The 56909-nt window shown below is 74.5% G+C and carries 50 protein-coding genes (2 of these 50 running past the window's edge); 9 read left to right on the forward strand and 41 right to left on the reverse strand.

Annotated features, from left to right (window positions below; genetic code table 11):
• From E7744_RS10025 to prfB, 19 genes are all read right to left on the reverse strand, one after another.
• Positions 1-1134 carry the 5' portion of a M23 family metallopeptidase gene (locus tag E7744_RS10025; protein ID WP_137773988.1) on the reverse strand. The gene continues 486 nt to the left of window position 1, outside the view, so 1134 of the gene's 1620 nt are visible here — the first part of the coding sequence; it begins with the start codon at positions 1132-1134; its stop codon lies off the left edge, out of view.
• 62 nt (positions 1135-1196) lie between these two features.
• Positions 1197-2111: a permease-like cell division protein FtsX gene (ftsX, locus tag E7744_RS10030; RefSeq protein ID WP_137773989.1), complete on the reverse strand. Its 915-nt coding sequence runs from the start codon at positions 2109-2111 to the stop codon at positions 1197-1199.
• A complete protein-coding gene (ftsE, locus tag E7744_RS10035; RefSeq protein WP_246858396.1) occupies positions 2108-2986 on the reverse strand; it encodes a cell division ATP-binding protein FtsE in 879 nt (292 codons plus the stop codon). The genes ftsX and ftsE overlap by 4 nt, the downstream gene beginning before the upstream one ends.
• A gap of 187 nt (positions 2987-3173) precedes the next feature.
• Positions 3174-4184 (reverse strand): alpha/beta fold hydrolase, encoded by a 1011-nt coding sequence (locus E7744_RS10040; protein ID WP_137773990.1) that lies wholly within the window; start codon positions 4182-4184, stop codon positions 3174-3176.
• Positions 4159-4905: a TetR/AcrR family transcriptional regulator gene (locus E7744_RS10045; protein WP_246858397.1), complete on the reverse strand. Its 747-nt coding sequence runs from the start codon at positions 4903-4905 to the stop codon at positions 4159-4161. Before E7744_RS10045 ends, E7744_RS10040 begins: the two co-directional genes overlap by 26 nt.
• Entirely contained in the window at positions 4895-6457 is a 1563-nt protein-coding gene (locus E7744_RS10050) for a class I adenylate-forming enzyme family protein (RefSeq protein WP_137773991.1), read from the reverse strand. Before E7744_RS10050 ends, E7744_RS10045 begins: the two co-directional genes overlap by 11 nt.
• Positions 6454-7668 carry a branched-chain amino acid ABC transporter permease gene (locus E7744_RS10055; RefSeq protein ID WP_137773992.1) on the reverse strand — a complete coding sequence of 405 codons (1215 nt, stop codon included), beginning with the start codon at positions 7666-7668 and terminating at the stop codon, positions 6454-6456. Before E7744_RS10055 ends, E7744_RS10050 begins: the two co-directional genes overlap by 4 nt.
• Positions 7665-8546 carry a branched-chain amino acid ABC transporter permease gene (locus E7744_RS10060; protein WP_137773993.1) on the reverse strand — a complete coding sequence of 294 codons (882 nt, stop codon included), beginning with the start codon at positions 8544-8546 and terminating at the stop codon, positions 7665-7667. Before E7744_RS10060 ends, E7744_RS10055 begins: the two co-directional genes overlap by 4 nt.
• A 3-nt stretch (positions 8547-8549) precedes the next feature.
• Positions 8550-9326 carry an ABC transporter ATP-binding protein gene (locus E7744_RS10065; protein WP_137773994.1) on the reverse strand — a complete coding sequence of 259 codons (777 nt, stop codon included), beginning with the start codon at positions 9324-9326 and terminating at the stop codon, positions 8550-8552.
• 3 nt (positions 9327-9329) lie between these two features.
• Entirely contained in the window at positions 9330-10100 is a 771-nt protein-coding gene (locus E7744_RS10070; RefSeq protein WP_137773995.1) for an ABC transporter ATP-binding protein, read from the reverse strand.
• A 54-nt stretch (positions 10101-10154) separates the two neighbouring features.
• A complete protein-coding gene (locus E7744_RS10075) occupies positions 10155-11348 on the reverse strand; it encodes a substrate-binding domain-containing protein (protein ID WP_371415400.1) in 1194 nt (397 codons plus the stop codon).
• Positions 11349-11759: 411 nt separating this feature from the next.
• Positions 11760-12443: a CoA transferase subunit B gene (locus E7744_RS10080; protein WP_137773997.1), complete on the reverse strand. Its 684-nt coding sequence runs from the start codon at positions 12441-12443 to the stop codon at positions 11760-11762.
• A complete protein-coding gene (locus tag E7744_RS10085; protein WP_137773998.1) occupies positions 12443-13237 on the reverse strand; it encodes a CoA transferase subunit A in 795 nt (264 codons plus the stop codon). Before E7744_RS10085 ends, E7744_RS10080 begins: the two co-directional genes overlap by 1 nt.
• Positions 13238-13322: 85 nt before the next feature.
• Positions 13323-14114 (reverse strand): 3-hydroxybutyrate dehydrogenase, encoded by a 792-nt coding sequence (locus tag E7744_RS10090; protein ID WP_371415401.1) that lies wholly within the window; start codon positions 14112-14114, stop codon positions 13323-13325.
• A gap of 122 nt (positions 14115-14236) precedes the next feature.
• A complete protein-coding gene (locus tag E7744_RS10095; protein WP_137773999.1) occupies positions 14237-15439 on the reverse strand; it encodes an acetyl-CoA C-acetyltransferase in 1203 nt (400 codons plus the stop codon).
• A 95-nt stretch (positions 15440-15534) separates the two neighbouring features.
• The gene (locus tag E7744_RS10100) at positions 15535-17049 is read right to left on the reverse strand and encodes a GntP family permease (protein ID WP_137774000.1); all 1515 of its coding nucleotides are present in this window, start codon (positions 17047-17049) and stop codon (positions 15535-15537) included.
• 186 nt (positions 17050-17235) lie between these two features.
• Complete coding sequence (locus tag E7744_RS10105; protein ID WP_137774001.1) at positions 17236-18402, reverse strand: CdaR family transcriptional regulator; 1167 nt, start codon at positions 18400-18402, stop codon at positions 17236-17238.
• Between the two features lie 7 nt (positions 18403-18409).
• A complete protein-coding gene (locus tag E7744_RS10110; protein ID WP_137774002.1) occupies positions 18410-18925 on the reverse strand; it encodes an SRPBCC family protein in 516 nt (171 codons plus the stop codon).
• Between the two features lie 19 nt (positions 18926-18944).
• Positions 18945-20057: a peptide chain release factor 2 gene (gene prfB / locus E7744_RS10115; RefSeq protein ID WP_137774003.1), complete on the reverse strand. Its 1113-nt coding sequence runs from the start codon at positions 20055-20057 to the stop codon at positions 18945-18947.
• A 242-nt stretch (positions 20058-20299) separates the two neighbouring features.
• On the opposite strand from prfB, the gene E7744_RS10120 reads away from it, so the two are divergent.
• The gene (locus E7744_RS10120; protein WP_137774004.1) at positions 20300-21538 is read left to right on the forward strand and encodes an S-layer homology domain-containing protein; all 1239 of its coding nucleotides are present in this window, start codon (positions 20300-20302) and stop codon (positions 21536-21538) included.
• A gap of 53 nt (positions 21539-21591) precedes the next feature.
• On the opposite strand, the gene E7744_RS10125 is transcribed toward E7744_RS10120, so the two are convergent.
• A complete protein-coding gene (locus E7744_RS10125; RefSeq protein WP_246858398.1) occupies positions 21592-21840 on the reverse strand; it encodes a hypothetical protein in 249 nt (82 codons plus the stop codon).
• A 104-nt stretch (positions 21841-21944) separates the two neighbouring features.
• On the opposite strand from E7744_RS10125, the gene E7744_RS10130 reads away from it, so the two are divergent.
• Entirely contained in the window at positions 21945-23477 is a 1533-nt protein-coding gene (locus E7744_RS10130) for an S-layer homology domain-containing protein (protein WP_168199796.1), read from the forward strand.
• Here the strand turns inward: E7744_RS10130 and E7744_RS10135 are convergent, their stop codons facing one another.
• From E7744_RS10135 to E7744_RS10165, 7 genes are all read right to left on the reverse strand, one after another.
• On the reverse strand, positions 23478-23957 hold the full coding sequence (locus E7744_RS10135) for a pilus assembly protein TadG-related protein (RefSeq protein WP_168199797.1): 480 nt from the start codon (positions 23955-23957) through the stop codon (positions 23478-23480).
• Positions 23954-24394, reverse strand: a complete 441-nt coding sequence (locus tag E7744_RS10140; RefSeq protein ID WP_137774007.1) for a hypothetical protein — start codon at positions 24392-24394, stop codon at positions 23954-23956. Before E7744_RS10140 ends, E7744_RS10135 begins: the two co-directional genes overlap by 4 nt.
• The gene (locus E7744_RS10145; RefSeq protein ID WP_137774008.1) at positions 24378-24749 is read right to left on the reverse strand and encodes a TadE family protein; all 372 of its coding nucleotides are present in this window, start codon (positions 24747-24749) and stop codon (positions 24378-24380) included. Before E7744_RS10145 ends, E7744_RS10140 begins: the two co-directional genes overlap by 17 nt.
• A 2-nt stretch (positions 24750-24751) precedes the next feature.
• Positions 24752-24970: a hypothetical protein gene (locus E7744_RS10150; protein WP_137774009.1), complete on the reverse strand. Its 219-nt coding sequence runs from the start codon at positions 24968-24970 to the stop codon at positions 24752-24754.
• A gap of 250 nt (positions 24971-25220) precedes the next feature.
• Positions 25221-26156, reverse strand: a complete 936-nt coding sequence (locus E7744_RS10155) for a type II secretion system F family protein (protein ID WP_137774010.1) — start codon at positions 26154-26156, stop codon at positions 25221-25223.
• Entirely contained in the window at positions 26157-27008 is an 852-nt protein-coding gene (locus E7744_RS10160) for a type II secretion system F family protein (RefSeq protein WP_137774011.1), read from the reverse strand.
• The gene (locus E7744_RS10165; protein WP_137774012.1) at positions 27008-28231 is read right to left on the reverse strand and encodes a CpaF family protein; all 1224 of its coding nucleotides are present in this window, start codon (positions 28229-28231) and stop codon (positions 27008-27010) included. The genes E7744_RS10160 and E7744_RS10165 overlap by 1 nt, the downstream gene beginning before the upstream one ends.
• Positions 28232-28502: 271 nt before the next feature.
• Here E7744_RS10165 and E7744_RS10170 point away from each other — a divergent pair, with 271 nt between their 5' ends.
• Complete coding sequence (locus E7744_RS10170; RefSeq protein WP_137774013.1) at positions 28503-31607, forward strand: FtsK/SpoIIIE domain-containing protein; 3105 nt, start codon at positions 28503-28505, stop codon at positions 31605-31607.
• A gap of 106 nt (positions 31608-31713) precedes the next feature.
• Here E7744_RS10170 and E7744_RS10175 read toward each other — a convergent pair whose 3' ends face one another.
• Positions 31714-33234, reverse strand: coding sequence for an MFS transporter (locus tag E7744_RS10175; RefSeq protein ID WP_137774014.1), 1521 nt, complete (start codon positions 33232-33234; stop codon positions 31714-31716).
• 195 nt (positions 33235-33429) lie between these two features.
• On the opposite strand from E7744_RS10175, the gene E7744_RS10180 reads away from it, so the two are divergent.
• Genes E7744_RS10180 through E7744_RS10190 form a run of 3 tightly spaced genes read left to right on the forward strand, consistent with a single transcriptional unit; the run spans position 33430 to position 35818 of the window.
• Positions 33430-34611 carry an LLM class flavin-dependent oxidoreductase gene (locus tag E7744_RS10180; RefSeq protein ID WP_137774015.1) on the forward strand — a complete coding sequence of 394 codons (1182 nt, stop codon included), beginning with the start codon at positions 33430-33432 and terminating at the stop codon, positions 34609-34611.
• A gap of 3 nt (positions 34612-34614) precedes the next feature.
• On the forward strand, positions 34615-35328 hold the full coding sequence (locus E7744_RS10185) for a CE1759 family FMN reductase (protein ID WP_137774016.1): 714 nt from the start codon (positions 34615-34617) through the stop codon (positions 35326-35328).
• Positions 35303-35818: a MarR family winged helix-turn-helix transcriptional regulator gene (locus tag E7744_RS10190; RefSeq protein ID WP_137774017.1), complete on the forward strand. Its 516-nt coding sequence runs from the start codon at positions 35303-35305 to the stop codon at positions 35816-35818. The genes E7744_RS10185 and E7744_RS10190 overlap by 26 nt, the downstream gene beginning before the upstream one ends.
• A 39-nt stretch (positions 35819-35857) precedes the next feature.
• Here the strand turns inward: E7744_RS10190 and E7744_RS10195 are convergent, their stop codons facing one another.
• The 8 genes from E7744_RS10195 to E7744_RS10235 all read right to left on the reverse strand — a co-directional run bounded on the left by E7744_RS10195 (position 35858) and on the right by E7744_RS10235 (position 46893).
• Positions 35858-36763: an SseB family protein gene (locus E7744_RS10195; RefSeq protein WP_137774018.1), complete on the reverse strand. Its 906-nt coding sequence runs from the start codon at positions 36761-36763 to the stop codon at positions 35858-35860.
• On the reverse strand, positions 36760-37545 hold the full coding sequence (gene priA, locus E7744_RS10200) for a bifunctional 1-(5-phosphoribosyl)-5-((5-phosphoribosylamino)methylideneamino)imidazole-4-carboxamide isomerase/phosphoribosylanthranilate isomerase PriA (RefSeq protein WP_137774019.1): 786 nt from the start codon (positions 37543-37545) through the stop codon (positions 36760-36762). Before priA ends, E7744_RS10195 begins: the two co-directional genes overlap by 4 nt.
• 51 nt (positions 37546-37596) lie before the next feature.
• Complete coding sequence (locus E7744_RS15830) at positions 37597-37749, reverse strand: hypothetical protein (protein WP_168199798.1); 153 nt, start codon at positions 37747-37749, stop codon at positions 37597-37599.
• On the reverse strand, positions 37749-38402 hold the full coding sequence (hisH, locus tag E7744_RS10205) for an imidazole glycerol phosphate synthase subunit HisH (RefSeq protein WP_137774020.1): 654 nt from the start codon (positions 38400-38402) through the stop codon (positions 37749-37751). Before hisH ends, E7744_RS15830 begins: the two co-directional genes overlap by 1 nt.
• Positions 38402-39019: an imidazoleglycerol-phosphate dehydratase HisB gene (gene hisB / locus E7744_RS10210; RefSeq protein ID WP_137774021.1), complete on the reverse strand. Its 618-nt coding sequence runs from the start codon at positions 39017-39019 to the stop codon at positions 38402-38404. Before hisB ends, hisH begins: the two co-directional genes overlap by 1 nt.
• 65 nt (positions 39020-39084) lie before the next feature.
• The gene (locus E7744_RS15835) at positions 39085-45255 is read right to left on the reverse strand and encodes an Ig-like domain-containing protein (protein ID WP_168199799.1); all 6171 of its coding nucleotides are present in this window, start codon (positions 45253-45255) and stop codon (positions 39085-39087) included.
• Between the two features lie 80 nt (positions 45256-45335).
• A complete protein-coding gene (locus E7744_RS10230) occupies positions 45336-46454 on the reverse strand; it encodes a histidinol-phosphate transaminase (RefSeq protein ID WP_371415338.1) in 1119 nt (372 codons plus the stop codon).
• Positions 46455-46533: 79 nt separating this feature from the next.
• Complete coding sequence (locus tag E7744_RS10235) at positions 46534-46893, reverse strand: LysM peptidoglycan-binding domain-containing protein (RefSeq protein ID WP_137774022.1); 360 nt, start codon at positions 46891-46893, stop codon at positions 46534-46536.
• 313 nt (positions 46894-47206) lie between these two features.
• Between E7744_RS10235 and lexA the strand changes: the two genes are divergently transcribed.
• Positions 47207-47848, forward strand: coding sequence for a transcriptional repressor LexA (gene lexA, locus E7744_RS10240; RefSeq protein WP_210417214.1), 642 nt, complete (start codon positions 47207-47209; stop codon positions 47846-47848).
• A gap of 59 nt (positions 47849-47907) precedes the next feature.
• Complete coding sequence (locus E7744_RS10245) at positions 47908-48981, forward strand: hypothetical protein (RefSeq protein ID WP_137774024.1); 1074 nt, start codon at positions 47908-47910, stop codon at positions 48979-48981.
• 120 nt (positions 48982-49101) lie between these two features.
• On the opposite strand, the gene E7744_RS10250 is transcribed toward E7744_RS10245, so the two are convergent.
• Positions 49102-51165: an ATP-dependent DNA helicase gene (locus E7744_RS10250; protein WP_137774025.1), complete on the reverse strand. Its 2064-nt coding sequence runs from the start codon at positions 51163-51165 to the stop codon at positions 49102-49104.
• A complete protein-coding gene (hflX, locus tag E7744_RS10255) occupies positions 51162-52745 on the reverse strand; it encodes a GTPase HflX (RefSeq protein WP_137774026.1) in 1584 nt (527 codons plus the stop codon). Before hflX ends, E7744_RS10250 begins: the two co-directional genes overlap by 4 nt.
• Positions 52746-53128: 383 nt before the next feature.
• On the opposite strand from hflX, the gene E7744_RS10260 reads away from it, so the two are divergent.
• The gene (locus E7744_RS10260; protein ID WP_137774988.1) at positions 53129-53749 is read left to right on the forward strand and encodes a class I SAM-dependent methyltransferase; all 621 of its coding nucleotides are present in this window, start codon (positions 53129-53131) and stop codon (positions 53747-53749) included.
• Between the two features lie 4 nt (positions 53750-53753).
• Here E7744_RS10260 and dapF read toward each other — a convergent pair whose 3' ends face one another.
• The 3 genes in view from dapF to miaB are tightly spaced (at most 8 nt apart) and all read right to left on the reverse strand, a layout consistent with a single transcriptional unit that may run on beyond the window.
• The gene (gene dapF / locus E7744_RS10265; protein ID WP_137774027.1) at positions 53754-54710 is read right to left on the reverse strand and encodes a diaminopimelate epimerase; all 957 of its coding nucleotides are present in this window, start codon (positions 54708-54710) and stop codon (positions 53754-53756) included.
• The gene (gene miaA / locus E7744_RS10270; protein ID WP_246858399.1) at positions 54707-55636 is read right to left on the reverse strand and encodes a tRNA (adenosine(37)-N6)-dimethylallyltransferase MiaA; all 930 of its coding nucleotides are present in this window, start codon (positions 55634-55636) and stop codon (positions 54707-54709) included. Before miaA ends, dapF begins: the two co-directional genes overlap by 4 nt.
• A gap of 8 nt (positions 55637-55644) precedes the next feature.
• On the reverse strand, positions 55645-56909 hold the 3' portion of the coding sequence (miaB, locus tag E7744_RS10275) for a tRNA (N6-isopentenyl adenosine(37)-C2)-methylthiotransferase MiaB (protein ID WP_137774028.1). The gene runs 235 nt beyond the window's last position; only the last 1265 of its 1500 coding nucleotides appear in the window; its start codon lies beyond the right edge, outside the window — the gene reads right to left on this strand; its stop codon occupies positions 55645-55647.

The raw sequence follows: 56909 nt of genomic DNA on the forward strand, positions 1-56909 counted from the left end.
CGCGCGGTCCGCGGCGGCCCGCGCGCGCTCGGCCGCGGCACGCTGCGCGGCGGCCTCCGCGGCCGCCTCGCGCTCGGCGGCGGCCTGCCGCGCCGCGGCCTGCGCCGCGGCCGCGCGCTCGGCGGCGGCCTGGGCCTCGCGCGCCCTGCGCGCTGCCTCCTCCGCCTCCCGGCGCTTGCGCTCGGCCTCCGCCACGGCCGCGCGGTGCTGCTGCCGCAGGTCGCCCTGGCGCTCGGACTCGGCGGTCAGCTCCCGCTGCCGCTCGGCGATCTGGTCGTTGACCCTCTCCTGCGCCGCCCGGTTCTTGTCGAGCTGCCGCTGGATGGCGGGACGCTGGGCCTTGAGCTCGTCCGTCAGCCGGGACGTGGCCGACACCATCCGGTCCAGCTCGGCCTTGGCGCCCGCCGCCTCGTCCCGGGCCTGCTGCTCGCGTTCCAGGGCCCGCTCGGCCTCCGCGCGCAGGTCCCGGATCTCGCCCTCGACGGCGGCCAGCCGGGTCTCGGCGTCGACGTCCGTGGAGCGCTCCTGGGCCACGGAGGAGATCCGGCCGTCCTGGATCCGCAGCGCCTGGTGGGCCAGCCCCACCGCGTCCGGCAGGGAGGAGTCGCTCAGCCCCAGCATGAACGCCAGCTCGGAGGAGACCCCGCCCTGCTTGTAGGCCTGGTTGGCGATCTGGCCGATCTCGTCCCGGGCGGCGTCGAGCTCGCGGTCGCTGCGCTCGATCTCGGCGAGGATCTCCGAGCGGCCGGCCTCGGCGCGCTGCACGCGCTCGGTGAGCGAGGAGACCTCGGCCACGGCGGCCGAGACCCGGCCCTCCGCGGTGGCGAGGGCCTCCTGGGCCGCGGGCAGCTCGCCCTGCAGCCGGTCCAGCTCGCGGATCTTCGCCGTGATGTCCTCGTCGAGCCCCTCGAGGGCGGCGTCCAGGTCCCCCTGGCGGTCCTCGAGGGTGGACTGGCGTCCGCCGAGGTCCCCCAGTTGCCCTTGGAGGCGCTCTCGCTCCTCCTCGGCCTGCTCGATCTGTCGCTCGAGGTCGTCGATGCCGTCCTGGGCGGCGGCGGTGCCGCCCAGGGACAGCGAGAGCACGGTGACGAGCCCGGCGCCCAGGATGGCGCGGGAGAGCCGGCCTCGTGACATTGCAGTTCCTCCGTCGGTGCGGGTGTCCGGTGCGGACGTGATGGGGTCGGGGCGGTCCGGGCTCAGACCCGGAGGTACCGCCTCAGGGTCAGGAGCGAGGACGCGGCGGCCAGCACCACCGCGATGCCCAGCAGGACGGGCACGAGCACGACGGCGTCCGCGCCGGCGATGAACCCGGTGCCGGGATACTGCCGGGTCAGCCAGTCGCCGATGAAGGACTCCGCGATCGCCCACGTGGCCAGGCTGGCCAGCACCGCCCCCAGGAGGGCGGCGGCCACGCCCTCCAGCAGGAACGGCAGCTGGATCATCGTCTTGGAGGCGCCCACGAGGCGCATGATGCCGGTCTCCCGGCGGCGGGAGAACGCCGAGAGGCGGATGGTCGTGGCGATCAGCAGCACGGCGCACACGAGCATCACCACCGCCACCGAGACGGCGATGACCGAGGCCATGTTCATCAGCGAGAAGATCTGCTCGAGCAGTTCCCGCTGGTCCGAGACGAGCTCGACCCCGGGCAGGGAGGAGAACAGCTCGTCGACCACCTCGTACTGCTCGGGGTCCACGAGGGCCACCCGGAAGGACTCCGGGAGCTGGTCGGCCGTCACCGTCCCGGCCATGGCCGAGTTCCGGAACTGCTCGCGGAAGATCTCGAGGGCCTGCTCCTGCGACTCGTACTCGTAGCCCTTGACATACGGGGCCGCCGTCGGGGACTCGAGCAGCGCCTCCACGTCCTCGCGCTGCTCGTCCGTGACGGCCCCGGAGGCGCAGGACGTGGTGGTCGAGGTGTCGGTGCACAGGAAGATGGCCACCTCCACCCGGTCGTACCAGTGGCCCTTCATCTGGGTGATCTGCAGCTGGAGCAGCCCGGCCGCGCCCACGAAGGTGAGCGAGATGAACGTCACCAGCACCACGGAGACGACCATGGACAGGTTGCGCCGGATGCCGGAGAACGTCTCCCCGAGGACGAACGCGGCCCTCACCGGTCCGCCTCCGCGGCGCCGGCCCAGGCCGGCTCCCCCGGGCGCGGCTCCGCCCGCCCCGGGTCACCCCGGTCCGGGTCCGCCGGCCCCGCCTCCGGGGCCCCCGGCGTGCCGACGACGTCCAGCTCGGCCGTGTCCGGCGCGGCGTCCGGCGCGGTGTCCGGCACGGTGGCCGGCGCTGCATCGACCGGGGCGGTCCGGTAGCCGCCGGCGCTCTCGTCCCGGACGATGGCGCCGTCGCGCAGCTCCACCACGCGGCGGCGCATCTGGTTGACGATGTCGTGGTCGTGGGTGGCCATCACCACGGTGGTGCCGTTCTGGTTGATCTGGTCCAGCACCGCCATGATGCCCAGCGAGGTCTCGGGGTCCAGGTTCCCGGTGGGCTCGTCCGCGAGCAGGATGTCCGGACGGTTGACGATGGCGCGGGCGATCGCCACGCGCTGCTGCTCGCCGCCGGAGAGCTCGTGCGGCATCCGCCGCTCCTTGCCGTCCAGGCCCACGGTGCGCAGCACCTCGGGCACGGTCTGGCGGATCTGCGCGCGGCCCTTGCCGAGGACCTGCATGGCGAAGGCGACGTTGGCGAAGACGGTCTTGGTGGGCAGCAGGCGGAAGTCCTGGAAGACGACGCCGATCCCCCGGCGCAGCCGAGGCACCCGCCACGAGGGCAGCCGGGCCACGTTGCGCCCGGCCACGTACACGGCCCCGGTGCTGGCCCGCTCCTCCCGCAGCATCAGGCGGATGAACGTGGACTTGCCCGAGCCCGAGGCGCCGACGAGGAAGACGAACTCCCCGCGCTCGAACTCCACCGTCACGTCCTGCAGCGCCGGACGGGAACGGCGGTCGTACAGCTTGGTGACCTGCTCGAACCGGATCATCTTCCACACTCGCCCCGGGCGCGACGCCCTGCGGCACCCGGGGCTGGATCGGGGAGGGCTCGGTGCCGGCACGGTCCACCGTAGTCACGGGACGGTAACAACCGTGGGATCTCGGGCCCCCCTGACCGGGGCGTGTCCCCGCTGCCCGCGCGTGTCGTGGGGTCATGGGTCCGGCGGGGACGCCGCCTCAGGTGCGGCCGTCCCCCGCGCCCAGCGCGGCGGTGACCTCCTCCGCCACGGCCGCGGCGCCGTCGGGGGCCATGACGATCGTGTAGTGGTTCGTCCCCGGCACCTCGCGCACCGTGAGGTGTTCCGCGAGCGCGGGAACGCGCCGTTGCCAGTCGGCGATGTACTCGGCGGTGAACAGCCCCGGCTCCCCGCCCAGCAGCCCGCGGCGGGTCCACAGCAGCCGGGCCGGGACGGCGAGGTGCTGCAGGGCAGCCAGTAGCGACTCCCCGCCCTGCAGCTCGGCGGTGTCCTGCGCCATGGCCTCGTAGCGCGTGGCCGGACGCAGCCCGGTGCGGTCCGGCTCAGGGTCCTGCTCGAGGTCGTAGGTGATGTAGTCGTCCATGAGCCCCGCCGTGCCGGCGGCGGGGTCCCAGGCCCCCTGGAACGCCGGGTGCACGGACCAGAACCGGCGGTAGTCATCGACCGAGCCGAACCGCATGGCCAGCCGGTCGGCGGCGGGGCCGAGCACCGCCTGCACCACCTGGTCCGGGTCCAGCCCCGGCGGCAGGGCGAGCGGGATCCCGCCGTCCACGAGCACCAGGGAGGAGACGAGCCGGGGGTGGCGGTGGGCCAGCACGAGGGTGGCGAAGGCCCCCATGGAGTGCCCGACGACGACCACCGGCCCGGCGGCCAGCTCGCCGAGGACCGCGGCCAGGTCGTCCGCGTGGGCGGGCATCCCGTAGGGCGCCGGCAGCCGGTTGGAGCGGCCCCGGCCGCGCAGGTCGGGGGCCACCAGGCGCACGCCGGGCAGGGCGGCGGCGAGCAGCCCGAAGCTGCGGTGCGAGGCCGAGACGCCGTGCACCGCGAGGACGGTGGGGGCGCCCGGGTCCTCCGGTCCCCAGAGCCCCACGGTCATGGGGCCGCCGGCCACGGCCACGGTGGCCTGCCGGTAGCCGGGGCCGACCCCGGTGTGGCGGTGGTTGTCCTCCAGTGGCGAGGCCGCGTCAGTGGCCTGCGGTGTCCCGGTCATGGTCCGCTCCTTCCCGGTCCGCCGCCGATGGCGCCAGGGCCCGTTCGATGAATTCCATCATGGTGTCGAAGACGTGGTCGGGGACGTCGCCCGTGGTGCCGGCGCCGCCCTCTCCGGGGGCCCCGTCCCCCTCCTGCGGCCACAGCACCCAGCGCATGCCGATGATCTCGCCGATGCCCATGAGGGCCCAGGCCACGACCTCCGGGTCCATGCGGTGGACCTCGCCGGCGCGCTGGCCCTGCTCGAGCCCCTGGGCGTAGCCGTCCACGATGCGCGCGTAGTGCAGGCGCAGGGCGTCCGGGGAGGCGAACTCGGCCTGGCGGATGATCCGGTACAGCGCGGGGTGCTCGGCGGTGAAGCGGAAGAAGGCCCGGAAGCCGGCCCGCTCGGCGGCGATCCGCCCGGCCGGCGCCTCCGCGCGCGCGGCGTCGGCCATGGCCCGGCGCACGCGGCGGTTGAGGTCCAGGACGACCTCGTTGAAGATCTCCTGCTTGCCCTCGAAGTAGAGGTAGAAGGTGCCCAGGCCGCAACCGGCCTCCTCGGTGATCTTGACGATCGAGGCGGCCGGATAGCCCAGGCCGGCGAAGACCGTCTCGGCGGCGTCGAGCAGCCGGCGGCGGGTCCGCAGCCCGCGCGCGGTCAGGGTGGTGCCCTTGGTGGTGGTCGGCACCTCCTCGGGTCCCGGGGCGTCCGTGTCCGGGTGCAGCGGCTCAATGGCCATGGGGGGTCCTCTCCCGCGCGGGCGGCCGCAGCCGGCCCCTGGCGATCTTCTCCAGCCCCGTCCGGGGCAGGTCCGCCACGAAGGTGTAGGCGGTGGGCTGCTTGAATCCTGCCAGCCTTCCCTGGCAGTGCTCCCGGAGCGCGGCCTCGTCCACGGCCGCGCCCGCCCGGGGCACCACGAAGGCGTGCCCGGTCTCCCCCCAGCGCTCGTCCGGCACCCCCACGACGGCCGCCGCCGCCACCCCGGGGTGGTCGGTGAGCACCTGCTCCACCTCGGCCGGCACCACGTTCTCCCCGCCCGAGACGAACAGGTCCTTGAGCCGGTCCACGATCCGGAAGTAGCCCTCGGCGTCGCGCTCCACGAGGTCACCCGTGTGCAGCCAGCCCCCGGCCAGCGCCCGGGCGGTCGCGCCGGGGTCGCGGAAGTAGCCCGCGAAGACGCTCGGCCCGGCCACGAGCAGCTCGCCCGTGGCCGCCCCCTCCAGCAGCCGGCCGGTGACCGGGTCCGCCACCGCGACCTCCACGTGCGGGTACGGCCGGCCCATCCAGCCGACCCGGTCCCGCGCGTCCTCGGCCGGCAGGGACAGCACGTTGGGGCCGGCCTCGGTGAGCCCGTACCCCTGGACGAGGGGCACCCCGCGGGCGTGCCACGCCCGCATCAGGGCCGGGGGCATCGCGGCGCCGCCCACCACGGCCAGCCGCAGGCTGGACAGGTCCGTGGCCGCGAACCGCGGGTGCTCGGCGAGCATCCGGTACTGGGCGGGGACGGCCATCAGCGTGGTGATCCGCCGGTCCCCGATGAGCGCCAGCACGCGGCCGGCGTCGAAGGTCCGTTCCATCACCACCGTGGCCCCGGACCACCACGCCAGCAGGGGCTGGATGTTCCAGCCCCCGGTGTGGAACTGGGGCAGGACCGCGAGCACCACGTCCGAGGAGGTGATCTCCAGGGTCCGCGACAGGGCGAGGTTGTTCCAGAAGCAGTTCGCGTGCGTGAGCACGACCGCCTTGGAGGCCCCCTCCGTGCCGGAGGTGAAGGGCATCAGCACGGGGTCGTCGTCCCGGACCCCGCTGCCCGGGGCCCGGCCGGGTCCGGGCTCTGCGGCGGCCGGGCGCCGGTGCGGGGCGGGGACGGCCTCCTCGAGGCCCGCCCGCCCCGGCCGGACGAGCGCCGGGGGCATCGGCACCTGGGCGCACGCCTCGGCCGCGAGGGAGCCGAACTCCTCCTCCACCACGAGCAGGGCCGGGTCGGCGGTCTCGAGCTGGACGGCCACCTCGGCGGCGCGCAGCCGCCAGGACAGCGGGACCAGGACGAGCCCGGACTTCGCGCACGCGAAGAACAGCACCACGTGGTCCGCGCTGTTGCCGGAGAGGGTGGCGATCCGCTCCCCCGGCCGGTAGCCGGCCGCCACGAGCCGGGCGGCCAGCCGCGTGGCACGATCCTCGAGCTCGCGGTAGGTCACGGCGACGCCCGTGTCCAGGATCGCGGTGCGTCCGGGCGTGGCGACGGCGCGGTCGGCCGTCCACCGCCCCAGCGTGTGCAGCCCGGCGCTCATCCGGCCTGCCCCAGCACCTCGGCGGGGTCCCGGCGGGGCCGGCGGCGGCCGGTGCGGGCGGACAGGCGCCGGACGGACCCGGCCAGGCCGCCGGGCAGGAACAGCACGACCAGGACGAACAGGGACCCGAGCAGGAACAGCGGCTCGGACAGCGGCACCCGGAGCACGGCGGGCAGGGCCTGGAGGGACTCGGACTGGGCCAGCACGGTCAGCCGCTGGTCGAGCAGCGTGTACAGCACCCCGCCCAGCACCGCGCCCCACCGGGACCCCACCCCGCCGAGGACGACCATGACGAGCAGGGAGATCGTGAGGTCCGCCGAGACCGTCCGCGGCACGGCACCGGACTGCAGCAGCAGGTGCACCATGCCCACGCAGCCGGCCAGCGTGCCCGCGACGACGAAGATCAGCAGCTTGGCCAGGTAGGGCCGCAGGCCCAGCACCCGGACGCGGTCCTCGTTCTCCCGCACGGCCTCGGCGAGGTGCCCGGCCCGGGAGTTCTGGATCCAGCTGACCACGGCGAAGACGACGATGAGGACGGCGAGCGCCAGCCAGTACAGGTTCCGGGTGTTGGACACCCCGACCAGGACGGCGGGGACCTGGTCCGTGTTCAGGCTGAGACCCTCCTCGCCGCCGGTGGAGCCGCCCGGGTTGCGCCGGACCAGCACGGAGCCGGCCTGGGCGAAGGCCAGGGTGACCATGGCGAAGGGGATGCCGCTGACCCGCAGGGCCACCGCCCCGGTGACGTTGGCCAGCACCACCACGGCCACCAGGGTGACCAGCATGGCCGGGACGAGCCCCAGGCCGGTGCGCTCGAGCAGGATGCCCAGCAGGTAGGACCCGGCGCCCACGTAGAGCGCGTGGCCGAAGGACAGCAGCCCCGCCACGCCGATCAGCAGGTGGTACGTCAGGGCCGCCGCCCCCATCAGCAGGCACAGCGCCATCAACTGCAGGGCCCCGGGCTGGTACGTGGCGGTGGGCAGGACGCCGGGCAGCCGGAGGTCCAGCAGCGGCAGCAGGGCCAGGACCGCCACCCCCGCGACGGCGGCCCCGGCGCCGAGGAGCCGGCGCCGGGCACCCGGCCGGCCGGTCGCCGTCGCGCGGGTCCGCGGCGGCGGGGTGAGCGAGGACCGGAGCCGGCCGCGGGCGGACCGGCGCTCCTGGCCCCCACTGCCCCCCTGGCGGTCCGTCAGTTCGTCCGTGGAGGTGCTCATGCCCTGGCCACCTTTCGTCCCATGAGTCCGGATGGCCTGGTCAGCAGCACGACGGCCAGCAGGATGACGACCACGAAGTCGCCGATGCTCCAGTAGTAGTTGGCGAACTGTTGCAGGACCCCCACGAGCACGGAGGCGACCGCCGCGCCGGAGAGGGACCCGAGGCCACCGATGACGGTGACGATGAAGGCGAAGATCAGCAGCGAGCCGCCCAGCAGGGGGGAGACGTAGCCGAAGTAGTGGCTGGCCAGCACCCCGCCCAGCCCGGCCGCGGCCCCGCCGATCGTGAAGACCAGGGTGAACGCGCGCCGCACGTCGATGCCCAGGGCCGTGACCATGGAACGGTTCTCCACGCCGGCGCGGATGATCATGCCGTAGCGGGTCTTCTGCAGGAACAGCACCATGGCGGCCAGGACCAGCACGGCGACGAGGATGGTGATGAACAGGTGGTTGGGGACCTGCGCCCCTAGGACGTCCGTGGTCAGGCCCATCCAGGTGGGTGCCTGGATGAAGACCGGGTCGGTGCCCCAGATGCCCTCGAACAGGGCGATCGCCGCGAGGTTGAGGCCCACCGTGACCAGGACCTGTTCGATGTGCCGTTCATAGAGCGGGCGGATCAGGACGAGTTCCGTCAGGGCTGCCAGCAGGGCGCCGACGAGGCAGCCGACCAGCAGCGACAGCGCGAAGCCGCCCCAGGAGTCGGCGCCCATGACCCGGGCGGTCTCCCAGCCGATGAGGGCCCCGAGGGTGAGGAACGCGCCGTGGGCGAAGTTCAGCACCCCCATCAGGCCGTAGATCAGGGACAGCCCGGAGGCCACCAGGAAGTAGACGGCACCGAGGCCGATCCCCGTGACCAGCAACAGGAGGATGGTGCTCATGGGTCAGGCTCCTTCCGGTGCCGGCCCCGTGCCCACGCCGAGGTGGCGGGTGACGAGGGTGTCGTCGTCCAGGAAGGACGTGGCGGAGTCGGTGGCGTGGACCACGCGGCCGTCCGAGAGCACGACGGCGCCGGCGGCGAGTTGTCGGACGACCGTCAGGTTCTGCTCCACGAGCAGGATGGGCACGGTCCTGGCGGCCTCCTCGAGGGCCTCGGCGACCTCGCCGACGATCTTGGGCGCCAGCCCCTTGGTCGGCTCGTCCACCAGCAGGACGCGGTTGTCGTTCATCAGCGCCCGGGCCAGCGAGACCATCTGCTGCTGGCCACCGGACAGGGTGCCGGCCGGCTGCTGGGCCCGCTTGACGAGGTCCGGGAACAGGGACTCGACCAGGTCCCGGCGCGGGTGGTCGTCCCGCTCGGACAGGCGCAGGTTCTCGGCGACGCTCAGGCCCGCGAAGACCTCGCGGTCCTCCGGGACGTAGCCGACGCCGCGCTGGACGATCCGGTGGGTGGGCAGGGCGTGGATGGGCTCGCCGTCCAGCTCCACCGTCCCGCCGTCCCGGTGGATCAGGCCGAGGATGGCCTTGATGGAGGACGTCTTGCCCACGCCGTTGCGCCCGAGCAGGGCGGTGATGCCGGTGGCCGGGACGGAGAACGTGACGTCCTCGACCACCTGCTGGCCGTTGATGGAGGCCCGCAGGCCGGTGACGGCCAGGACGGGGCCGGTGCCGGCGCCGCCGGAGGGAGCGGGCGCCGACGTGGTCCGTGCTGCAGTGCCCATGGGTCAGGCCACCTTTCCCATCTCGCCGAGGTAGGCCGACTGGACCTCGGCATTGGCCATGATCTTCTCGGGCTGGTCCACGGCCAGCAGCGTGCCGTGGTGCATGACGGCCACGCGGTCCACGAGGCCGAGCACGACCTCCATGTGGTGCTCGACCATCATCAGCGTGCGTCCGGACTCGCGGTGGATGCGTCGGATGATCTCCACCAGGCCCGGGACGTCCCCGGAGCCGACGCCGGCCATCGGCTCGTCGAGCAGGATGAGCTCGGGGTCCGTGGCCAGGAGCATGGCGATCTCCACCTTGCGCTTGTCACCGTGGGACAGCCCGCCGGCGGTGGCCTCGGCCCGGTGCTGCAGCCCGACCTGCTCGAGACAGGCGGTGGCCCGGGTGGTGGCCGCGTCCGAGGACCGGGGGAAGCGGAACAGGGACAGCGAGCCGCCCTGCTTGGCCTGGGCGGCGAGCCGGACGTTCTCCAGCACGGACAGTCCGGGGAACAGGGACGAGGTCTGGAACGTGCGTCCCAGCCCGGCCTTGGCCCGGCGGTCGACCGGCAGGTGGGTGATGTCCCGGCCGTTCATCTGGATGCTGCCCTCGGTGGGGCGGAGCAGGCCGGACACCAGGTTGAACAGGGTGGTCTTGCCGGCCCCGTTGGGGCCGATCACCCCGACCATCTCCCCGGGCGCGATCTCCAGGTCGATGTCCTGGAGGATGCGCGCTCCGCCGATGTGCAGGCCGATGCCCTGGAACCTCAGGGCAGGGGTCTGGGTGGGCATGGTGGTCCTTTCGGGGAGGGTCTGCGGGAGACGGTCGGGGTGTGCCGGGTCAGGTCACTGGCCGGCGACCGGCGGGGCGGCGTCGGCCGCGCCGACGGTGTCGACCAGCTCCGGCGTCCACTCCGAGCCCTCCTGGACGAGCTTGGCCTGGTACATGTCCTGGATCAGCGCGTGGTCCTCGGCGCGCACCGTGGTGGTGCCCTTCGGGCCCTCGAACTCCCAGCCCTCGAGGGCCTGGACCATGGAGTCGACGTCGGTTCCGCCGCCCTCCTCGATGGCCCGGACGATCATCTGGCCGGCCACGAAGCCGTCGGGGGTGAACAGGTCCGGTTCGGCGCCCTGCTCCTCGACGTGGTCCATCATGAACTCCTCCACCTCGTTCTGCGCGGCACCCGGGAAGTAGTGGGAGAGGAAGGAGATCTTCTCGCCGGCGGCACCGTAGGCGCCGTAGGTGGCCTTGTTGGCCAGGCCGGTGACGATCGGGGCGGCCTCGAAGGCACCCTGCTGCTCCAGGGCCTGCCACATGGACCCGGCGTTGGCACCGGCCCAGGCGACGAACACGAGGTCCGGCTTGGCGTCCACGATCTGCCGGGCGAAGGGGGTGAACTCGGTGACGTCCTCCGGGACCAGGATGTCCGAGACCTGGGCCCCCTCCGCGCCCAGCACGGATTCGACGGCGGCGACGTTGCCCTGGCCGAAGGCGTTGTCCTGGGCGAACACGAGGACCTTGGAGCCGTCCAGGTCGTCCACGAACTGGCCGGCGGTGGCGACGTCCTGGACGGACTGCCGGCCGGAGCGGAAGGTGTAGTCGTTGATCCCGGTGACCGCGTCCGTGGCGGCGGGGCCGGAGATGTAGAGCACCTGGTTCTGCTCGGCCTGCTCGGCGAGCTTGAGGGCGATGCCGGAGGCGGTGGTGCCGGCGAGGATCTTGTACTCCTTGCCGATCAGTTCCTTGGCGATGGAGACGGCCTTGTCCGGGTCGCCGCCGTCGTCGTGGTAGGTCAGGTTGATCTCGGTCTCGCCGACCTTGCCGGTGCCGTCCGTGGCGTAGTCGATGCCGGCCTGCAGCCCGGCGTAGTACTCCTCGCCGTAGGCCGCCAGCAGGCCGGTCTTGGAGTACACGATGCCGACGTCCACGCTCTCGGGGGCCTGGGCGTCGGCGCCGCCGCCCTCGGGGTCCGCCCCGGACTGGGCGGTCGGGGCGCAGGCGGTGAGGGTCAGTCCGGCGGCGAGGAGGCCGGCGGCCATGATGCGGGCGGGGTTCTTCACGTGGGTGGCCTTTCCATGAGGACCTGGTGCGGTGATCCGGTCGGGGCTGCTCCCGGCGGTCCGGCCGTGCCCGTTCGCACGCCGCCCCCGGGGGCTCAACCTGAAAGGCGATTCAGGTTATGGACCGAGTATGTGACACCCGTCACGGCGCCGTCAAGGGGTGGACGGACTCCCTCAGGCGGGTGACCCGGGTCGGCCGGCACGGGGCGCCCGGGCCACGGGTCCACGGAGCGCACGGGAGTCGCCCACCGCGGGGAACCGCGCGGCCGCTCCCGCCGGCCGGGGGTGGGGACGCCGCAGGCCCGGCCGCCCTGGACAGGGTGACCGGGCCTGCGGACCGGTGGGGTCGGCGTCGGGCCCCCGAGGGGATCCCGACGCCGGCCCGGCGCCTCAGTGCAGCTCCGCGCCGGTGGACCGGCGCACCTCCTCCTCGTCCACCCCCGGGGCCGTCTCGACCAGCACCAGCCGCGGGGCGGCCGGGTCGGAGCGGTCGACGTCGATCACCGCCAGGTCGGTGATGATGCGGTCCACCACGCCCTTGCCGGTGAGCGGCAGGTCGCACTCCTTGAGGATCTTCGGCGTGCCGTCCTTGGCCGTATGGTCCATGAGGACGATGACCTTCCCGGCACCGTGGACGAGGTCCATGGCCCCGCCCATGCCCTTGACCATCTTGCCGGGCACCATCCAGTTGGCCAGGTCCCCGTTCTGGGCCACCTGCATGCCGCCGAGCACGGCGACGTCGATCTTGCCGCCGCGGATCATCCCGAAGGAGGTCGCGGAGTCGAAGAACGAGGCGCCCGGGTTGACCGTCACGGTCTCCTTGCCGGCGTTGATGAGGTCCGGGTCCACGCGGTCCTCATCGGGGTACGGGCCGACCCCCAGGATCCCGTTCTCGGACTGCAGCACGACCGTGCGCCCCTCCGGGATGTGGTTCGGGATCAGCGTCGGCATGCCGATGCCCAGATTCACGTAGGCGCCGTCCGGCAGCTCGCGGGCGGCGCGGGCGGCCATCTCGTCCCGCGTCCACCCGTGGCGCGCGGGGGCCTGCTGTTCCTCGGTCTGCTGGGTGCTCATCAGGCGTCCTTCCTCGTGGTTCCCGCGGTGCGGACCGTGCGCTTCTCGATCCGCTTCTCGATGTCCGGGCCGACCTCCACGACCCGGTGGACGTACACGCCCGGCAGGTGCACCTGGTCCGGGTCGATCTCGCCCGGCTCGACGAGGCGCTCGACCTGCGCGATGCACACCCGCCCGGCCATGGCCGCCGGCGGGGCGAACTGCCGGGTGGCCTTGTTGAAGACCAGGTTGCCGTGCCGGTCCCCGACCGCGGCGTGCACGAGGGCGAAGTCGGTGACGATGGACTCCTCCAGGGCGTACTGCTGCTCCCCCGCTCCGCCGAGGTCGAAGGTGCGGATGTCCTTGGGCAGCGAGGCCTTGGCCACGGTGCCGTCCGGGTTGTACTTCATCGGCAGCCCGCCCTCGGCGACCTGCGTGCCCACGCCCGAGCGCGTGAAGAACGCCGGGATCCCGGCGCCGCCGGCGCGCAGCTTCTCGGCCAGCGTGCCCTGCGGCACGAGCTCGACCTCCAGCTCGCCCTCCAGGTACTGGCGGGCGAACTCCTTGTTCTCCCCCACGTAGGAGGAGGTCATCTTCGCGATCCGGCCGGCGCCGAGCAGGATGCCCAGGCCCCAGCCGTCCACGCCGCAGTTGTTCGACACGATCGACAGGCCGCTCGCGCCCTGCTCCAGCAGGGCCTCGATCAGCTGGATCGGGTTGCCCGACAGGCCGAAGCCGCCGACGGCCAGGGAGGCGCCGTCGGGGATGTCGGCGACGGCCTCGCGGGCCGATCGCACCGTCTTGTCCAGGGTCATCGTTCACCTCTCACGGTTCGGTGGAGCGTCCTCGCTCCGGTGGTGGTCGTTGCTCGGGCCGGGGCCGGCGGCACCGGCCCCCGGGTCAGCGGGTGGTCCAGCCGCCGTCCATGGTGTAGGAGGCGCCGGTGACCATCGCGGCGTGGTCGGAGGCCAGCCAGGTGATGAGCGAGGCCACCTCCTCCGGCTCGACGAGCCGCTTGATGGCGGACTCGGTGAGCATGATCTTCTCCACCACCTCGTCCTCGCTGATCCCGTGCGTCCGGGCCTGGTCCGCGATCTGCTTCTCCACGAGCGGGGTGCGCACGTAGGAGGGGTTCACGCAGTTGGAGGTGACCCCGTGCTCGGCGCCCTCCAGGGCCGCCACCTTGGACAGGCCCTCGAGCCCGTGCTTGGCGGAGACGTACGCGCTCTTGAACGCCGAGGCCCGCAGGCCGTGGGCGGAGGAGACGTTGATGATCCGGCCGAAGCCCCGCTCGTACATCCCGGGCAGCGCCGCCCGGATCAGCAGGAACGGGGACTCCACCATGAGCCGGTGGATGAACCGCCACGTGTCCGGGTCGTACTCGTGGATGGGCGCGATCCGCTGGATGCCGGCGTTGTTGACCAGGATGTCCGTGTCCAGGCTCAACTCCTCCAGCGCGGCGGTGTCCGCGAGGTCCGCGGCCCAGGGGGTGCCGCCCACCTCGGCGGCCAGCGCCTCGGCCGCCTCCGCGTTGACGTCCGCGACCGTCACGGTGGCGCCCGCGGCGGCGAAGGCGCGCACGCACGCCGCGCCGATCCCGGAGGCGCCGCCCGTCACCACGGCGCGGCGTCCGGCCAGGACGCCGTCCGCGGGGGCCGGGGCGGCCCCGGGGGCGGTGTCGGTGCTCTTCACTGCAGTCTGTTCGGTCACGGCGGGCTGCCTTTCTCGTGCTCTGACGTGGGGTGGAAGTCCGGTGGGGGCGGGCGGGCGGCCCGTCCCGGGCGCCGGGCCGCGGGGGCGGCCCGGCGCGGGGCTCAGCGGCTGAGCAGCAGGGCCTCGCCCTGGCCGCCGCCGCCGCACAGGGCCACGCCGGCCCGGCCGGAGCCCCGGCGGCACAGTTCGAGGGCCGCGGTCAGGGCCAGCCGTGCGCCGGAGGCCCCGATGGGGTGGCCCAGGGCGATGGCGCCGCCGTGGATGTTGGTCCTCTCCAGCGGATAGCCGAGCTTGTCCAGCGAGTGCACGATGATCGAGCCGAAGGCCTCGTTGATCTCGAGGAAGTCCAACTCCTCCACGGACCAGCCGGCCCGGGCCAGCGCGGCGGAGACCGCATCGGCCGGCTTGTCGTGCAGGGAGGAGTCCCTCGGCCCGGCCACCTGCCCGGGGGCGCCGACGGTCGCCAGGATCTCCAGGCCCTTGGCCTCCGCGTAGGCGCGGGAGGTCACCACGACGACGGCGGCGCCGTCCGTGAGCGGCGAGGAGTTGCCGGCGGTGATCGTGCCGTCGCGGGCGAAGGCGGGCTTGAGCGCGCCGAGGGACTCAGCGGTGGTGTCCGGGCGGACGCCCTCGTCCTGGGCGACGACGAGGGGATCGCCCTTGCGCTGCGGGATCTCGATCGGGGCGATCTCGGCGTCGAAGACGCCCTCGGCCTGCGCGCGGGCCGCGCGCTGGTGGGACGCCGCGGCGGCCTCGTCCTGCGGGCCGCGGCCGATCGAGCGCTCGGCGTTGCCGGACTCGGTGAGCTCGCCCATCGCCTCGTGCGTCAGGGAGTCCGTGAGGCCGTCGTGGGCGACGGAGTCGAGCACGGTGGTGGGGCCGTACTTGTAGCCCTTGCGGGCCCCCATGAGCAGGTGCGGGGCGTTGGTCATGGACTCCTGGCCGCCGGCGACCACGACCTCGGCCTCGCCGAGCCGGATGATCCGGGACGCGTCGATCACGGCGGTGAGCCCGGACAGGCACACCTTGTTGACGGTCACGGCGGGGACGTCCCAGCCGATGCCCGCGGCCAGGGCGGCCTGCCGCGCCGGGTTCTGGCCCTGTCCGGCCTGGACCACCTGGCCCATGATCACCGTGTCCACGTCCCCGGCGGCCACCCCGGAGCGCTGCAGCGCATGGCGGATGGCGTGCGCGCCGAGGTCCATGGCCGTCAGGGACGCCTGCTGGGACAGCAACCGGGTGAACGGCGTGCGGGCCCCGCCGACGATCACGGCGTCCTGCGGGGAGGGGGTGGTGGTGCTCATGGTGGTCTCCTTCACGGGCCGGGCCCGTCGTGGTCTCGGTGCGCGTGGCCCCGGGGCCCGGGGCCACGCGCGGTGGGTGTGGCGGTCGGCCGGGGTCAGAACGCCCCGGTGAACGACGCCACGGTGGTCAGCACGGCCACGGTGATCACGGGGATCACCAGGGTGACCATGCCGATGTCCTTGTACGACTGGCGGTGGGTCATGCCGCAGACGATCAGCAGGGTCACGACCGCGCCGGAGTGCGGCAGGGTGTCCAGGCCGCCGGCGGCCATCGCGGTGAGCCGGTGCATGGCCTCGAGGCTGACGCCCTGGTCCACGGCCATCTGCCGCAGCTGCTCGCCGAAGGCGTTCAGCGCGATGGTCATGCCGCCCGAGGACGAGCCGGTGATGGCCGCGGTGATGGACGTGGACACCACGGAGGTGACGAGGGCGCTGCCGCCCAGGTTGAACACGGAGTCGCGGATCACGGCGAAGGCGGCCACCGAGGCGACGACGGCGCCGTAGCCGACCTCCGAGCCGGTGGAGAAGATCGGCAGCATGGCGCCCTTGGCACCGTCCGCGAAGGCCTTGCGCAGTTCCCGGAAGTGGCGCGCGTTCAGGGCGATGATCACCAGGACCGCGACCACGAGGGCGACGGTGACGGCCCAGATGCCGGCGCGGGACTGCAGGGTCACGCCGCCGAACTTCTCCTCGGAGAGGTAGGACCAGTCCAGGGCGGGGAACAGCACCAGCGTGCAGCCGAAGTTCACGATGAACACCACGAGCAGCGGCAGGAACGGCACGAGGGCGTTGGGGGGCGTCATGACCGCGGCGGAGGTGGGCTGGGCGTCCGGGTTGGACTCCGTGTCCACGGCGGCGTTGACGCGCTCCTCCTCGCGGACCGCGGCGCCGGGGCCCACGCCCTTGCCGTGCCGGACCGGGCCGGTGGCCTGGGCGCCGTTGGCGACGTCGATGGCGTCCAGCGTGTCGGCGAAGTGCTCGCCCTTGGCCATCAGGGTGCGGCGGCGGTACTCGAGCCACAGCAGGCCCAGGCCGAAGATCATCGCGGCGCCGACCAGGCCGATGCCCGGCGCGGCGAAGCCGCCGGTGCCGAAGAACTGGCCGGGGATGATGTTCTGCACCTGCGGGGATCCCGGCAGGGCGGTCATGGTGAAGGTGAAGATGCCCAGGGCGATCGTGCCCGGGATCAGGCGCTTGGGGATGTCCGCCATGCGGAACAGCTCACGGGCCAGCGGGAACATCACGAAGGCCACCACGAACAGGCTGATGCCGCCGTAGGTCATGAGGGCGGAGGTGATCACGGTGGCCATCAGGGCGCTGCGGGCCCCGATCCACCGGGTGACGGTGCGGGCGATGCTCTCCGCGTAGCCGGTGGCCGTCATGAGCAGACCGAAGATGGCCCCGAGCAGGAAGACCGGGAAGTAGTTCCCGACGAAACCGGCCAGCGCCGGCATGAAGATCTCGGTGTACGACGCCAGGATCGGGGCTCCGGAGAACACGAGGGCGACGACCGAGGCGATGGGGGCGGCGATGATGACGGGCATCCCGCGGTAGGCCAGCGTGATGAGCAGGGCCAGGGACAGGATGATGCCTAGAATCCCCAGAAGCATAGGGGTTACCTCTCGGACGGGCGGGCGGGACGGGCCCGGCGGGGCCCTCCCGCCGCGGACGGGACGGTGGTGCGGCGTGACGTGGGTCACGCGCCGTCGTGGCGACGATATCCTCCAGCATGGCCCGTGGATGTGACGCACGCTACGTCGAGCGGTTCAACAGTCCCGCCGCCCTTTCGTAGCGCGCTACGAAAGGCGCTCCGGTGCGCCCCGCCGCAGGCCGCGCTGTGCGGCGAGGGCCCACGAGGCCTCGATGAGGGTCTCCGGCTGCTGCAGGCTGGCCCCCGTCAGTTCCTCGTACCGCTTGAGCCGGTAGCGCAGGGTGTTCACGTGCACCGGGATGGCGGCCGCGGCCAGCGGGATGCTCATCCCGTGGTCGAGGTAGGCCTCGAGCGCCTCGAGCACGAGCCCCCCGAACGCCCCCTCGGCCAGCACGGGCTCCACGTGCCGCTCGTGCAGCATGCGGGTCGTCTCCGGGCTCGCGGGGATCGCCATCCGCCAGGACAACCGCTCGACGTCGACGACACCGTCCCAGCCGACCCGGCGCGCCGCCTCCAGCACGCGGGTGGCCCCCTCGAAGGAATCCCTCAGGTCCGCCAGCGCCACCGGCGGGCCCACCGCGATGGTGACGCCCGCGGCCGGACGGGCCGGGCCGGCGTCGCCCACGAGGATCCCGACCGCTCCCTCGCCACGGGGCGCGGCCAGGGCCCGGGCACCGGCCGAGGCGGCCCAGTCCTGGAGCCGGCCCGCCGGGTCCTCCGTGTCCCCGGCCGCGACGGCGGCGCGCACCGCCCGCACGGGCCCGGCGAGCGGGATGTCGAAGGTGGCGGCCCCGCTGCGCAGCTGGGCCTGGTCCAGCACCCCGACCATGGCGTCCCGGATCCACTGGGTACGCCGCGCGGAGTCCGCCACGGCCTGGGCGATCGAGCGGTCCCGGTACACGACCACGGCGCGCGTGGTGAACGCGTCGCCCAGGGCCCACAGTTGCGTGCTGAAGGTCAGTGCCGCGTCGGCGGGCACGCCGAACGCCGGGGCGAGGTCCAGCAGGTGCCGCAGGATCACGGACATGGACACGCGGAAGCCCGCCAGCACGCTGACGATGGGCACGCCCTGGCCCATCCGCTCCTCCATGAGGGCCCGGGGCTCGTCGATCTCGTCCGGGGCCGGGGCCCGGCCGTCCAGCAGGGTGCGGATGCTCAGGGCGCGGTTGCGGCGGGCGGAGGCCAGCAGCGACTCCGAGGGCACGCCCTCGTAGCCGGGCAGCGACTCGCGCAGGGCCGCGACGGTCTCCTCCAGGATGGCGTCGTCCGCGGCGAGGGCGTCGACGAGGGCCCGCAGCGCCTCGCGCTCCACGGCCCGGTCAGTCCCGCCCGGCGCCGTCCGCGCCGGCGTGGTCCTCGGCGGCACCGTCCGCGGCCACGGACTCCGCGAGGGCGGCGAGCCGGTCGATCGAGGCCGCCAGGGACTCCGGCGTGGTGGCCAGCGCGCGCGGGAACCGGGTCTCGTCGGTGAGCCGCGTCCAGTCGTAGGTGTGCCGCACGAGCGTGCCGCCCTCGGCCGGCTGGAGCTCCCAGCGCCACAGGTGGCCGCGCGGCTGCTCCCCGGTGGGCGCCGGCAGCCAGGCGATGCGGCGGTCCGGCTCGAACTCCACCACGTGGTTCTCGCGGCCCTGGCCGTTGGTGAGCTCCATGGTGAAGACGTCCCCCACGGCGCGCACGCGCTGCCCCGCGGGGGCGGCGGCGAGGTTGTCGTTGCCGTCCCACTCCGGCTGGCGGGCGGGATCGGCGATCAGGCCGAAGAGGACCGACGCCGGCGCGCGCACCGTGCGCTCAGCGGTGACGACGCGTTCGGGGACCGGGGGCAGTGAGGTGTCCATGGCCCCAGTCTGGCACCGGTCAGGCCTCGGCGCGGGACCCGGCTCGCCAGCGGATGCCGGCGTCGATGAACCCGTCGATGTGCCCGTCGAAGACCGACTGCGGGTTGCCCTCCTCGTGGTTCGTCCGCAGGTCCTTGACCATCTGGTACGGGTTGAGCACGTAGGAGCGCATCTGGTCGCCCCAGGAGGCCTTGACGTCCCCGGCCATCTCCTTGCGCTTGGCGTCCTCCTCGGCCTTGCGCACGAGCAGCAGCCGGGACTGCATGACGCGCAGGGCCGCGGCGCGGTTCTGGATCTGGGACTTCTCGTTCTGCATGGACACCACGATCCCGGTGGGGAGGTGCGTCATGCGCACGGCGGAGTCGGTGGTGTTCACCGACTGGCCGCCGGGGCCCGAGGAGCGGAACACGTCGATCTTCAGCTCGGACTCGGGGATCTCGATCGAGTCGTCGGACTCGATGAGCGGGATGACCTCGACGGCGGCGAAGGAGGTCTGGCGGCGGCCCTGGTTGTCGAAGGGGCTGATGCGCACGAGGCGGTGGGTGCCGGCCTCCACGGACAGGGTGCCGAAGGCGTAGGGCGCGTTGACCTCGAAGGTGACGGACTTCAGGCCCGCCTCCTCCGCGTAGGAGGTGTCCATGACCTTCGTGGACCAGCCGCGCTGCTCGGCCCAGCGCAGGTACATGCGCATGAGGATCTCGGCGAAGTCGGCGGCGTCCACGCCGCCGGCGCCGGCGCGGATGGTGACCACGGCGTCGCGCTCGTCGTACTCGCCGGACAGCAGCGTGACGACCTCGAGCTCGGACATGGCCTTGCGGATGGACTCCAGCTCGCGCGCGGTGTCCTCGCGGGCGGCGTCGTCGTCCTCCTCGGCGGCGAGCTCGACCATGACCTCCAGGTCGTCGATCCGCGAGGCGAGGCGCTTGATGCGCTCGAGCTCGGACTGGCGGTGGGACAGCCGGGAGGTGACCTTCTGCGCGGCCTCGGGGTCGTCCCAGAGGTCCGGCGCGGAGGCCTGCTGCTCCAGCTCGGCGATGTCCGCCTCGATCTGGGCCACGTCCGACACCTGCTCGATCTGCGACAGGGTGGAGCGGAGGTCCTTGATTTCAGCGGTGTAGTCAGTCTCAGCCATGGTGGGGTCAAGCCTACCGCGACGGCGGCCCGGGTCCGGTGCGCGACGGGGACGCGCGGGAGGATGCCGCGGCGGGCCGGGATGCCGCGGGGCGGGGAAGCCGCGGGGCGGGGAAGCCGCGGGGCCGGCGGCGCCGGGTGGTGCCGGGGTGGCCCAGTAGCGGACGAGTGGTGACCACGCTGTCCCGGCCCCCGCCGCGCTCGTAGCGTCCGAGGTCGTTGGTCACCCCAGACGACAGGACGATGATGACTCGCACCCTCATCCCCCGCGCCCTGGCGGCCACCGCGGCACTGGCCCTGGCGCTGCCGGTCCACGCCGTGGCGGCAGCGCCCGCCCACGCCACCGTCACGATCCCCGACCCGGACTTCCGGGCCTGCCTGAACGCCGCCCTCGGGCGGTCCCCCGCCGACCCCGTGTCCGCCGGGCAGCTGGCGGGCCTGCGGTCCCTGGAGTGCCCCACCGGGGGGCCCGGTGCCGTCGACGACCTGACCGGGGCCCAGTACCTGACCGGGCTGGCCTCCCTGCGCGTGGCGGGCCATCGCGTGGGCGACGTGTCCGCGCTCGCCGGCCTGGAGCGGCTGGCGGACGTGGACCTGTCCTCCAACGCGATCACGGACGCCTCGGCACTGGCGCCGCTCGCCGCCCGCGGCGCGCGGATCCGACTGGCGGGACAGTCCACCGCGGCCACGGTGCCGGTGGGCGAGGGCCGTGTCCTGCCAGCCGCCCGGGACAGCCGCGGGGTCCCGGTGCCGTACGACGACTGCCACGCGGACGACTACGCGGACGTCCCGGTGGACTGCGCCGACGGTCTCCGCGTGGAGGCCGACGGCACCGTCTTCACGCCGGCGGCGCCCGGGTACCATGCCGTGTCCGCCTCGGGACGCGGCCTGGACCACTTCTCCCTGACCGTGGAGGTCACCGCCGACCCCGTGCAGTGGTTCACGGACGTCCCCGTCGGCCGCGCCTTCGCACGCGAGGTGTCCTGGATGGCCGTCCGGGGCATCGCCCGCGGCTACGCCGACGGACGGTTCGGGATCGCCGAGGAGGTCACCCGCGGCCACGCGGCGGCGTTCCTCTACCGGCTCGCGGGAGAGCCGCCCGTGGACCTCCCGGCGACCTCACCGTTCCCCGACGTCCCGAGGGGCCACGGCTTCTACGCCGCCGTCGTCTGGCTCCGGGGCCAGGGGATCGCCCGGGGCCACGAGGACGGGACCTTCGGCCTGGACCGCGCGGTCACGCGGGGCGAGATGGCGGCCCTGCTGCACCGGTCGGTGGGCTCCCCGACCGACCCGCCCCCGCCGGCGCGTTCGCCCTTCTGGGACGTCCCGCCCTCGCACGGGTCCTACCGTCCGATCACGTGGCTGAACGCCGCGGGGGTCGTCCGGGGCCATGCGGACGGCGGCTTCGGGCCGGACGACGCCGTGACGCGCGGCCAGGCCGCCGCGCTCCTGTACCGGCTGAAGCACCGGCCCGGAGCCTAGTCGGGGTCCGGACACCGGCAGCCGGAGAGGGGCGGGACCACCACGCCGTCCGTTCAGGGGTGGCGCGACCGGCCGGCCACGTGCGCGATCAGGGAGGGGTCCGTGGACGTCAGGACCCCCATCTCCTCCCCGCCGTCACACGTGACGAGGGAGAGGGTGAGTGATCCTCCTCCGATGCGGGCCACGCGCCAGCCTCCCCCGGAGTCCTCCCAGCGGAGCACCCGCTCGAGGTCCGGGGGAACCGGGCCGCTGGGCGGCAGGCCCGTGGCGTTGCCCCCGGCGCCCGGACGGTTCGTCTCCATGGCCGTAGCGTAGTCGTCACCAACGGCGGCCGACAGGGCAAAGGCCCATGTCATTCCCGGCCAGTCGCGCGCGCGGGACGCCGGTGACATCGGACAATGATCGGGTGATCTCGCTGACCTCCGTGGCCTCACCCCTCCGCGTGGCGCTGGTCGGACTGGCCCTGGTGCTGTCCGCCCAGGGGGCCGCCGCCGCGCCGCCGGCCCCGGCGGGGCCGTCGTCGGGCCCGGCAGGGGACGAGCGCTCCGAGGCCGGCTCCCTCACCTCCGAGCCGGTGCCGCTCACGGTCGACGGCGTGGATGCCGCGGACCTGCCCGTGCTCCCCTCGCCGGTCCGTGCGCCACGCGGCGACGAAGCGCCCAGGACCCCGGCGACCCTCCCACCCCCGCCCGCGGCCGCCTGCGAAGCGATCGCCTTCCCGGACGTGCCGGCCGGGTCGACGTTCCACGCCCATGTCTCGTGGCTGGCCTGCGAGCGCCTGGCCACCGGGTACGGGGACGGGACATTCGGCGCGGCGCGGAGGATGACCCGTGCCGAGGCCGCGCTGGTCCTGTACCGCCTCTCCGGCGAGACCCACGAGGCCGGGGACACGGTGGTCTTCCATGACGTCCCGCGCTCCAGCGCGGCGTTCACCGCGGTGTCCTGGATGCGGTCCCGGGGCTACGCCACGGGTTACGCGAACGGGAGCTTCGGCTACGGACGGGACGTCAGCCGCGGGGAACTGGCGGCCTTCCTCTACCGGATGGCCGGGGCCAGTCACCCCGTGACGGCGTACTCCGCCTTCGTCGACATGACGCCGCGGACACCCTTCTTCCGCGAGGCGGCCTGGCTGCAGTCCACGGGGATCGTCACCGGCTATGCCGACCGCAGCTTCCGGCCCACGCGAGGCATCTCCCGCGGAGAGGCCGCGACGTTCCTCTACTCCTTCGCGCAGGTGCGGGACGGCACGCGCCCCGTACCGGCGGTCGACCGGTGGACGACCGTCGCCACCGGACTCCACGCCACGGCCGACCCGCGCACGCCTGCCACCCACACCCTGCCGGCCCAGACAGGCGTGCTGCGGCTCGCGGAGCAGGACGGGATGACACGGGTGCGGACCGGATCCACGAGCGGGTGGGTCAACACGGACTTCCTGTCCCGGGGACGGCCGGGGACCACGGAGGTGCCCTACCCGGGCACGCGATCGCTCACCGGCCGTGCGGCCAACACCATGGCGCCGTGGTGCTGGGACGTCCCCATGACCACGTTCGACGGCGCCACCGCCTGGGCGCGGTACCGGTGGTCGGGCGACCCGGACTGGCCCTCCTCCCTGCGGATCCGGGAACTGATCGGGCTGGGCGACGACCTCGATCCGGACTTCGTCCCCGCCCGGGCGATGCAACTGCACGAGTGCGCCCACATCCTCCAGTTCCGCGCCTACCGCTACGACGAGGGAGCGCTCGTGTCCGCGATGGAGCGGCTCTACCCCGGGGGCCCGGCCGGGGGCGTGGAGCACATGGCGGACTGCATGGCCGACGCGATGGGCGCGCAACGGGTCCACACGTCCGGCGGACGGACCTGGACCGCCGGTTACGGCGGCACGTGCACCATGGCCCAACGGGCCGCAGCCCGGAAGGTCATCGCCGGGCTGCGTCCTTGACTACCGGGTCAGCGAGGTGCGCGAGGAACTGGCCGCCGTCACGGTGACCCCGGCCGGCACGATCCAGTTCACCACCGGCGGGTGGGCCGAGGCCGTGAGCACCACCTCCACGGTCCGGCCGCCGTCGGTCACGGCGACGTGCCGGACCGCCAGGGCGTCGAACCGGGAGGGGGCGCCGGCGGCCGCCAGGTACTCCGCCACGGCGGCACCGGCCTGGTCGGTCGTGAGCACGGGGGCGTTGCCCCGCCCGGGGTCGATGCGGTAGCTGTCGGCGGCCGCCATCGCCGCCCCGTCGGCGGCGGAGAGGAGCCGGCGCGCCTCGATGTTCACGGCCGTCACGGCCAGCACGACCGTGGCCAGCAACAGGCACACGACCGACAGCCCCACCGTGAGGACGGTGGTCTGGCCCTCCTCCCCCGTCCCCGGTCCCGGGGCGGGGCACGGCGGGTCCGCCCGGCGGCCGGGCACGGCGGGCCTCACCCGAACCTCGGCACGGGTTGCTGGGCGCTGCTCGACACGGTCGCGACCGCCGCGTCCCACCCCAGGGTCCGGGGCAGCAGCGGGACGGGCACCCGGATGCTGACCTCGACCGCCACCGTGGACCCCGGTTCGAGGCACGGACGGGTCGAGCAGGAGACCGCCGCCTGGTGCTCCCCCTCGCCCAGTCCGTAGTCCGCGAGCGTGAGGCCCACGACCGCGTCCGCGCGACGGGCGGCGGCCTCCGCGTCCGGCGCCGCGACCATGGCCTTGGCGGCCTGGTCCGCCGCGGCCGCGGCGGCATAGGCCGCGGCCTGGACCTGGCTCGTGAGGACGAGGAAGTAGACGACCGGCACCAGGAGCAGCGCGGCGAGCAGGACGAACTCCACGCTCGCCGAGCCCTCCTCCCCGCGGCGCTCGCGTTCAGTACCGGAACGCATGGCCGTCCGCCTCCAGTGTCACCGGACCCGTCAGGAAGCCGACCATCGGCATCGAGGTGCGGACCGTGACCCGCACCAGGGGGACCCCGGGTCCGCCGACGACGGCGGCCGAGACCTCGGCGTCGGCCCCGCCCGGGATCGACCCGGCGAGCAGCTCGCGGGTCCGGGCCGCGCCGTCGTCGGGCGTCCGGTCCCCCAGGGCGCCGTGGCGGGCCCCAGCGCTCGCCGCGTCGATGAGCGTGTTGCGCACGTGGATGACGAGGCCGAACTGCAGGATGGCGGCGAAGACGACGGACAGCAGCGCCATCACCATGACGGACTCGGCGACGGCCGAGCCGCGCTCCCCGTCCCGCATCGTCAGTTGGTCGAGACCTGGCTGATGGCCTGGTTGAACAGGTCGGTCAGGGCCGGTCCGGCGATCGCCAGCAGGCCGGCGACGAGCAGTGCGGACATCAGGGTGATCATCACCCAGCCGGGGACGTCCCCGCGCTCGTCGGTCCGGGCGTCGGCGAGGAAGGCGCGGAGACCGGCGAGGGCGCGGTACAGCCGATCGGTGCCGTGGTGGTCCTGGTTCATGGTGTCCCCTCCATGGGTGGTGCGTGAGGTCGGTGGTGTCGTGAGGTCGGTGGTGTCGTGAGGTCGGTGGTGTCGTGAGGTCGGTGGTGTCGGTGGTGGTCGGGAAGGCGGCGCCTCCGGGAATGCATGGCGTGGGGTCGGGGGTCCAAAGGCCGGGTTCGAAGGGTCGGGGTCGAAAGGTCGGGGTCGAAAGGTCGGGGTCGAAGGGTCGGGGTCGAAGGCCGGGCGGCCGGGGCGACCGCCGTCGGACTCAGAAGCCGAGGTTCATGAGGGAGATTCCCGGGTAGATCGCGAAGATGACGGTCAGCGGAAGGATGCCGAACACGAGCGGGGTCATCATGCCGATCTCCTTGCGACCGGCGGACTCCAGCAACTCGCGCTTGGACAACTCGCGCACGTCCCTGGCCTGCGCCCTCAGGACATCGGCCAGCGGCGTGCCCCGCTCCAGGGCCACGAGCACCCCTTCGATGAAGCGTTCCACGGGGGCCAGCTGGATCCGGCGCGCACACGACTTCAGGGCGGTGTGGACGGACGAGCCCGCTCGCATGTCGGCCAGCACCTGGCCGAACTCCTCCGCGAGCGCACCGCGCGCCGACGTCGCGACCCGCTCCAAGGCCCCGGGCGCGCTGTCGCCGGCGCTCACGGACATGGCGAACAGTTCCGCGATGGAGGGGAACTCGCTGAGGATCCGGGTGCGACGCCGCTTCACCTGCGCGCTCAGCACGTTGTCCCTCAGGAAGAACCCGACCACGGCCAGGCACAGCACCGTGACGACACCGAGCAGGGGATGGAGGCCGCCGTTGACGGCGAGGGCCACGCAGCCGACCATGCCCGCACCCGCGCCCGCCGCCGCGGTCATGAGCTGCTGCGCCCGGTAGTCCTGCACGGACAGCTCCGAGCCCGCGGCCTCGAGCTTGCGCTCGAGGGCCTGTTGCCCCAGGTTGAAGCGGTCGAGGTGGCGCACGCCCTCGGCCAGCACGGGCTGCATGATGCGGCCCAGGGCGCCCCACGGCGTGACCCTCGGGTGCTCGGCCAGGAGTGACGACGCGGGCGTCCGGTTGCGCAACTGGGGCTCCACCCGACGGACCAGGGACGGCTGCCACCCCCAGGGAACGCCGCTCACGACGAGGGCCAGGCCGCAGCCCAGCGTGAGGCCCAGGACGAGGGCGACGGCGAGGGCGCTCATCTACAGCACCCTCTTCTCGTCCGGGAGCGAGCCGATCCGCAGCATCAGCTGGTAGCAGACCACCGAGACGACCAGGCCGCCGGCCAGGACCATCAGCCCGGTCAGGGACTGGTACGCCCGTACGGCCTCCGGCTGCGTCCCCAGCAGCAACAGGACGATCCACGGGGCCGCCACGGCCAGCCGGGCCGCGTTGACCGTCCAGGACTGGCGCGACTCCAGTTCACTGCGGGTCCGGGCGTCCTCGCGCAGGAACTCCGAGAGCGTGGACAGCAGCGTGCCGAGGTCCGCGCCTCCCACGTCCCGCGTGAGGCGCAGTGCGGCGACGAGGCGGTCGGCGACCGGGTCGGCCATGCGGAACTTGAGGTTGTCCAGGGCATCGGTGAACCGCAGGCCGGAACGGTAGTCACGGGCGAAGTCCCGGAAGGCCGGCTGCAGTTCTTCCGGCCCCTTGTCCCCCAGCTGGATGAGCGCCTCCGGCAGGGTCAGTCCGGCCCGGACCGCCGACCGCAGGTGGTCCACCGCATCCGGCCACACGTCGCGCAGCAGCGTGCGGCGCTTCCGGGCCTGCCACCGGAGGGTCACCCAGGGCACGAGCGCTCCGAACAGGGAGAAGCACAGGGCGATCGTGAGGGTCCGGGTGAGCAGGAAGACCGTGAGGAGCGCGACGACCCCACAGCCGACCGTGGCGGCCAGGACGCCGGCCGGTCCCACCTGCTCGACGCCGGCCTGGGCCAGCAGTTGCCGCAGCCGGCCGTCCCGGACGAGGACGCGGTCCTGCGGCGTCCGGGGCCAGAAGGACCACCACACCAGGAACAGGCCGGTCCCGAGGCCGAGGCCGAGCAGCAGCGACATCAGGCCACTCCTGCCACGGCGCGGGGATCGTACCCGTGGGCCTCCAGCTTGGGGTTCTCCAGCATGGCGGAGGGGTTGAGGACCAGGCGGCCGTCGACGCGGTGGAAGACGGTCGACGACTCGATGACACCGTCCTCGACCCGGGTGCCGACGGCAAGGATCTCCTCCACGTAACGCCGTCCGCGGCGATCACGGGTGCAGTGCACCACGAGGTCGAAGCAGGAGGCGACCGTGGGGACGACGAAGTTCCGCGAGATGTTCTCCCCGGCCATGAGGGGTAGGGTGCAGATCTTCGCCAGGGCGTCCGAGGCGCTGTTCGCGTGGATCGTGCACATCCCGGGCAGGCCGCTGTTCAGGGCCACGAGCATGTCCAGGCTCTCGGCCTCCCGGACCTCGCCCACGATCAGCCGGTCCGGTCGCATCCGCAGGGCCTCCTTGACGAGGCGACGCAGGGCGATCTCCCCGTGGCCTTCCAGGTTGGGCTGGCGGCACTGCATCTGCACCACGTCCCGCAGCGGCAGCTTCAGCTCGAAGATCTCCTCCACCGTGACGACGCGTTCCCGGCTGCCGATGGAGGCGGAGAGGCAATTGAGGAGCGTCGTCTTGCCGGCCTGCGTCGCTCCGGAGACGAGGATGTTCAACCCCGCGTCGACGGCGGCGTCCAGGTAGCGTGCCGCCTCCGCGCTGAGGGAGCCCGAGCGCACGAGGTCCTCGAGGTGATGCGCCCGCACGACGAACTTGCGGATGTTGACGGACCAGTGCCGCTGGGTGATGTCGGGGATCACCACGTGCAGCCGGGAGCCGTCGGGCAGGGCGGCATCGACGAACGGCGAGGACAGGTCCAGCCGCCGCCCCGAGGTCTTCAGCATCCGCTCGACCAGGTCCCGGACGTTCTCCTCGGTCAGGGTGATGTCCGTGAGCTCGGAGACCCCTGCTCGCGCGCAGAACACGGCCGTCGGGGCGTTGATCCAGATCTCCTCGACGGAGTCGTCGTCGAGCAGTGGCTGCAGCGCCCCGAACCCGGCCACGGCGTCGAAGACGCTCCGGACGGCCTCGTCCCGGTCCGGGAGCAGCGGGAGGGACCCGACGAGGGACCGTGCGTCGTAGTCCGCCGTGGCGTCCTGCACCAGGCGCCGCACGTCGTCCGGCTCACGGAGCGGATCGACGCCCCGGCGACGGATCAACTCGCGGACCTCGTCCGTCAGGATGCGGATGGCTTCCATGGTCTCCCCTCCATGCGGGCCCCTCGGGCCACCGGCCTGTCCCCGGCCTCGGTCAGAGCGTACCGAGTTCCCGCCGCGGCGGGTAACACCCGTCACATGCCTGTGGACAACGCAATCCGCCCGTGACGTGCCGCTTCCCGCAGGGCGTGTCGTCCACAGCCGACGCCGACCACCCCGCCGCCCGTCCCTCAGGCCGGGAGGATGTGCCGGAGGGCGGACCCGGGGCCGTTGACTCCACCGCCCTGTCCGTGGAGACGAGAGGGGACGGACGATGTGGCTGCGGATCCTGGGCCTGCCCGACGGCGCGGCACCCTGGTGGGCCGCGCACGACCTGGGTACCGCCGACGGCGCCGACGTGGAGGTCCTGTTGCGTCGTCACCTGCCCGGGCATCGCTTCACCGCCGCGGGCCGGCCCCTGGGCCGCCTCACGCCCGCCGCCCTGCAGGGGGTTCCGTCCCTCACCGTCGTCGCCCGTCCAGCCACGTCCGGGGAGTCGGGCCGGGAGGGCGGCCCGGAGGTGGTCATGGTGACCGCGTCGGGTCCCGACGCCGGCCTGCTCGCCGCCCTGCCCCGGTCCGGGCTCACGGTGGGCCGGAACCAGTGCGACGTCCGGGTGGCCGATCCGTTCCTCTCGGCCCCGCACTTCCGGGTGGTCGTGGAGCCGGAGGGCGTGCGCATCGAGCCCTTGGGCGACTCGACCGGGCACCCCGGGCGGCGGCCCGGCACCGCGAGGGGGCACGTCACCGGCGCCGAGCCGTGGACCCGGGGCACCACGGACTTCCGCCTGGTGCGGGGCCGTCCCGGTCCGCTGGGACCCCGGTCCCCCCTTCCGCCACTGGCCGTGGATCCCGGGCCGGAGCCCACGCGGCCGAACGCCCTCCTCCAGGTCGTCATGGCCCTGGGACCCCTCGTGGTGGGGCTGGCCTTGGCGTTGGCGACGGGGCATTGGTTCTTCCTGCTCTTCAGCCTCGTCTCGGTCGCGGTCGCGGCGGTGATGTGGACCCAGCACCGCACGGCGCGGGCACGCCACGGCCGCCGGATCCGGCGGGAGGCCGATGACCTCGCCGCGCGCGTCGCGGCGGTGGCGCCCGGCCCGGGAGCCCTCGCCCTGGCCTCCCGCGCCGCCGTGCCGGACCGCTTCGGGGTCCACGGCGCCTCCCCCGGCCCCCCGGCGGTCCGCTGGGGCACCGCGACGGCCACGCTGCCCGTGGGCTCCGCGCAGGACCGGGACGACTGGGCGTCCTGGTCGAGGACGTGCCTGGCCGTGGTCACCGAGCTCCACCCGGGTGCGACCACCCGGGTGTTCGGCCGCCGCTCCACCCTGGACCACCTCGTCCCGTGGCTGGTGGTCCAACTGTGCCGTGACGCCGTCGCGACGGCACGCGGCATCCTGGTCCGCACCGCGGAGGGCGACTCCTGGCTGGGCGGGGGACGGGACGCCGCCGAGGGAACCGCGATCCTGGCGGCCGACGCCTCCCGGGCCGGCATCCCGGCCGGCTGGCACCTCGTGGTGCTCGGCCGGGGCGACCGGGTCGAGGGGCTCGGGCAGGGTGACGCCGTGAGGCCCGACGAGGGGACCGCCACCGTGGGGGGCCTGGAGTACACCGGCCTGCGCTGGGACGGGCTGTCCCCCACGACGGCCGCCCGGCTCGTGGACGAGCTGGGGGCGAGCCCCCGCCCCCCGCACCGGCAGGCGCCCCCGGGGCTCGACTGGCCGGAGCCCGGGCTGTCCGGGTCGGCGACCGCCGGGCTGCGCTGCACCCTCGCCGGCGGGGCCGAACCGGTCACCCTGGACCTCGTGGGCGACGGCCCCCACGTGCTGGTCGCGGGGACCACCGGCTCGGGGAAGTCGGAACTGTTGCTCACCGCCCTGGTGGGCCTGGCCGCGGAGTACCCGCCGGCCGAGGTGTCGTACGTCCTCATGGACTTCAAGGGCGGATCGTCGTTCGCGCCGTTGTCCGGCCTGCCCCACACCATGTCGGTCGAGACGAACCTCGTCGAGGCCGAGTCATTGCGCACGGTCGATGCGCTGACCGCCGAGCTGCACCGCCGGGAGGAGCTGTTCCTCGCCGCCGGGAGTCCCGACTACGCCGCCCATCGCCGTGCACACCCCGATCAGCTCCTGCCCCGGCTCGTGGTCGCGGTGGACGAACTCCGCGTCCTCGTGGAGGACCATCCCCGGGCGGCGTCGGTCCTGGCCCGGTTGGCAGCCACGGGCCGGTCACTCGGCTTCCACCTCCTCCTGGCCACCCAGCGGGCCCAGGGAGCGGTGAGCCCGGACGTCCGGTCCAACCTCGGCACGGTCGTCTGCCTGCGCACGGCGACGGAGCAGGAGTCGTGGGACGTCCTCGGTGCACCTGACGCCCACGGCCTGGATCCCGACCGCCCCGGACACGCGTTCATCCGCCACGGCGGCGGGCCGCTGCGCGCCTTCCGCGCCGGGCGGTTCGCCCGGCCCCCGGGCCCGCCCTGGCTCGAACCGTGGGACGGCACCACCACGACGGCGCGGGACCCCGACGCGGCCCCGTGGGCAGGCCTCGTCCAGGCCGTCGCGGACCGGACCGCCGCACGCGGCCTGCGCCTCCCGGAGCCCGTCGTCACCCCGGCCCTGCCGGACCGCTGGGTGCCCACGGAGGCCGATCACCGGGCGGCGGGGCGCGACGCCGTCGTCCTGGGGCTGGCCGACCTCCCCCGCCACCGCCGCCGGGAACCGGTGACCTGGGAGCCCGGCCGGGACGTGCCGGTGGCCTGGATCGGCGTGGCGGCCGGAGGGCTGCACGACGCCGCCCGGTCGGTCATCGCCCAGCTCGCCCGGCGGGCCATGGAGCACGCCGACCGGCCGAACGGGACCGCGGCGGCACCCCTGGCGCCGCACACCGTGGTGCTGGACGGCGTCGGGGACCTCCAGGCCGGGAGCGGACTCCCGCCCAACTGGACGGTGCTGTCCCCCGCCACCGCACCGGCGGAGCGGCTGGAGGCCGCCTTCGACGGGATCGGCACCGAGCTGTCGGGGCGGCGCCCCGTCCACGTGGTCATCACGGGATGGGGTCGGTGGTCGGTGCTCCGCGTGGGCTCCGGGTACGAGACGGTGGAGGAGCGCCTCGGCACGCTGCTGCGGGACCACCCGCCCTCTGTGCTGGCCGTCGCCCTGTTCGGCGGGCGGGAACTGGCCGGGGGCCGCGTGCTGGCACAGGTGCCCCGGCGGTTCTACCTGCCGTCCGGGTCCACGCCGGAGCAGCGCATGGTGTGGCCGACCCTGCACCGGGTGCCCGAGGTGCCGGGCCGCGCGGTCATGGTCTCGCCCGGGGAACCGGCCCCCGGGATCGCCGTCCAGCTGGCGCTCAGGCCACCGGCCCGTCCGGCGGAACCGGCGTGAGCACCAGCGATCCGCCGGTCCGACACGAGGGGGTCGCCGCACGCCGGCCGCAGCAGCGGTGGTCAGCACGGGGCGGGGACCGGTGGCGACAGTCCGGGCTCGTCGCTCAGCGCCCGGCGCGCTCGTCGGCCCACTCGCCGGTCCCCTCCTCGGCCGGTTCCCCCGGTCCCGCACCGGCTGGCTCGGTCACCGGCTCCCCCGCCTGGCCGGCAGTCCGACCGGCGACCGCGCCCGCACCCCGCCGCCACCTCAGCACGGTGCGGGCGACCACGGCCACCCCGACCAGCGCCAGGGCGACCCCCGCCGCGAGGAGGTAGCCGGCCTCCGGGGCCACGCCGTCGATCACGATGCCGGCCACCGGGGCGCCCATCGCCGCACCGGCGGTCATGGCCGAGCCGTAGTAGCCCATCGCCTCCCCGCGGCGGTCCTCGGGCACGATCCGGGACAGCTGGGCGGAGGCGGCGGCCAGCGTCGGGGCGGTGAACAGCCCGGACAGCACCGCCACGAGGGCCAGCGGCCACACCCCGTCCACGAGGGCCAGCGGCAGCGTGCCCAGGGCGAAGACGCCCATCAGCAGCAGCGGGGAGATCCTCCGGCCGGCGGCCCCGTAGAGCAGGCCGCCGACGGCGGAGGCCCCACACCAGGTGGCGTAGACGATGCCCACCTGGCCGGCGAGGCCCGCGTGCTCGAGCTCGGCCACCATCGCGACCTCGGTGCCCACCATGAGCATCCCGGCGGCGCCGGAGACCACCAGCACGGCGAGCGCGGAGGGCGTCAGCCAGCTGAAGGCCGCCCGCAGCCTTCCGGCCCCCCGGCGCCGGGACCCGCCGGGGACGGGGGCGCCGGGGTCGGCGCCGCCGTCGGGGCCTCCCGACGGCGTCCCGGCACCGCCCGCGGGCACCAGCGGCAGGGCGCCGGTCGGCACCTCGGGGGCGGTGAGCTCCAGGTGGGCCGGCGCTCCGTGGACGGCCCCGGTGACGGCGCGGTCCCGGTCCTCCGCGGCGGAGTAGTCGCCGTCCGCTCCCCCGGCGGGCGCGGCCACCTGCTCGCTGCGGGTGGGCGGGTCGAACCACATCAGGTACAGCCCCGCCACGGCCGCCGACCAGCCGATGATCGCCAGTCCCCACGCGCTGGACCAGCCCGTGGCGACGACGGCGCCCAGGGCCGGGCCCATCATGAAGATCGTCTCGGTGATGATGGAGTCCAGGGCGAAGGCGGTCTCGCGCTGCTGTCCGCGGGTGAGCACGCCGATCGACTGGCGTACCACGGAGAAGACCGGCAGCGCGAACACCCCGCCGAGGAACACCCCGGCGAGCAGCCAGGGGAAGGGCAGGTGCGGCACCACCGTCCACACGAGGGCCTCGGCCACCACGGAGGGCACGAGCGCGCGGCGCAGCCCGTGGCGGTCCACCTGCCGGCCGCGCCACGGCGCGCCGACGGCGAGGCCGAGGGTCATGGCGGCGGTGGCCAGGCCCGCGGCGCCGTAGCCGAGGCCCATGGTCACGGCCACGTGCAGGGTCAGGATGATGCCGGCCGCCGAGTGCGGGAACCGGGCGACGAAGCCGATGCCCAGGACGCGCCGCAGGCGCACGTCCCGCAGCAGCTGACCGTAGGCGGCGAAGTTCACTGGTGCATGCTATCGCCGCGCGCCCGCCACCCGGTGCCCCGGGCCCGGCCCGCACGCTCGCCGCGGAGGATCCGGGCCGCCGTCGGGACCTGCCGCCGGGGCACCGGGTGGAGGATGCTGGGAATACATCACCGCACGCCCCGGTTGTACCCGTTGATTCAAATTTCAACGAACCCTCGCGGCAAGGAGCAGACCATGCAGTTCGGCGTCTTCACCATCGGTGACATCACCACGGACCCCACGAACGGCACCACGCCCACCGAGCACCAGCGGATCAAGGACACCGTCCGGATCGCCAAGCACGCCGAGCAGGCGGGCTTCGACGTGTTCGCCACCGGCCAGCACCACAATCCGCCCTTCGTGGCGCCCGGCAACCCGCCGACCCTGCTGGCCTACCTCGCCGCCCAGACCGAGACGCTGCAGCTGTCCACGGCCACCACCCTCATCACCACCATGGACCCGGTGCGGCTGGCCGAGGACTACTCCTACCTGCAGCACCTGGCGGACGGCCGCGTGGACCTGACCATGGGCCGCGGCAACACGGGGCCCGTGTACCCGTGGTTCGGCAAGGACATCCGCCAGGGCATCCCGCTCGCCGTGGAGAACTACCACCTGCTGTACCGCCTGTGGCACGAGCAGTCCGTGGACTGGCAGGGCCGGTTCCGCACCCCGCTGCAGGACTTCACCCTGACCCCGCAGCCGCTGGACGGCGTGGCCCCGTTCGTGTGGCACGGCTCCATCCGCTCCGCCGAGATCGCCGAGCAGGCGGCCTACTACGGTGACGGCTTCTTCCACAACAACATCTTCTGGAACAAGGAGCACGTCATCCAGATGGTGCAGCTCTACCGCCAGCGCTACGAGTACTACGGCCACGGCCAGGCGCACCAGGCCTACGTGGCCCTCGGCGGGCAGGCGTTCATGCGCAAGAACTCCCAGGACGCCGTCAACGAGTTCCGGCCGTACTTCGACAACGCCCCCGTCTACGGCCACGGCCCGTCCCTCGAGCAGTTCTCCCGGATGACCCCGCTGACGGTGGGCTCCCCGCAGCAGGTCATCGAGCGGACCCTGTCCTTCCGGGACTGGGTGGGCGACTACCAGCGCCAGATGTTCCTCATCGACCACGCCGGACTGCCCACGGACACCGTCCTGGAGCAGATCGACCTGTTCGGCGAGGAGGTCCTGCCGGTGCTGCGCCGGGAGTTCGCCGCGCTCAAGCCGGCGGACGTCCCCGAGGCCCCCACGCACGAGTTCCTCGTGGAGCGTGCCCGCCGCGGCGAGGCCCCCGTGCCCGGCGGCGCCGAGGGCTCGCAGGCCTGGACGGACGCCCAGGAGCGCGCCGAGAAGGCCGCCGCCGAGAACACCGCCAAGGGGGCGTGAGCGATGGCAGTCGACCCGCAGGGCGGGGCCCCGGACGCGTTCGGCGCACCCGAGGCCACCGACCCGTTCACCCCCGGCGCCCGGCACCTGGTCGTCGTCTCCGGCGGCCTGGGAGACCCGTCGTCCTCCCGCCAGCTGGCCGACCGGATGGCCGCCGCCGCCGCGGACGTGCTCTCCGCCGAGGGGATCGTGCCCGAGGTGCACGTGGTGGAGCTGCGGCTGCTGGCCACGGACATCGCCGAGGCGATGGTCAACCCCTCCCGGTCCGAGGCCCTGCAGGCCGCGCTGGACGAGGTCGAGCAGGCCGACGGCGTCATCGCCGTCTCCCCCACCTTCAAGGCGTCCTACTCGGGGCTGTTCAAGTCCTTCTGGGACCTCGTGGAGGACGGCGCCCTCCGGGACGTGCCGGTCCTGCTCGGGGCGACCGGCGGCACGCCGCGGCACTCGCTGATGATCGACACGGCCATGCGCCCGTTGTTCAGCTACCTGCGTACCAAGGTGCTGCCCTCGGCCGTGTTCGCCGCCTCGGACGACTGGGGCGAGGTCACCGGCGGCCAGGCCTCCACCCGGACGGACCCGCTGCAGCAGCGCATCGCCGCGGCCGGGGCGGACCTGGCCTCGGTGGTGGCCCGCCTGCCCGCCCGCCCGCGCCGCGCCGCCGGTGCGGCCAAGCCGCTGGAGGTGATCCCCTTTGACCAGCTCCTCCGTGGACGCTGAGGCGGCCGGCTGGTCCCGCAGCGCCCTGCCGGGGCGGGACCCCGGGGACACGCACCGCCGGGCCTGGCGCGCCTACTTCGAGGCGACGGCCCTGCTGCAGGACCGGCTCGAGCGCACCCTCAAGGCGGAGACGGGCCTGCACCTGGCCGACTACAACCTGCTGCTGCTGCTCACCGAGTCCGCAGAGGGCCACCTGCGCATGGGCGAGCTGGCCAGCCTCATGGTGTTCTCGCCCTCGCGGGTGACCTACCAGGTCAAGGTCCTGGAGCGGCAGGGCCTCGTGCTCCGCCGCGCCTGCTCCGAGGACGGCCGCGGCTCGGAGGCCGTGATCACCGACGCCGGCCGCGCCCTGTTCCGCAAGGCCGCGGCCCTGCACTCCCGCCAGGTGCGGGAGCTGTTCCTGGACCGGATCGACGAGGAGGAGGCCGCGACCCTGCTCGCCGTGTTCTCCCGCCTGGGCTGCAGCCTCGAGGGGACGCCGCGGGACTGAGCCGCGGGACCGAGCCGCGAGAGGGGCCGTCGGCCGGGGTCAGCCCCGGCCGACGGTGATCTCGACCGAGTCGGCCCGCTCGGCCAGCGCCTCGACCTCGCCGAGCACCTGCTGCAGCGTCGCGGCCATCAGCCGCAACCCGGCCTCGTCCCCGCCGGCGGCGAGCGCGGCCTCGGGGTAGGCGACGAGCCGCAGCTCGGGTCCGGACCCGCCGCCGGGCAGCACGGCCCCGGAGGCGGTGCGCGAGGCCACCCCGGCGCCGGGGGCCAGGGCGATGCGCTCCAGGCCCGGCACGAGGTCCACGACGGCGGCCAGTTCCCGGGCCAGTTCCTCGTCCCGGTAGGAGGGGGTCCAGTCCCGCTGCTGGGCCAGGGCCCAGACGGCGGGGCGGCGCACCACGAAGGTGCGCTCGGCCCCGGGGTCCACGACCACCAGCTCGGCGCCCTCGTCCGCGGCGGACAGGCACGCCCGCGGCATCCACGCGGCGACGGGCCGTGCCTGCGGGTGCCAGGCGGTCAGGGCCGGGACGCTGGTGAACACCGGCATGGCGGTGCGCCCGTCCGCGGCGCGCAGGGTCACGAGGGCCACGTCGGCCTCCTTGTCCCCGCCGTGGGCGTCGCGCTCGGCCACCGTGGGCAGCACCGCGGCGAACACGCGCATGCGGGACAGGACGGCCACGACGTCGGCCTCGCCCGCCTGCCCCGCGGCCAGCCGGTCCAGGACCGGCGCCCACGCCGGGTCGGCCGTGCCGTCGTCGTGGTCGAAGGCGTGCAGCGGGTTGGCCGAGTCGCCGACCCCCGGGCCGGTGAGGTCCCGGCCCTCCCACGCCACGCCCGCCGAGTCGGCCGGGCGGCCGGCCTCGTCCCGGTGCTGCCGGGCCAGGGTGCGCTCGATGGCGGCCTGGATGTGCCCGGGCAGGTGGCGTCCGCCCTCGCGCTCCGTCACCGGGCGGGGGCCTGCTCCACGGCGTCCTGGACGGCCACGCCGCGGGCCACGAGCAGGGCCTGCTCGAGGGTGAACCGGCCGGCGTACAGGGCCTTGCCCATGATGGCGCCCTCGACGCCGGTGCCGACCATGGCGTACAGCGCGGCGACGTCCTCGAGCGAGGAGATCCCGCCGGAGGCCACCACGGGCTTGGCGGTCTTGGCGCACACCTCGGCCAGCAGCCCGGTGTTCGGCCCGCGCAGGGTGCCGTCCTTGGTGACGTCGGTGACCACGTAGCGGGCGCAGCCGGCCTCCTCGAGGCGGGCCAGCACCTCCCACAGGTCCCCGCCGTCCTTGGTCCAGCCGCGCGCGGCCAGGGTGGTGCCGCGCACGTCCAGCCCGACGGCGACCTGCTCGCCGAAGCGCTCGATGACACGGGCCGTCCAGGCCGGGTCCTCCAGCGCGGCGGTGCCCAGGTTCACGCGGGTGGCGCCCATGGCCAGGGCGTTCTCGAGCGAGGCGTCGTCGCGGATGCCGCCGGAGAGCTCGACCTTGACGCCGAGCTCGTCCACCACGCGGGACATCACGTCGCGGTTGTCCCCGCGCCCGAAGGCGGCGTCGAGGTCCACGAGGTGGATCCACTCCGCGCCGGCCTGCTGCCAGGCCAGGGCGGCCTCGAGCGGGTCGCCGTAGGAGGTGGCCGAGCCGGCCTCGCCCTGGACGAGGCGCACGGCCTGGCCGTCCTGGACGTCGACGGCGGGGAGCAGCTCCAGCGCCGGGGCGCCGTGCGGGGACTGGGTCATGAGGGGGTTCCTCTCGGGGTCGAAGGACGGTTCGGGGGATGCGGGCCGCGGTCAGGCGGTGACGAAGCCGGCGATGATCGCCAGCACGGCGCAGGCGACGAAGCCGGCCTGCGCCCAGACGGGGGCCTTCTGCGTGCGCAGCGACCAGGCCCCGCCCAGCAGCAGTCCGCCCAGGGCGATGAGCAGCGTGGACCAGTAGGGCATCAGAGGGTGCCCAGCCAGTTCGACAGCAGCTGCATGCCGGCGTCCCCGGACTTCTCCGGGTGGAACTGGGTGGCGGACAGCGGGCCGTTCTCCACGGCGGCGATGAAGTCCGCCCCGTGGTGCGCCCACGTGACCTGCGGCGGGGTCATCGCGGCGTGCGCCTGGTCGAACTCCCAGCGCAGCACGCCGTAGGAGTGCACGAAGTAGAACCGCTCGTCCTCGATGCCGCGGAACAGCGCCGAGCCCTCGGGCGGGCGCACCGTGTTCCAGCCCATGTGCGGGACGATCTCCGCCGGCAGCGCCTCGACGACGCCGGGCCACTCGGCCATCCCCTCGGTGCGCACGCCGTGCTCCACGCCGGCGTCGAAGAGGATCTGGTGGCCCACGCAGATGCCCAGCACGGGACGCCCGCCGGCCACCCGGCGGCCGATCCAGCGGGTGGCCCCCAGGTCCTTGAGCGCCGCCATGACGGAGTGGAAGGCGCCCACCCCGGGCACCACGAGCCCGTCGGCCTCCATGACCGCGTCCGGGTCGGCGGTCAACTCGGCGTCGGCACCGGCGCGCTGCAGGGCGCGCACGGCGGAGTGGGTGTTGCCCGAGCCGTAGTCCAGGACGGCGACGGTGGGCCGGCCGCGGCCGGAGGCGCCGGTCATCACAGCGCGCCCTTCGTGGAGGGCACGCCGGTCACGCGCGGGTCGTCCTCGACGGCGGCGCGCAGCGCGCGGGCGAAGGCCTTGAACTGGGCCTCCACGATGTGGTGGGGGTCGCGCCCGCGTACGACGTCCATGTGCAGGCAGATGGAGGCGTGGTAGGTGATGGCCTCGAAGACGTGCCTCGTCATGGACCCGGTGAAGTGCCCGCCGATGAGGTGGTACTGCTGGCCCTCGGGCTCGCCCTCGTGGACCAGGTAGGGCCGGCCGGAGACGTCCACGACGGCGCGCGCGAGGGCCTCGTCCAGCGGCACCGAGGCCTCGCCGAAGCGGCGGATGCCCCGCTTGTCCCCCAGTGCGGCCCGGAGCACCTCGCCGAGGGTGATGGCGACGTCCTCCACGGTGTGGTGCACGTCGATGTGGGTGTCCCCCGTGGCGCGCACGACGAGGTCCACCTGGGAGTGCTTGGACAGGGCGGTGAGCATGTGGTCGTAGAACGGGACGGAGGTGGAGACCTCCGAGGTCCCGGTGCCGTCCAGGTCCATCTCGACGTACACGTCGGATTCACTGGTGGTGCGCTGCATCCTGGCCCGGCGTCCGGTGATCAGCTCTGCGCCCATGCGTATCTCAGCTCCTTGACATGGTGGGGATCCGGTGGACCAGTCTACCGGCCCGGGACGCCGGCCTACGGCCAGGGACCGTAGATCACGTTGGACTCCATGCCCAGCTCCGGCAGGGTGAGCCGGAAGTCCGCGAAGCCGTCGTGCAGGATGCAGAACTCGGGCGTCCCGGAGTACCTGCCGTCCGCGCCGATCGTCACGGTCCCGGTCTTGTACGAGTAGACCTCGCCGGGCCGGCTGCTGGTGGCCGAGCCCCGCGGGGTGCAGGTGACCTGCAGCGGTCCGGGCTCCATGCCCGAGAACGCCATGGTCGTGTACCAGCAGTTGGTGTACGGGGCGTCCGGGTTGCCGTTCTCGGTGCAGCTGTCCGCCGGGTACCGCCCGCCGACGCCCACGGTCGCGGTGGGGTCCGGGAGGGGCCGGGAGGTGACCGCCCGCGTGGCCGTCTCGCAGTCCTCCGTGCCCTCGGCGCACACCCGGATCGACATCGTGAACTCCCGGGCCTCGCGGAACCGGTCGGTCGTGTACTCGCCGTCGTTGTCCACCAGCTGTCCGTTGACCCGGGGCGTGATGGTCACCGGTCGGCCGTTGCCCACCGCCGCGGCAGACGTCGGGCTCCAGGTGAACTTGGCACCGCCCTCCTGTGCCGTGGCGGTGATCGCGGGCATCCGGAACGGGCCGTGGGCGGGCTCGGCGGACACCGAGGCGGTGGGCCCCGGGCCGGCGTCGTTCACGGCCCGCACGGAGAGCCGGTAGCTGGTGCCGTTGGCCGGCACGGTGACCGTCCCCGCGGTGGACCGGCCCAGGGACTGCCAGGCGCCACCGGAGACGGCGTACTGGTACGTCACCGGGGAGCCGTTGGCCGCCGCTCCGTCGAAGGACAGGCGCAGCTGCCGGTCGGTGCCCGTCGCCCGCGCGGTCACTCCGGACACGGCCCCGGGCAGGCCGAAGGGCGTCACCGCGGCCGACCGCCCGGAGGACGGGGAGTCGCCCTCCGCGTTCGTCGCCGTGACCGAGAAGGCGTACGCCGTCGAGGTGTCCAGCCCGGCCCAGCCCACGCCCGTGGTCCCCGGGGCCACCGTGCGGGTGGCCACGGCGCGGCCGCCGGCGTAGGCGGTGACGGTGTACCCGGTGAGGGCGCCGCCGTTGTCGTCCGCGGCGGACCACGAGACCCTCACCACGCCGCCGTCGACGACGGACTCGTCGCGGACGGCCGTGGGGGTCCCGGGCGCGAACGGCCTGCCGGCGGGGGTCACGTCGGTGGACCACGGGGACCATTCGGAGGGCTCGTCGGCCCGGTTCGACGCCTGGATCCGGAACCGGTACGGCACGCCGTTGCGCAGGCCGTCCCAGCGCAGGGAGGTCCCGGCCCCGGTCGTGCGGGTCGCCCCGCCGGTGAGGGCCGGAGAGACCTGGACGCGGTACCCGGTGATCGCCGAGCCCCGGTTCTCCGGCGCGGTCCAGACCAGGTCCGCGACGCCGTCGCCGGCCTCCACCACGGGCGCCGTCGGCGTTCCCGGGCGCACGTCCGGGATCGCGGGCGCGGAGGTCCCGGACGGGTCCGACTCGCCGACCGCGTTGGTGGCCGTCACCGAGAACCGGTGCTCGACCGCGTTGGCCAGCCCGGTCACGGTGCAGGCGGTGGCCGCGCACGACCGGCTGGCCCCGGTGGTCGTGTCGGTGACGGTATACCCCGTGATCGGGGCCCCGTTGTCCGGCGGCGCGGCCCAGGACAGCGACACCTCGCCGTCGTCGACGCCCTCCACGCGCGGCACGCCGGGGGCATCCGGGGCGCCCTCGACCACGACCGTCACGGTTCCCTCCGCGCGCCGCGCCGGGTCACCCGTGAGGTCCTCGATCGCGTAGGTGACCTGCATCCGGCCGGAATGGCCGGCGTCCGGGGTGATGGACACGGTGGAGCCGTCGGTGACCGCCGTCCCGGCCCCCGTGGTCACGTCCGCCGCAACGACGGTCAGCCCACCCTCGCCGGCGAACGGGTTGACGTCGTTGGCCAGCACGTCCACCGTGACCGGCGTCCCCGCCCGGGCGTCCGGCACCTCGTCGGCGACCGCGCGCGGCAGGGGGCGGGAGGTGCCCACCACGCGGACGGTGATCTCGCCGGCGACCGGGTCGGCCCGGCCATCGGACACGGTGAACGGGACCGTCCCCGTCGTCCCGCGCTCCGCGTTCGAGGACGGCGTGACGGTGAGGGTGGCGCCGTCCAGGTCGGCGCCGAACTCCCCGCGGACGGTCCCGAGCGCGAAGGAGAGGTCGTCGCCGTCGGGGTCCCGGGCCAGCGGTCCGAGCTCGACCTCCACGGGCTCCCCGCCCTGCTCGACCTCGACGCCGCTGGACTGCACGGCCGGCGGGGCGTTGTCCTCCGGCCGGGGGGTCACGGTGACGGGGATCGAGAGCGTCGAGACGAGCCCGTGGGGATCGCCCCCGCCCTCGCCGTCGGTGACGGTCACGTTGACGGTGGCGCGGCCGGAGTAGCCCGGGTCCGTGGTGAGGCGGACCTCCGTGGCCGAGCGCACCTCGAGCCGCGAGGAGGCCGGTGCCGCGGCGGCGGCGTCCTCGCCCGTCAGCCGCGGCGAGCGCCCCTCGCGCACGCCCACGTGGTCCTGCAGGCTGATGTCCAGCGTCTCGCCCGCCGTGGCCTCGAGCGGCGCGTCGGTGGTGAGCCAGGGGGCCCGCGCGTCGTCGCCCGGGACCAGGATGAACCCGTGTCCCGTGCCGCCGTCGATGTCCTCGACGGTGTACATCACGGTCTGCCCGTCCTGGGCGACGGGCACGACCACGCGGTCCCCGTCCACCCGGGCGCCCGCCGCCAGGGCCGCCTCGTCCAGGGTGATCCCCAGGTCCTGGACGGCCCCGTCCGGGTCCTCGTCGTTGTCCAGGACGGGCACCGAGACCTGGTCCCGGCCCGCGATCTCCTCCGTGCCCACGACGTCGTCCCGCGCCACCGGGGGCATCAGGGGCGCCTGCCCGTCCACCGTGATCGCCAGGACCCCGGTGTCCGTGGCACCGGCGGGGTCGGCCACCGTGTACTGCAGGTTCACGTGGCCCTCCACCTCCGGCGCGGTGACCCGCAGCCGGCCGTCGACGATCTCGACCGCGGTGCCCTCCTCGGCGGAGGAGGTGAACCTGTCCCGCACCAACGCCACGGGGTCGCCGTCGGGGTCCGCATCGTTGGCCAGCACGGTGGTGGTGAACGTGCGTCCCGGGCGCACGTTCACCTCCTCGTCGAGCGCCACGGGCGGGTGGTTCACGCCCAGCGGACGCGCGATGCCCACGGACACCGTGCCCGTGGCCGTGGCCCCCAGCCGGTCCATCACCTGATAGGTGAAGGCATCCGTCCCCGAGGCGGCGTCCATGGCCTGGTACACCAGCCGGCCCTCCTCCAGGCGCACCGAGCCCTGCGCCGGCGGGGACTGCACGCCCACGAGGCGCACCGAGTCGCCGTCCGGGTCGGTGCCATCCAGCCGAACAGGCACCGTCACGGAGTTCCCCGCCAGCACGCGGGCCTCCACGGCAGGCGGGACCGGCGGGTTGTTGGCGGCCCGGTCCATCGGCGTCACGGTGAACTCGACGGGGGCCGAGGCGCGCTGGCCGTCCGGCCCGCGGACCTGGTAGGTGACGCGCACGCGCCCGGCCTCCTCGCCGGCGCGGAACCGCAGCCGGCCGTCGGAGACGAACGCGACGCCCTGTCCCTCGGCCGGCCCCTCCACCAGCTCGGTCTCCAGCTCGAGCCCGGCGCCGTCCGGGTGGCTGTCGTTGGCCAGGACGTCGACGGTGGTGATGTCCCCGGCGCGCACCACCGCGGTGTCGGCAGTGGCGACCGGGGGGTGCAGCGTCGCGGGGGACGGCAGGGGGACGACCGTGACCTCGCCCGTCGAGGTGCCCTCGGCGTTCGCGACCCGGTAGGTGACGGTGACCGGCCGGGCCAGTCCCCCGCTGTCCACGATGCGCACGTGGTGGAAGTCCTCCACGGCCACCGTGATCGGGGCGGGCCCGCCGTCGTGGCCCCGGGCCTCCTCCACGCCCTGGACCACGAGCAGCCCGCCGCCGGGGTCCGTGTCGTTGCCCAGCACGTTGACCAGCGTGTCGCCCCCGGCCGGCAGCAGTGCGGTGTCCCGGACCGCCACGGGCAGCCCGGCCTCGGCGTCCTCCTCGAGCACGTCCACGCGCACCAGCCCGGGGGCGGAGTCGAACTCGTTCGCGGCCACGTACTCGAGGTAGTGGGTCCCCGGCGCCCCGCCGGTGACGTTGACGGTGCCGGCGGCGCTGCTGTAGGAGACCTGCGCCTCGGGGACCGTGCCCACGTAGGCCAGGCGCAGTTCCCCGCCGAGCGGGTCGTCGTCGTTGTCCAGCGGTCTCAGGGTGGCGTCCTCGCCGCTGCGCACCGTCACGTGGTCGGCCACGGTGACCGGCGGGCGGATCTCGCCGCGGTCCAGCACCTCGACCCGGACGGTGCCCGTGGCCGACTCCCGGCCATCCGACACGGTCAGCTGCACCTCGCGCGTGCCCGGATCCCCGGTGTTGTCCTGGAACACCAGCTGCCCGTCCGGACGGGTCCGCACGGAGTCGGGGGACTCGGCGACGGCCCCGGTGAGCTGCAGGTCGTCCCCGTCCGGGTCGGTCCAGTCACCCAGCACCTCGGCGGAGACCGACCGTCCGGCGGGCACCTGCAGCACGGGCACCCGCTGCTGGACCGGGGCGCCGTTGCGCTCGTCCGGGACCACGCGCAGGGTCAGGGTCGCCGCGTCCGTCCCACCCCGGCCGTCGTCCGCGACGTACGACACGGTCGCGGTGCCGGACGCGGACTCGGGGACCACCACCTGCAGTCCCACACCGTCCAGGATGGGCTGGACGGTGCCCAGCGCAGGCTGGTCGCCGTCGAGGCGGGCGGTGAGCAGGTCGCCGTCGGGGTCCGAGTCGTTCGCCAGCACCGGGAGCTGGGTGGTCCTGCCGGGGCGAACCCCGAACGAGTCGTCGACGGTCACGGGCGCACGGTTCTCCTCGTCCCGCTCCGGCAGTGCCGTCTCGCGCGTGACCTCCTCGGAGTCCTCGTCCTCCTCCTCGCCCTCGCCCTTCGGCGGTTCGAGGTCCTCCCAGTTCGCCACGACCTTCATCTGCTCGAGCACCATCCAGGTGGTGCCCCCGGCCGTGTCGTTGAGGACCACCTTGTCCCGGTTGACCCGGAAGACCAGCTCCGCACCGGGTCGCATGTCGACCAGCGGGAGCACCTCGTCGTCCCGGTCCCCGGCGCAGTCGCGGAGGTAGTAGCCGGTCGCCGACGAGGCCGCGTGGGTGCACCCGGCCACTCGCACGGGCGCCGTCGACTGCGCCGGCCCGGCGGTCCCCCCCGGTCGGGACGCCCCGGCGCCGGGATCCCCCGGGGCCGCGATGGGCAGGGCGGTGACGGTCCCGGAGCCGAGGTCCACGGTCAACAGCTCCCGCGTCGTGGCCAGGGCCACGGCCGTCGCCTCCGGACCGGCCGGCTGGGGGACGGCACCGACGAGGCGGTCGTCCCGGATGCTGCCCCCCGGCCACGCGAGGCGGCCGGCATCGGCGTCGACGACGACGGGCACGTCCCCCACCGCGGTGACGGTGGGCTCCCCCATCGCCTCCAACCCGTCCAGTCGCTCGACGCCGGACTCCTCGAAGGCCCCGCCGGGTTGCCCGGGCGGCGCGAACCGGTGCACGGTGTCCTCGTGCAGGTCCGCCACGAGCACCTCGCCGGCCAGGGAGGTCGTGGAGGCGACGAAGCCCTCCCCCTCGTAGAGCGGGTCCTCGCCCGGGACCTGGAGGGTGGGCGCCGCGGTGCCGGCGAAGACCCTTCCCTCCTCCTGGTCGCTGGCCGAGATCGACCCGCCACCCAGGGCGAAGCCCGCGGTGGCCGGCATCATCACCTGGTCGCCCACGGCCATGGCCACCGGGTCGAGGCCCACCAGGGCACCGGAGGCCGGGTCGAGCATCACGGCGACCGCGTCCTGCTGGTGCAGCTGCGCGTCCTCGAACGGGGGCCTCAGTCCGCCGTCCAGCGTCCGGGAGGGGTGGTTCAGGTGGCCGACGTACCCACCGTCCTCGTAGGTGACCCAGATGCCGCCGTCATGCAGGTCCATCTCGGCCGCCTGGAAGCCCGGGTGGAGCATCGCACCGGTGACCACGAGCGCTCCGACCGCCGTGAAGGCCACCGGTGCCGTGTACGCGCGCTTCCAGTCCGGCCGTGCCACGGCCCTCCCCCCACAGACTTCGGGCCCCTCCCCGCGAGGGCCCCTCCCAGTCTACGGGCCCGGCCCGGCATGCTGCCACGTCAGGACCGGTGGAGCACCTCGCGCAGGGCGGTGAGGAACGCCGTCGTCTCCGCCTCGGTGCCGGCGGTGACGCGCAGGTGCCCCGGGATGCCGACGTCGCGCACCAGCACGCCGTGCTCCAGCAGGCCCCGCCAGACGGCGTGCGAGTCGTCCAGTCCGCCGAAGAAGACGAAGTTCGAGTCCGAGATCGCCGGGGACAGTCCGAGCTCGCGCAGGCCCGTGACGATCCGGTCCCGCTGGGCCTTGATGTCCTCGACGTTCTCCAGCAGGACGTCATAGTGCTGGAGGGCGGCGTTGGCCGTGGCCTGGGACACGGCGGAGAGGTGGTACGGCAACCGCACGAGGCGCAGGGCGTCGGTGACCTCCGGGGCCGCGGCGAGGTAGCCCAGGCGTGCCCCCGCGAGGGCGAAGGCCTTGGACATGGTCCGGGTGACCACGAGCCGCGGGCGGCCGGGCAGCAGCGTCAGCGCGGAGCGGGTCCCGGCCAGGGCGAACTCGGCGTACGCCTCGTCCACCACGACCATGCCATCGAAGGCCTCGGCGGCCTCGTAGACGGCCTCCACGACGTCCAGTCCCAGCGCCGTGCCCGTCGGGTTGTTCGGGGAGCACAGCAGCACCACGTGGGGGCGGTGCTCGCTCACCTGGGCCGCGGCGGAGGCCGCCGTCAGGGAGAAGTCCTCACCCCGCTCCCCGGCCACGTAGGCGGTGTCCGTGCCGGCGGCGAGCAGGGGGTACATCGAGTAGGTCGGCGGGAAGGACAGCACGCTGCGCCCGGGGCCGCCGAAGGCCTGCAGCAGCTGCTGCAGGATCTCGTTCGAGCCGTTGGCGGCCCACAGGTTGTCCGCGGACAGCCCATGCCCCAGGTACTCGGCCAGGCGCTTCCGCAGCTCGGTGAACTCCCGGTCCGGGTAGCGGTTGAGGGTGACGGCGGCCTCGGCCACGGACGCCGTGATCGCCTCGACGACCTCCGGGGGCACGGGATGCGTGTTCTCGTTCGTGTTGAGCGCGACGGCCACGTCCAGCTGGGGCGCGCCGTAGGGGCTCAGCCCGCGGAGGTTCTCGCGGAGGGGCAGGGCGGCCAGGGCCTCCTGGCTGGACAGGGAATCGTCGGTGCTCACCCGGTCCAGTCTAGGACCGGCCGCGGCCACGCCCCGCTCCGGTCTCGCCGGTTTACGCCGCCGAGGCCGGCGGCGGGGGTCAGCCCGCGGCCGGGACGAAGAGGACCTGCCCCGGCTGCAGGTCCGGGCCCGAGAGGTCGTTGAGCTCGCCGATGCGCAGGATGGTCTCGTTGCGCGGACCCTCCGGGACCGCCTCACCGGCCAGGGACCACAGCGTGTCCCCGTAGTCCACGGTGACCGACCGCAGGGCGGGGGCGGAGCGCTCGGGCGAGGCGGCCGCGGGGGCCACGGCGTGGGCGCCGAAGAACACGGCGGCGGCCGCGGCCAGCACGGCCAGCACGATGACGGGCAGCCCGAGCAGCAGGAGGCGGCCGCGGCGGTTCAGGCGGAACCCGGCGACGCGGTGGACGGGGACCCCGATCGATGCTGCAGTGCTCATGCTCTCCTGCCTCTCCGCCCGGCGAGCGGGCTGATCGAACGTGTGTTCTAGTTCCTCGTTGCCATGTCTAGCACGCATGTTCGAGACACGCCAAGCGAAAGTTCGAACATACCTTTGAATCCGGCCGTCTCCTCCCGTAGCATCGGGGGCAGGACGTGGCGTGACGCCGCCCGGCGGGACGGCCACGGCACAGCCCAGTCGGCCCCACGGACACGATAAGAACGGACCCACGCATGGCCACCCGGAACCCCTTGCCCACGCCAGACGCCCCGTCCCCGACCGCGGCGCGTCCCCTCACCCCCGCCAGCGGGTCATCCTGGGCTCGATCCGGTCCGCCATCGCCCAGCACGGCTACCCGCCGTCCATGCGGGAGATCGGCGACGCCGCGGGCCTGGCGTCCCTGTCCTCCGTCACCCACCAGCTGGGGCAGCTGGAGAAGTGGGGCTACATCCGCAAGGACCCGGGCCGGCCGCGGGCCATGGAGGTCCTGCTCGACGAGGACGGCCGGCCCGTTGCCGGCGGTGCTCCGGAGGCCGCGCCGGCGCCGGTGGCCACGCTGCACACGGGCGCCGTCGAGGGGCACGGGGTGCCCGTGCCGCTGGTCGGCCGCATCGCCGCCGGCGGCCCCATCCTGGCCGAGCAGCAGGTCGAGGACGTCATGACCCTCCCCCGGCAGCTCACCGGCGAGGGCGAGCTGTTCATGCTGCGCGTCTCGGGCGACTCGATGGTGGACGCCGCCATCTGCGACGGCGACTGGGTCGTGGTCCGGCGCCAGCACGCCGCGCAGAACGGGGACATCGTGGCCGCACTGTTGGACGACGAGGCCACCGTCAAGACCTTCCGCCAGCGGGACGGCCACACCTGGCTGCTGCCGCAGAACTCCGCCTACGAGCCGATCCTGGGGGACGAGGCGACGGTGATGGGCAAGGTCGTCACCGTGCTGCGCTCCCTCTGACCGGGGCCCGGCACGGGGACGCACCGTGCCCGGGTCGATGACGAACGGAGGAGGATCCGATGAGGAACCACCGTCCCTTCCCGACCGGCGTGCGCGTCGCGGACGCCGAGCGCTTCGTGTTCACCCATGCCCGGCTGCTGGAGCGCCGGCGGGTGGACCTGCTGCTCCACGGCGGGGACCAGGACGGGGTCCTCGCCGCGCTGGGGGCCTACCGCAACCCGGACGGCGGCTTCGGGCACGGGCTCGAGCCGGACCTCCGGTCCCCGCTGAGCGAGCCGCTGTCCACCCTGGCCGCCCTGGACCTGCTGGCCGGCTGGGGGCTGGCCGACCACCCGTGGGTCCGCACCGGCCTCGAGTGGGCCGCCGCCACGTCCGGCCTCGACGGGTCCCTGCCGTTCATGACCGAGCCGTCCCGGCCCTGGCCCCGGGCGCCCTGGGTCGAGCCGGGCCCCGCCGGCTCCCTCCTGACGTTCGGCTTCGCCGCGGCGGCGCTGCGCACGGGCTTCACCGGCGGCTGGTCCGAGGCGGCCGTCGCGTGGTGCCACGCACGCCTGGGCGGCCCGGCGCCGCTGCCCGCCTACGAGGTCAAGTACGCGCTGCGGTTCCTGTCCGCCGAGCTGGCCGTGCTCGGCGCGTCCGCCTCCGCGCCCGGGGCCGACGCCCCGCCCGCGCTCCCCGCGACGGCGAGCCCGGCGCCCGATGACCCCGCCCCACGCGCGTTCCCCTCCGCCGCGGCCTCCGCGGGTCCCGGCGTCCGGGCCGCCGAGGCGGTCCGGGCGGACCTGGCGCGGCTGCGCGAGCGGCTCGGGGAGGACGGCGGCCTGCCCGTGGCGGGCGGGGCGGAGGGCGAGCGGCTACGCCCGTGGGACTTCGCCGGGGATCCCTGGTCCGGCACGGACCCCCGGTCGGGACCGGACGGCTCCGGGCCGATCGGGGCTGCGGGCGGGGCGGCCGGGGCCGTCTTCACGGCCGCGCAGCTGGCCGCCGACCTCGAGCGCGTCGCCGGCGGCCAGCACGCGGACGGCGGCTGGACGGTCGACTGGCCGGCCTGGTGCCCGGCCCAGGGCCACGAGTGGCGCGGGATCCGCACCGTGGAGTCCCTCGAGCTGCTCTCCGCCGCGGCGCCCGCCTGACGGCACCGCGCCCGCCTGACGGCACCGCGCGCGTCGAGACCGTCCCGCGTCGAGACCGTCCCGCGTCGAGACCCCGTCGAGGACGCCCCGTCGGGGGCAGCCCCGGGGCCGCCCGGTCCCTCAGCCGCGCAGCCGCCCGAGCACGCCGCGCACGACGGCGGGGTCCGTGGTCGGCCAGAAGTCGGGCAGCGTGGACCGCAGGAACCCGCCGTAGCGCTCGGTGGCCAGCCGCGGGTCCAGCACGGCCACGACGCCGCGGTCGGTGGCGGTCCGGATGAGCCGCCCCGCGCCCTGCGCCAGGCGGACGGCCGCGTGGGTCGCGGAGACGGCCATGAACCCATTGCCCCCGTGGCGGCTGACGTCCCGGGAGCGGGCCGTGCCGAGGGGGTCGTCCGGCCGGGGGAACGGGATGCGGTCGATCACCACGAGCCGGCACGAGGGGCCCGGCACGTCGACGCCCTGCCACAGGCTCATGGTGCCGAAGAGGCACGTGTCCGGCTCGGCGGCGAACCGGCGGACGAGGGCGGACAGGGTGGCGTCCCCCTGGCACAGCACCTCGGGGGCGGACCCCAGCCGGGAGCGCATCTCCGCGGCGGCGTCCTCCGCGGCCCGCCGGGAGGAGAACAGGCACAGCGCCCCGCCCCCGGAGGCCCGCAGCAGCTCCTCGAGCTCGTCGTAGGACTCCGGTGCGGCGGTGCGCCCGGGGCGGGGCAGGTGCCGGGCCACGTAGAGCACGCCCTGGCGCGGGTAGTCGAACGGGCTGCCCACGTCCACGCCCGTCCACCGGGGCGCCCCCTCCCCTAGCAGCCCGAGGGCCCCGGCCACGGGGTCGAAGGAGTCGCCCACGGCGAGGGTCGCGGAGGTCAGCACGGTGGTCGCCTGGCCGAACAGCCCATCCCGGAGCCGGCCGGCCACGGACAGCGGGGCGACGGAGAGCATCGGCGCCGCCGTCTCGTCCCCGGGCACCCAGCCGGTCCCCGGCTCGAAGCGGCCCGGGCGGGAGGCCCACAGCACCTCCGGGTACTCGGCCTCGGGGGTGGTGCCGAGCATGCGCTCGGCCACCTCGAGGACCTCCTGGAGGCGGGAGCGGGCCATCTGGCGGCCGCCGTCGGCCGCGGTGTCCCCGGCGGACCCGCCGCCCTTGGAGTCGCTCAGCGCCTGGCGGGCCGCGGCGGCCACCGCGCGCAGCGCGCCGGCCTGCACCTCGTCCGGGCCGCGCGCGATCAGCCCGGTGGGCGTGGCCGCGAACGCGGCGTCCAGCCCGGTCCCGGCCTGGACGAGGTCCTCCACCGCGACGGCGGTGTGCTTCCGGGCCGAGGACGCCGCCGCCTGGACGATGCCCCCGGACAGCTGTCCGGTGACCGCCCCGGTGACGCGGTCCTGCAGCTCGTGCGCCTCGTCCACGACCACCGCGTCGAACTCGGGCAGCACGGCCAGTCCCTCGAACGCGCTGAGGGCGAGCATCGCGTGGTTGGTCACCACCACGTCGGCCTCGGCGGCGTCCGCGCGGGCCCGCTCGGAGAAGCACTCGGCCGCCATCGGGCACCGCTGGGGACCGATGCAGTCCACGGCGGACACCGAGACCTGGCGCCAGGCCCGGTCGCTCACCCCGGGCTCGAGGTCGTCGCGGTCCCCCGTGTCCGTCTCCTCGGCCCACTCGCGCAGGCGCCTGACCTCCCGGCCCAGCGGACTGGTGGGGCCGTCGTCGCCGGAGACCATCGCCTCGCCGTCGTCGGCGAGGCCGAACAGGGCCGCGCCGTCCTCCTCGGGGAACCCTCCGTCGACCTTGTGCCGGCACAGGTAGTTCGAGCGGCCCTTGACCAGCGCGACGGTCATCTCCCGCGGCAGCTCGTCCCGCAGGGCCTCGAGCAGGCGCGGGGCGTCCCGGCGCATGATCTGGGCCTGCAGGGCGAGGGTGGCCGTGGCCACGACGACGGGCCGCTCGGCGTCCACCGCGTGCTGCAGGGCCGGCACGAGGTACGCCAGCGACTTGCCGGTGCCGGTGCCGGCCTGCACCAGCAGGTGCGTCCCGGACTCCAGCGAGCGCGCGACCTCCACGACCATCCGCCGCTGCCCGTCCCGGCGCTGCCCGCCGGTGGCCTCGACGGCGGCATCGAGCCAGTCGAGGGCCTGCCGCTCGGCCTCCGTGCGGGCGAGGACCTCCTCCTGGACCGTCCCCGTCATGCGCCGGCCGGTTCCGGCCGGTCGACCGCGAAGCGCCGCAGGTCCTCGGCGAGGTCCTCGCGCACCAGCACGCGCAGGCGGGTGCCCCCGGCCTCGTACGTCTCGGAGATGATGTCCGCGTCCGGGGAGTGCAGCCGCGACACCACGTCCCCGGCGGTGAACGGGATCAGCAGGTCCAGCGCGACGTTGGGGCGCGGGATGGCGTCCGCGATCGCCCGCTCGAGCTCCGGGATCCCCTCGCCCGTGCGGGCGGAGACGACCACGGACCGCGGCTCCCGCTGGCGCAGCCGCGCCAGCACCACCGGGTCGGCGGCGTCGGCCTTGTTCAGCACGACGATCTCCGGGATCCGGCGCGCGTCCACCTCGGCGAGCACGGTGCGGACCGCGGCGATCTGCCCCTCGGGGTCCGGGTGGGAGGCGTCCACGACGTGCAGGATGACGTCCGCGTCCGCGACCTCCTCCAGCGTGGAGCGGAACGCCTCGACCAGCTGCGTGGGCAGCGAGCGCACGAACCCGACCGTGTCCGAGAGCGTGTAGCCGATCCCGTCCGGGGTGACGGCCTTGCGCACCGTGGGGTCCAGGGTGGCGAACAGGGCGTTCTCCACGAGCACGCCGGCGTGCGTGAGCCGGTTCAGCAGCGACGACTTGCCCGCGTTCGTGTAGCCGGCGATCGCCACGGACGGGACGCGGTTCCGGCGCCGGTTGGCCCGCTTGGTCTCCCGCGCCGGCTTCATCGCGGCGATCTCCCGGCGCAGCTTGGCCATCCGGGTCCGGATCCGCCGGCGGTCCAGCTCGATCTTCGTCTCGCCGGGGCCGCGGGATCCGATGCCCTCGCCGCCGGCGGCGCGGCCGCCGGCCTGGCGGGACATCGACTCGCCCCAGCCGCGCAGTCGGGGCAGCAGGTACTCGAGCTGGGCCAGCTCGACCTGGGCCCGGCCCTCGCGGGACTTGGCGTGCTGGGCGAAGATGTCCAGGATCAGCGCGGTGCGGTCGATGACCTTTACGCGCACCACGTCCTCCAGCGCGCGGCGCTGGGACGGGGCCAACTCGGAGTCCACGATCACGGTGTCCGCGCCCGTCATGGCGACGATGTCCCGCAGCTCCTCGGCCTTGCCCTTCCCCAGGAACGTGGCCGGGTCCGGGGTGTGGCGGCGCTGGATGACCCCGTCGAGCACCTCGGAGCCCGCGGTCTCCGCGAGCGCGGCGAGCTCGCGCAGGGAGTTCTCGGCGTCCTCGGCGGTGCCCTCGGACCACACGCCGGCCAGGACGACCCGCTCGAGGCGCAGCTGGCGGTACTCGACCTCGGTCATGTCCTCGAGCTCGGTGGAGAGCCCGCCGACGCGGCGCAGGGCCTGGCGCTCGGCCAGGTCGTACTGGGCGCCGTCCGCCTCGGTGTGCCCGTCGCCGCCCTCGGCGAGGGCCAGGGCGCGGCCGGAGGCCGGCCGGGTGCCGTGGGTGGAGGAGGCGCTGGCGGCGTCGGCCGCGAGGATGCGGTCGATGACGTCCTGGATCTGCGTCTCGTCCGGGCCGGGGGCCCCGGCGCCGTGCTGGTCGTTCCCGTTCTGGGGGTGCTCGGTCATGGTCTCCTTGGAAGATGCGTGGTCTCTAGGGTAGTCGCTGGGGCGGACGCCGGAACGGTCTGGCGTGCTGCGGGAAACGGGGTTCATCGGGGTCATCCGGGACCTCCTGGGGATGTCGGCGCCGTGGCGGGCCGGCGGCGGCACGGGCGCACGAGGCGACACGGCGGGGGCGCGCGCACGGGGCGGCGGGGTCCGTCGTCACGACGGGGGACGTGGGGGTGGTCATCGCGGACGCCGTCCTCGACCCGACGGGCGGGGAGGTCCGGGGTCCGGGAGCCGCGGCGGGCAGCCCGAGCGGCTCAGGAGAGGGGGATCCACATGCCGTCCAGTCTACGGGCCGTGTCAAGGCGGGGCCGGGGGCGGCCCGGTAGCATCGACCGGTGATGGACTCCGCACACTACTTCTCCGCCGATCCCGCCACCCCGGAGCGCCGGCGCCGGATCTCGCTCACCCTCGCCGGCCGCGAGGTCGAGGTCGAGACCGCCAACGGCATCTTCTCGCCCGAGGGACTGGACAAGGGCACCGCGGCGATGCTGCACACGGTCCCGGACCCGCCGCCGTCGGGCCGGTTCCTGGACATCGGGGCCGGCTGGGGGCCGCTGGCCCTCACGCTCGGCCTGCGCAGCCCCGCCGCGCAGGTCACCGCCGTCGAGGTGAACGACCGGGCGGCCCGGCTGTGCCGGGACAACGCGGCGGCCCTCGGGGTGGAGAACCTCACGGTGGCCCGCCCCGAGGACGTGCCGGACTCCGCGCGCTTCGACCTGGTCTGGTCCAACCCGCCCATCCGGATCGGCAAGGAGGCCCTGCACGCGTTGCTGCTGCAATGGCTGCCCCGGCTCGCCCCGGGCGGACGGGCCTACCTCGTGGTGCAGAAGAACCTGGGCGCGGACTCGCTGCTGCCGTGGCTCGCCGCCGCGCTGGAGGAGCGCCACCCCGGCGAGTTCACGGCCATCCGGCACGCGACCGAGAAGGGGTTCCGCATCCTGCGCGTGGACCGGGCCTGAGGCCTCAGAGGACGGTGCCCTCGAACACCAGCTGGGCCGGCCCGGACAGGACGACGTGCTCCGTTCCGTCCGCCTGCGGACGGAACTCGACCCCCACGGTGCCGCCGGGCACCGCGACCTGCCAGCGGGTGGCCTGCTCGTCACCGGCCCACACCCGCACGGCGGCCGCCGCGGCGCACGCCCCCGTCCCGCAGGACTGGGTCTCCCCCACCCCGCGCTCGTGCACGCGCATGCGCACCCGGCCCACGCCGTCGAGGAACAGCGGGTCGGCGGCGACCACGAACTCCACGTTCGTGCCGTTGGGCGGCAGCGGGTCCACGGTGGGGGCACGGTGCAGGTCCAGCTCGCGCAGCTCGGCGTCCTCGGCCAGGGCCACCACGGTGTGCGGGTTGCCCATCGAGATGCTCAGTGCCGGCCGCGGGTCCACGAGGCCGGCGGCCAGCACGAGGGAGTCGGAGGCGCTCTCGCGGGCCAGCTCCTCGTCGATGAAGGTCCACGGGCCCATGTCGATCGCGTAGCCGCCGTCCGCCAGCCGGGTGACCGTGCGGACCCCGGCGCGGGTGCCGATCGTCAGCTCCCGGCCGGGGGCGAGGTCCACCAGCCCGCGCTCGGCGAGGTAGTGGGCGAACACGCGCACGCCGTTGCCGCACATCTCGGCCACGGAGCCGTCCCCGTTGCGGTAGTCCATGAACCACGTGGCCCCGGGGGCCTCGCGCAGCAGGTCCCGGCCCTCGATGAGGTGCCGCGACTCCACCACGCGGATCAGCCCGTCCCCGCCCACCCCGAAGTGGCGGTCGCACAGCGCGGCCACGTGGTCCGGGGACAGCTCGGTCTCGCCGTCCGGGTCGAGGACGAGCACGAAGTCGTTGCCGGTGCCCTGGCCCTTGGCGTAGCGCAGTCCGGACAGCTGGTCGAGGGCGGTCCGGAGGCGGTCGGGGTCCTGGGCGATCGGCAGGGTCATGCCTCCAGTCTAGGAGAGCCGGCGCCGCGCACGTGCGCGAGCACCCGGCCGGCGAGGTCCGGGCCGGTGGGGTCGAACCACGCCACGCGCGGGTCGGCACGGAACCACGTGAGCTGGCGGCGGGCGAACCGGCGGGTGGCGGTGGCCGTGTCCTCCACGGCCCAGTCCAGGTCCGCCTCGCCGTCGAGGACCCGCAGGACCTGGGCGTAGCCGATCGCCCGCGAGGCGGTCCGGCCCTGCCGCAGTCCGGCGGCGTCGAGGGCACGCACCTCCTCGACGAGGCCCGCCCCGACCATCCCCACCACGCGCTCGTGCAACCGGGCGTGCAGCAGGGCCCGGTCCAGGTCCAGCCCGACCTGCACCGTGGGCCGCAGGTAGCGCCGCTGCGGCATGAACGAGGAGAACGGCCGGCCGGTCAGGGCGTGCACCTCGAGGGCGCGCACGAGCCGGCGGGCGTCGCCGAGCCGCTCGGCCCCCACGGGGTCCACGGCCCGCAGCCGCTCGCGCAGCCCCTCCACGCCGATCCGCTCCGCGAGCTCCTCGAGGCCGGCCCGGACGCCCGGGTCGGTGGGCGGGAACTCGAGGTGGTCGAGGGCGGCCCGCACGTACAGCCCCGAGCCACCGACCAGGACGGGCGTCCGGCCGCGGCCGGTGATGTCCTCGATCGCCGCGCGGGCGGCGGCCTGGAAGGCCGCCACGGAGGCCTCCTCGGTCACCTCGAGCACGTCCAGCAGGTGGTGGGGGATCCCGCGGCGATCGGCCACCGGCAGCTTGGCGGTGCCGATGTCCATGCCGCGGTAGAGCTGGAGGGCGTCGGTGTTGACCACCTCCCCGCCGAGGCGCTCGGCGAGGTCCAGGGCCAGGTCGGACTTGCCGGTGCCGGTGGGCCCGACGACGGCGATCACCGGCTCGTGCGCCCCGGGCACCGCGGCGCTCAGGACCCGACGCGCAGGGTCGGCATGCCCAGGCTCACGCCGGCGGGTGCTGCCCCCGAGCCGGCCGGGACGCCGCAGGACTCCGCCCGGGCCCGGTCCCACGCGTCCCCGGCGCGGGAGCGCCGCAGCCCGTACTGGGCCGGCGTGGGGTCGGCGACGAGGTGGTAGGGGTGCGACTCCGTGACGGTCACGGTGACGAAGTCCCCCGGCCGGGGCACGGGGTGGCCGGCCGGGACGCTGAAGTGGACGAGCCGGTTGTCCGGGGCCCGCCCGGAGAGCCGGCCCGTGGCGGCGCCCTTCGTGCCGGGCTGGTCGGTCACGAGCAGCTCCTGGCGGGTGCCCACGAGGCGGGCGGTCTCCTCGGCGCTGATCCGGTCCTGCAGGGCGGTGAGCCGCTCGAAGCGCTCCTGCACCACGGCCTTCGGGACCTGGTCGGCCATCTCGCCCGCGGGGGTACCGGGCCGGATGGAGTACTGGAAGGTGAATGCCGAGGAGAAGCGCGAGGCCTCCACGACCGCGAGGGTGTCCTGGAAGTCCTCCTCCGTCTCGCCGGGGAAGCCCACGATGATGTCCGTGGTCACCGCCGCGTGCGGGATCCGCTCGCGGACCTTCTCGAGGATGCCGAGGAACCGCCTGGAGCGGTAGGACCGGCGCATGTCCTTGAGCACCTTGTCCGAGCCGGACTGCAGGGGCATGTGCAGCTGGGGCATGACGTTGGGCGTCTCGGCCATCGCGTCGATGACGTCGTCCGTGAACGAGGCCGGGTGGGGGCTGGTGAACCGCACGCGCTCGAGCCCCTCGATGCTCCCGCAGGCCCGCAGCAGCTTGGCGAACGCCCCGCGGTCGCCGAACTCCACGCCGTAGGTGTTCACGTTCTGGCCCAGCAGGGTCACCTCCACGGCGCCGGCGTCCACCAGGGCCTGGACCTCGGCGAGGACGTCCCCCGGCCGGCGGTCCTTCTCCTTGCCGCGCAGGGACGGCACGATGCAGAACGTGCACGTGTTGTTGCAGCCCACGGAGATGGAGACCCAGCCGGAGTACGTGGAGTCGCGCCTCGTGGGCAGGGTGGAGGGGAAGACCTCGAGCGACTCGAGGATCTCCAGCTCGGCCTGCCGGTTGTGGCGGGAGCGTTCGAGCAGCACCGGCAGCGAGCCGATGTTGTGGGTGCCGAAGACGACGTCCACCCACGGGGCCCTGTCCAGGATGGCCTGCTGGTCCTTCTGCGCCAGGCACCCGCCCACGGCGATCTGCATCCCGGGGTGGC

The sequence above is a fragment of the Citricoccus sp. SGAir0253 genome (genome assembly GCF_005877055.1).
Lineage (GTDB): Bacteria > Actinomycetota > Actinomycetes > Actinomycetales > Micrococcaceae > Citricoccus.

Bases quoted from the DNA above. Each gene is read 5' to 3' on its own strand.
- ftsE (WP_246858396.1), bottom strand. From the start codon at position 2,986: ATGATCCGGTTCGAGCAGGTCACCAAGCTGTACGACCGCCGTTCCCGT.
- E7744_RS10040 (WP_137773990.1), bottom strand. From the start codon at position 4,184: ATGACCGGGACACCGCAGGCCACTGACGCGGCCTCGCCACTGGAGGAC.
- E7744_RS10045 (WP_246858397.1), bottom strand. From the start codon at position 4,905: ATGGCCATTGAGCCGCTGCACCCGGACACGGACGCCCCGGGACCCGAG.
- E7744_RS10050 (WP_137773991.1), bottom strand. From the start codon at position 6,457: ATGAGCGCCGGGCTGCACACGCTGGGGCGGTGGACGGCCGACCGCGCC.
- E7744_RS10055 (WP_137773992.1), bottom strand. From the start codon at position 7,668: ATGAGCACCTCCACGGACGAACTGACGGACCGCCAGGGGGGCAGTGGG.
- E7744_RS10060 (WP_137773993.1), bottom strand. From the start codon at position 8,546: ATGAGCACCATCCTCCTGTTGCTGGTCACGGGGATCGGCCTCGGTGCC.
- E7744_RS10065 (WP_137773994.1), bottom strand. From the start codon at position 9,326: ATGGGCACTGCAGCACGGACCACGTCGGCGCCCGCTCCCTCCGGCGGC.
- E7744_RS10070 (WP_137773995.1), bottom strand. From the start codon at position 10,100: ATGCCCACCCAGACCCCTGCCCTGAGGTTCCAGGGCATCGGCCTGCAC.
- E7744_RS10075 (WP_371415400.1), bottom strand. From the start codon at position 11,348: ATGGCCGCCGGCCTCCTCGCCGCCGGACTGACCCTCACCGCCTGCGCC.
- E7744_RS10080 (WP_137773997.1), bottom strand. From the start codon at position 12,443: ATGAGCACCCAGCAGACCGAGGAACAGCAGGCCCCCGCGCGCCACGGG.
- E7744_RS10085 (WP_137773998.1), bottom strand. From the start codon at position 13,237: ATGACCCTGGACAAGACGGTGCGATCGGCCCGCGAGGCCGTCGCCGAC.
- E7744_RS10095 (WP_137773999.1), bottom strand. From the start codon at position 15,439: ATGAGCACCACCACCCCCTCCCCGCAGGACGCCGTGATCGTCGGCGGG.
- E7744_RS10100 (WP_137774000.1), bottom strand. From the start codon at position 17,049: ATGCTTCTGGGGATTCTAGGCATCATCCTGTCCCTGGCCCTGCTCATC.
- E7744_RS10110 (WP_137774002.1), bottom strand. From the start codon at position 18,925: ATGGACACCTCACTGCCCCCGGTCCCCGAACGCGTCGTCACCGCTGAG.
- prfB (WP_137774003.1), bottom strand. From the start codon at position 20,057: ATGGCTGAGACTGACTACACCGCTGAAATCAAGGACCTCCGCTCCACC.
- E7744_RS10120 (WP_137774004.1), top strand. From the start codon at position 20,300: ATGATGACTCGCACCCTCATCCCCCGCGCCCTGGCGGCCACCGCGGCA.
- E7744_RS10125 (WP_246858398.1), bottom strand. From the start codon at position 21,840: ATGGAGACGAACCGTCCGGGCGCCGGGGGCAACGCCACGGGCCTGCCG.
- E7744_RS10140 (WP_137774007.1), bottom strand. From the start codon at position 24,394: ATGCGTTCCGGTACTGAACGCGAGCGCCGCGGGGAGGAGGGCTCGGCG.
- E7744_RS10145 (WP_137774008.1), bottom strand. From the start codon at position 24,749: ATGCGGGACGGGGAGCGCGGCTCGGCCGTCGCCGAGTCCGTCATGGTG.
- E7744_RS10150 (WP_137774009.1), bottom strand. From the start codon at position 24,970: ATGAACCAGGACCACCACGGCACCGATCGGCTGTACCGCGCCCTCGCC.
- E7744_RS10155 (WP_137774010.1), bottom strand. From the start codon at position 26,156: ATGAGCGCCCTCGCCGTCGCCCTCGTCCTGGGCCTCACGCTGGGCTGC.
- E7744_RS10160 (WP_137774011.1), bottom strand. From the start codon at position 27,008: ATGTCGCTGCTGCTCGGCCTCGGCCTCGGGACCGGCCTGTTCCTGGTG.
- E7744_RS10165 (WP_137774012.1), bottom strand. From the start codon at position 28,231: ATGGAAGCCATCCGCATCCTGACGGACGAGGTCCGCGAGTTGATCCGT.
- E7744_RS10170 (WP_137774013.1), top strand. From the start codon at position 28,503: ATGTGGCTGCGGATCCTGGGCCTGCCCGACGGCGCGGCACCCTGGTGG.
- E7744_RS10180 (WP_137774015.1), top strand. From the start codon at position 33,430: ATGCAGTTCGGCGTCTTCACCATCGGTGACATCACCACGGACCCCACG.
- E7744_RS10185 (WP_137774016.1), top strand. From the start codon at position 34,615: ATGGCAGTCGACCCGCAGGGCGGGGCCCCGGACGCGTTCGGCGCACCC.
- priA (WP_137774019.1), bottom strand. From the start codon at position 37,545: ATGACCCAGTCCCCGCACGGCGCCCCGGCGCTGGAGCTGCTCCCCGCC.
- E7744_RS15830 (WP_168199798.1), bottom strand. From the start codon at position 37,749: ATGCCCTACTGGTCCACGCTGCTCATCGCCCTGGGCGGACTGCTGCTG.
- hisH (WP_137774020.1), bottom strand. From the start codon at position 38,402: ATGACCGGCGCCTCCGGCCGCGGCCGGCCCACCGTCGCCGTCCTGGAC.
- hisB (WP_137774021.1), bottom strand. From the start codon at position 39,019: ATGGGCGCAGAGCTGATCACCGGACGCCGGGCCAGGATGCAGCGCACC.
- E7744_RS10235 (WP_137774022.1), bottom strand. From the start codon at position 46,893: ATGAGCACTGCAGCATCGATCGGGGTCCCCGTCCACCGCGTCGCCGGG.
- E7744_RS10245 (WP_137774024.1), top strand. From the start codon at position 47,908: ATGAGGAACCACCGTCCCTTCCCGACCGGCGTGCGCGTCGCGGACGCC.
- E7744_RS10250 (WP_137774025.1), bottom strand. From the start codon at position 51,165: ATGACGGGGACGGTCCAGGAGGAGGTCCTCGCCCGCACGGAGGCCGAG.
- hflX (WP_137774026.1), bottom strand. From the start codon at position 52,745: ATGACCGAGCACCCCCAGAACGGGAACGACCAGCACGGCGCCGGGGCC.
- E7744_RS10260 (WP_137774988.1), top strand. From the start codon at position 53,129: ATGGACTCCGCACACTACTTCTCCGCCGATCCCGCCACCCCGGAGCGC.
- dapF (WP_137774027.1), bottom strand. From the start codon at position 54,710: ATGACCCTGCCGATCGCCCAGGACCCCGACCGCCTCCGGACCGCCCTC.